The sequence below is a fragment of the Pseudomonas sp. GL-R-26 genome (assembly GCF_019947365.1).
Classification (GTDB): Bacteria; Pseudomonadota; Gammaproteobacteria; order Pseudomonadales; family Pseudomonadaceae; genus Aquipseudomonas.
Map to the genome: position 1 here is coordinate 1 of NZ_JAGYGI010000023.1, position 57340 is coordinate 57340.

Genomic DNA, 57340 nt, shown 5'->3' on the forward strand with positions numbered 1-57340 from the left:
GGTTTAGTGTTTGGCAGGCCGCTATCGCGAGCAGGCTCGCTCCCACAAAGTCAGCGTTTAACCCTGTGGGGGCGAGCCTGCTCGCGATGGGGTCAGTTCAGGCGCTAGATACGGAAACTGCCTACCAACTGCTTCAACCGCGCCGCCTGCTGCTCAAGGTCCGAACACGCGCGCAACGTCGATTGCAGGTTTTCCACACCTTCCTGGTTCAGTGTGTTGATCTCGGTGATGTCGACGTTGATCGACTCCACTACGGCGGTCTGTTCTTCGGTCGCAGTAGCCACTGACTGGTTCATGCCGTCGATTTCACCGATACGCAGCGTCACACTGTTCAGGCGCTCGCCCGCGAGGTTGGCGATTTCCACGCTGTCCTGGCTGTGGCGCTGACTGTCGCTCATGGTGCTGACCGATTCCCGGGCGCCGACTTGCAGCTCCTCGATCATGGTTTGTACCTGTTGCGCCGATTCCTGAGTGCGGTGTGCCAGGTTGCGCACCTCGTCCGCCACCACTGCAAAACCGCGACCGGCTTCACCGGCGCGGGCGGCTTCAATAGCGGCGTTGAGTGCCAGCAAATTGGTTTGTTGGGAAATGCTGGTGATCACTTCGAGAATCTGCCCGATGTTCACCGTTTTGCTGTTCAGCGATTCGATGTTGGAGCTCGATGCGCTAAGCATGCTCGACAGTTGATTCATCGCCGCGATGCTGCGGTCCACCACTTGCTGGCCGTCTTCGGCCAGGTTGCGGGCATCGCTGGCCTGGTTCGACGCCTGAGCGGCATTACGGGCAATTTCCTGGGCAGCGGCGCCGAGCTGGTTGATTGCGGCGGCCACACTGCTGGTGCGCGAGGCTTGCTGGTCGGAGTTGAACATCGACGAGTTGGAAGCGGCCACTACGCGCAATGCCACTTCGTTGACTTGCCCGGTGGCCGAGGACACCTCGCGGATCGAGCCGTGAATGCGCTCGACGAAACGGTTGAACGCGGTGCCGAGGGTGCCGAATTCGTCATTGTTCTGGATGGTCAGACGCTTGGTCAGGTCGCCTTCGCCGTCGGCGATGTCGGCCATGGCACGGGTCATGACGTGCAACGGCTGGATCAGGATGCGAATCAGCATGCCGAGCAGGGCGATGATGATGGCCACGGCAATGATGGTCGCAACGACAGCCGAGGTGCGGAATTCGCTGAGCATCGAATAGGCTTTTTCCTTGTCGACCGACAGACCGATGTACCAGTTGACCGACGACAAGCCTTTGATCGGGGTGAAGGTCACGATGCGGGTTTTGCCGTCGACCTGGATTTCGCTCATTGCACTGCTGATGGCCGGCGTGTCTTGCGGGTAGACATCCTTGAGCGTCTTCATCGCCAGCGCTTTGTCGGGATGCACCAGGATCTTACCGTCGGAGCTGACCAGGAAGGCATAACCGATGCCGTTGAAATCCAGTGTGCCAAGGCTGTCGGCGATCACCTGCAAACTCAGGTCGCCACCGACCACGCCGATGTTCTGGCCGTCCTTGAAAACGCTGTCGACAATGGAAATCACCAGTTGGCCGGAGGCCAGATCGATATAAGGCTCAGTTAATGCCGAACCGCTGCTGCCTTGCGCGCTCTTGTACCAAGGGCGTGCACGCGGGTCATAGCCATCGGGCATCTTGCTGTCCGGGCGAATGATGAAAGAGCCATCCTTGCTGCCGAGGTAGGCGCCCATGAAGGTCGAGGTCACGGCTTTTTGTACAAGCAGGCTGGAAACGTTGTCGGCATCGGGGTTGAGCGCGACAGTTTGTGACAGGTTTTCAATCAACAGGCTGCGCCCGTTCAACCAGGTCTGGATATTGTTAGCGGTAACTCCGCCCATTTCCTGCAGATAATTTTCCAGGTCTTTGCGGATGGCGTTGCGCTGCAAGTAGTCGTTGTAGAGCGTGAAGGAGGCGAAGGCGGCAATCACAATGAGGGCGGCGGCAAGCAGGATTTTATGGCTGAAACGCAGATTTTTGTTCATGGCTTGAGGTTCCGCTAAGGTCTTAATGTCCAGCGCGTGCTTTTATAAAGGGGCGCGCAACGGGCAAGGTTGAAAGCAAGTGAATTTTCCGACTCTCCTTAGGGAAATTTCCGACCAGATCGTGTCTGACTGCTTTGTCGTTATCTCTATCGGCCGTGTAGGACCAAAGATTAATCATGGGTGACCAAATGCCTGACTCATTGCAACTCGTTATCGGTGCCGATCTCGAAGGGCAGCCGATTGCCCAGGCCATGCGCCTGGCGAACCGCCACGGATTGATCGCGGGCGCGACCGGCACCGGCAAGACCGTGACTTTGCAACGAATGGCCGAAGCCTTCAGCGATGCCGGCGTGGCGGTGTTCGCCGCCGACATCAAGGGTGACCTGTGCGGCCTTGGCGCCGCGGGCAACCCCCAGGGCAAGATCGCCGAACGGATTGCCGGGATGCCCTGGCTCAACCACAAGCCTCAGGCTTATCCGGTGACGTTGTGGGACGTACACGGTCAGTCCGGTCATCCTTTACGCACAACCTTGAGTGAAATGGGGCCGCTGCTGCTGGGCAGTCTGCTGGAGCTGACCGACAGTCAGCAGTCGGCGCTGTACGCCGCGTTCAAGGTGGCGGACCGCGAGGGCCTGTTGTTGCTCGATCTCAAGGACCTGAAGGCGCTGCTCAATCACCTGCGGGACAACCCCCAGTTGCTGGGCGACGATGCGGCATTGATGACTACCGGCTCCAGCCAGGCGCTACTGCGACGACTGGCGACCCTGGAGCAACAGGGCGCCGAAGCCCTGTTCGGCGAGCCGGCGCTGCAACTCGAAGACATTCTCCAACCCACTGCGGACGGCCGTGGGCGCATTCATTTGCTGGATGCCAGCCGTCTGGTTCATGAAGCGCCGAAAGTCTACGCGACGTTCCTGCTGTGGCTGCTGGCCGAGCTGTTCGAGCAGTTGCCGGAGCGTGGCGATGCCGACAAACCGTTGCTGGCGTTGTTCTTCGACGAGGCTCACCTGTTGTTCAACGGCACGCCCCAGGCATTGCGTGATCGTCTGGAACAGGTGGTGAGGCTGATTCGTTCGAAAGGCGTGGGCGTGTATTTCGTCACCCAGTCGCCGGGTGACCTGCCGGATGATGTGCTGGCGCAGTTGGGCTTGCGCATCCAGCACGGTCTGCGTGCGTTCACGGCCAAGGAGCAGAAGTCCCTGCGCGCGGTGGCCGAAGGTTTCCGGCCGAATCCTGCGTTCGATGCGTTGTCGGTGTTGACCGAGCTCGGAATCGGTGAGGCGCTGGTCGGCACCCTGCAGGAAAAAGGCACGCCGGAAATAGTCCAGCGGGTGCTGGTCGCACCGCCGCAATCGCGAATCGGGCCTTTGACCGACGCTGAGCGCACGGCGCTGATTGCCGGTTCGCCGTTGAAAGGGCGTTATGACAAGCCGATTGACCGTGAATCGGCCTATGAGGTGCTGATGGGACGCAAGGGGCTGGCACCTGAGCCCGAAGCGGAGCAGGGCAAGCAGGAACCGAGTTTCACCGAGCAGGCCGGAGAGTTTCTTGGAACCGCGGCGGGTCAGGCCTTGAAATCAGCGATGCGACAGGCGGCGAATCAGCTTGGGCGACAGTTGGTGCGCGGCTTGATGGGCTCGTTGCTAGGCAGCAAAAAAAGCCGGTAGCGAGTGGACACAATTTAACTGTGGGAGCGAGCCTGCTCGCGAATCGGTGTGTCAGGCAACATCATTGTTGAATGTTATGCCGCCTTCGCGAGCAGGCTCGCTCCCACAGGGGGCGCCTATGAGGATTTGGTTTTGGCGTGCGCCGCCAACCGCTCCAGCGCTGCCCGCAAATTCGGGTCGCTGATGCCATCGGCCGTGGCCTGAATGGTCGCTGCCGCATCGTTGGACAAATCCATGGTATGCCCGGCCGCACCTTGCTGAACGGTCGGCGGTTGAACTTTGAACAGGATCCGGGTCAGATTGGCGAACTCATCGAACATCTGCAGTTGCCGTAGCAGGCGCTTCTGCTGGTAACGCAGGCGGGTTGCCCAATGACCGTCGGTGACAATCAGCAACAAACTGCCTTCGCGCCAGGAAGCCACGTGGCAATGCTCGCGAGCGGCGGGTTGCAATTGGCTTTCGAGCAAACGTTGCAGGTGACCCAGGCGTTGAGCGTGGCCAAGAATGGCCTTCAGCGGCTTGGCTTCGCGTAGTAGAACGGCAGGTACTTTGGCCGTAAGTGGGCGAAATGCCATGATCAGACACCTGAAGTAACAGAGGCGCCATGGTAGCAGAAAGCGCCGAATGCACCCGCCCATTGCTTTTGTGGGTGCTTTACCCATTAAATCAACAACTAACTTCTGTCTTGAACGACTTGAAGTTGAGCAAAACGCCCTTATTTTAAGTGAGCCCCGTCAAAGCGCTGTGCCAGCATCGTGGAATATCGCCACTTTCCTCTCCATCGTTTCCGGGTAGAATGCTCGTTCGCATGCGGCCATGAGGGCTGCACGGGCGACTCACGGGGCCGCCCTCCATCCCTTTAGTGTGGAAGATCCTGCCGATATGTTTGCGCCTTTGTTAAAGAAACTTTTTGGAAGCAAGAACGAGCGTGAAGTCAAACGCATGCTCAAGACGGTGCAACTCGTCAATGCCTTCGAAGAGCAAATGGTGGCCCTTTCGGACGATCAATTGCGTGCCAAGACAAGCGAGTTCAAGGCCCGCATCGCCAAAGGGGAATCCCTCGACAAACTGCTGCCAGAAGCCTTTGCGGTCGCCCGCGAAGCCGGCAAGCGTGTCATGGGTATGCGCCACTTCGATGTCCAGCTGATCGGCGGCATGACCTTGCATGAAGGCATGATCGCGGAAATGCGTACCGGTGAAGGCAAGACCCTGGTGGCAACACTGGGCGTTTACCTCAACGCGCTGTCCGGCAACGGTGTGCACGTTGTGACGGTGAACGACTACCTGGCCCGCCGCGACGCCAACTGGATGCGCCCGCTGTATGAATTCCTCGGCATGACTGTCGGCGTTGTCACGCCTTTCCAGCCGCCGGAAGAGAAGCGCGCTGCCTACGCCGCCGACATCACCTACGGCACCAACAACGAATTCGGTTTCGATTACCTGCGCGACAACATGGCGTTCAGCATGGAAGAAAAATTCCAGCGCGAACTCAATTTTGCCGTGATCGACGAAGTCGACTCGATCCTCATCGACGAAGCCCGTACGCCGCTGATCATCTCCGGTCAGGCCGAAGACAGCTCCAAGCTGTACATCGAGGTCAACAAGCTGATCCCGACGCTTGAGTTGCACATCGAAGAAGTGGAAGGCGAAGTCACCAAGGCCGGCCACTACACCGTTGACGAGAAGACCCGCCAGGTCGAACTCAACGAAGCCGGTCACCAGTTCGTCGAAGAAACGCTGACCCGCATCGGCCTGCTGGCTGAAGGCGAGAGCCTGTACTCGGCGCATAACCTGAGCCTGCTGACTCACGTTTACGCCGGCCTGCGTGCGCACAAACTGTTCCACCGCAATATCGAGTACATCGTGCAGGACGGTCAGGTCGTACTGGTCGACGAGCACACCGGTCGTACCATGCCGGGCCGCCGTTTGTCCGAAGGCCTGCACCAGGCCATCGAAGCCAAGGAAAACCTGAACATCCAGGCCGAAAGCCAGACGCTGGCGTCGACCACCTTCCAGAACTACTTCCGTCTGTACAACAAACTGTCCGGCATGACCGGTACGGCTGACACCGAAGCGTTCGAGTTCCACCAGATCTATGGCCTGCAGGTCATGGTGATTCCACCGAACAAGCCGCTGGCTCGTAAAGACTACAACGACCTGGTGTTCCTGACCGCCGACGAGAAATACGCGGCAATCGTGGCCGACATCAAGGAAAGCATGGCTGCAGGCCGTCCGGTTCTGGTCGGTACCGCCACCATCGAAACCTCCGAGCACATGTCCAGCCTGCTCGTGAAGGAAGGCATCGAACACAAGGTCCTGAACGCCAAGTTCCACGAAAAGGAAGCCGAGATCATTGCCCAGGCCGGTCGCCCGGGCGCACTGACCATCGCCACCAACATGGCCGGTCGTGGTACCGACATCCTGTTGGGCGGTAACTGGGAAGTGGAAGTGGCTTCCCTGGAAAACCCGACCCCTGAGCAGATTGCCCAGATCAAGGCCGACTGGCAGAAACGTCACCAGCAAGTGCTCGAATCGGGCGGTTTGCAGGTGATTGCCTCCGAGCGTCACGAATCGCGCCGTATCGACAACCAGCTGCGTGGTCGTGCCGGTCGTCAGGGCGACGCCGGTTCCAGCCGTTTCTACCTGTCGCTGGAAGACAGCCTGATGCGCATCTTCGCCTCTGATCGGGTGAAGAACTTCATGAAGGCCCTGGGCATGCAGCCTGGCGAAGCGATCGAGCACCGCATGGTGACCAACGCCATCGAAAAGGCCCAGCGCAAGGTTGAAGGCCGCAACTTCGACATTCGTAAACAACTGCTCGAGTTCGACGACGTCAACAACGAACAGCGTAAAGTGATCTATCACATGCGTAACACGTTGCTGGCCGCCGACAACATCGGTGAGACCATCGCCGACTTCCGTCAGGACGTGCTCAACGCCACCGTCAGCGCGCACATTCCTCCGCAATCGCTGCCTGAGCAGTGGGACGTGGCCGGTCTGGAAGCTGCACTGCAGAGCGATTTCGGCGTAGCGCTACCGATCCAGCAGTGGCTCGACGAAGACGATCACCTGTACGAAGAAACCCTGCGCGAAAAACTGATGCAGGAACTCATCGCCGCTTACAACGAGAAAGAAGACCAGGCGGGCGCCGAAGCGCTGCGCACCTTCGAGAAGCAAATCGTTCTGCGCGTGCTGGACGACCTGTGGAAAGACCACTTGTCGACCATGGACCACCTGCGTCACGGTATCCACTTGCGTGGTTATGCCCAGAAGAACCCGAAGCAGGAATACAAGCGCGAGTCGTTCACCCTGTTCTCCGAGTTGCTGGATTCGATCAAGCGCGACTCGATCCGTGTGCTGTCCCACGTTCAGGTTCGCCGCGAAGACCCGATCGAAGAAGAGCAGCGTCTGCGTCAGGAAGCCGAGGCACTGGCCGCTCGCATGCAGTTCCTGCATGAAGAAGCCCCAGGTCTGGAGCAGCCGGAAGTGTTGGGCGAAGAGGTCGATGTTGCCCTCGCTGCCGCGCCGGTTCGCAACGAGCAGAAGCTGGGTCGCAACGAGCTGTGCTATTGCGGTTCGGGCAAGAAGTTCAAGCATTGCCACGGGCAGATCCAGTAAAACCCGTTTCAAACGCTGAAATACCCGCGCCGCGACCGGCTTCTGCCGTCGCGGCGTTTTACCATTCGAACCACCGTTCTGCTGAAACGGTGCTGACATCATCTATAAAGGAGCGCATTCATGGCTGTTGGTCTTGGTCCTTTGCCAACGTTGCACCCGGTTGCCGGTTTTGAACTCGGTATCGCCTCGGCCGGTATCAAGCGCCCGGGGCGCAAGGATGTTGTGGTCATGCGCTGTGTTGAAGGCTCCACGGTTGCCGGCGTGTTCACTCTGAACGCCTTTTGCGCTGCACCGGTGATCCTGGCCAAGCAACGCGTGCAAGGCCCTGTGCGTTACCTGCTGACCAACACCGGCAATGCCAATGCCGGCACCGGCGAACCGGGGCTGGCCGCCGCCGAGCGCACCTGCGCCAAGCTGGCGGAACTGACCGGTGTCGATGCCAGCCAAGTGCTGCCGTATTCCACCGGTGTGATCGGCGAGCCGCTACCGGTCGAGAAAATCGAAGGCGCGCTGCAAGCGGCCCTCGACGACCTGTCGATCCACAACTGGGAAGCTGCCGCCACCGGCATCATGACCACCGACACCCTGCCAAAAGGTGCCAGCCGTCAGTTCCAGCACGATGGTGTGACCATCACCGTTACCGGTATCAGCAAAGGCGCCGGCATGATCCGCCCGAACATGGCGACCATGCTCGGCTACATCGCCACCGATGCCAAAGTCTCCCGCGACGTGCTGCAAAACCTGATGCTGGACGGCGCCAACAAGTCGTTCAACCGCATCACCATCGACGGCGACACCTCGACCAACGACTGCTGCATGCTGATCGCCACCGGTCAGGCGGCACTGCCGGAAATCACCCGTGCCGAAGGCGAACTGTTCGCCAAGCTCAAGCAAGCGGTGTTCGAAGTGTGCATGGACGTGGCCCAGGCCATCGTTCGTGACGGTGAAGGCGCGACCAAATTCGTCACCGTTGAAGTCAACGGCGGCGGCAATCACCAGGAATGCCTGGACGTCGGTTACACCGTGGCCCACTCGCCGCTGATCAAGACCGCGCTGTTCGCTTCCGACCCGAACTGGGGCCGTATTCTGGCGGCCGTAGGCCGTGCCGGTGTGCCGAACCTGGACGTGAGCAAGATCGACGTGTTCCTCGGCGACGTGTGCATTGCCAGCCGTGGCGCGCGCGCGGCGACCTACACCGAAGCCCAGGGCTCGGCGGTGATGCAGCAGGAAGAAATCACCATCCGTATCGAGTTGGGTCGTGGCGATTGCAGCGAAACCATCTGGACTACCGACCTGTCCCACGAATACGTGAAGATCAACGCCGAGTACCGTACGTAAGATCGAGTCGATCCCATCGCGAGCAGGCTCGCTCCCACAGGTTCAGTGGCGTACACGAATGTTGTGTCCAGCGCGGTCACTGTGGGAGCGAGCTTGCTCGCGATGGCGGTTTGCCGGTCAGCCACTAGACTGGCTTGTCCCTAAATCTAAAGGTCCCGAACATGAGCCTGCACCTGATCATCGGCGACAAACTGCATTCCTCCTGGTCCTTGCGCGGGGCCTTGGCCCTCGATCTGGCTGGCGTTTCCTACACCGAAGAACTGATCAAGCTGAACCAGCCGGACACCCGTGAGCGTCTGCTCAAGCATTCGCCGACCGGCAAGGTCCCGCTGCTGAAAACCGAACACGGCACCATCGCCGACTCCCTGGCGATTGCCGAATACCTGGCCGAACAGTTTCCCGAAGCTAACCTGTGGCCCAAAGACACTGCCGCTCGTGCCCAGGCGCGTTCGGCGTGCGCGCAGATGCACAGTGGCTTTTTCGCCATGCGCGGCAACATGCCGTTCGACCTGAGCCATGACGCAGCGCTGTCGCCGGTCCCGGCCGATGTCCAGGCGGACATCGAGCGCATGTCAGCGTTGTGGGCCGAGTGTCGTGCCACTGCAACCGGAGAGCGGTCCGTACTTGTTTGGCCGCCTCACGTTGGCCGACGCGTTCTTTGCACCCATCGCCGTGCGCTTGCGCACCTATCGGGTGAAACTGTCCGCGGCTGACGAAGCCTATGTTGAAACCATCTACCAATGGCCAGCCTTCAAGGCCTGGCAGAAGGCCGGACTGGAGGAGTTGCAAAGGTGAAACGAGTCCATGTCGCCGCCGCCGTCATCCGCGATGGCAGTGGCCAAATCCTGATCGCCCGTCGTGCGGATTCACAGCACCAGGGCGGTCTGTGGGAGTTTCCCGGTGGCAAGGTCGAGGCCGATGAGTCGGTCGAAACCGCACTGGCCCGTGAACTTCATGAGGAGCTGGGTATCGTGGTCGGCGCGGCGCGCCCGCTAATCAAGGTCCGGCACGATTATCCGGACAAGCAGGTGTTGCTGGATGTCTGGGAGGTCTCGGATTTTACCGGCGAGCCCCACGGTGCCGAAGGCCAGCCGCTGGCCTGGGTGTCGCCCCGCGACCTGTCGGGTTACGAGTTTCCGGCGGCCAATCAGCCGATCGTCGCGGCCGCGAAATTACCCGCTCAGTACCTGATTACCCCGGAAGACCTGGAAACACCGGCGTTGCTGCGCGGCATCCAGAAGGCCGTTGCTGGCGGCATCAAGCTGATCCAGCTGCGCGCACCGAACGGTTACGATCCGAAGTATCGCGACCTGGCAGTGGATGCTGTGGGCTTGTGTGCCGGCAAGGCGCAATTGATGATCAAGGGGCCGTTCGAATGGCTGGGCGACTTCCCGTCCGCCGGTTGGCACATTACCTCGGCGCAACTGCGCAAGTACGCAGCGGCGGGCCGACCGCTACCGGCATCGCGCTGGCTGGCGGCTTCGTGCCATAACGCTGAGGAACTGGCGCTGGCCGAACAGATGGGGGTGGATTTCGTGACCCTGTCGCCGGTGCAGCCGACCCTGACTCACCCAGGCGCCGAGCCGTTGGGTTGGGAGCAGGCGTCGAGCTTGATCGAAGGGTTCAGCAAGCCGGTGTTCCTGCTCGGTGGGGTTGGTCCGGCGGAGGTCGAGAAAGCCTGGGCGGCGGGTGCGCAGGGTGTGGCGGGGATTCGGGCGTTTTGGCCTGATTCCCAGTGATGCAAATGGCCTCATCGCGAGCAGGCTCGCTCCCACAGCGGATTTGTGACGCTCACAAAGCCTGTGGGAGCGAGCCTGCTCGCGATGAGGGCCTGACGGGCGCCGACTAAACCTCAGGTTTCGCCGCAGGCTGCCAAAGAATCTCCGGCACCCCCTGACGCTTGGCAATCAGCCGCGCCACCACAAACAGCAAGTCCGACAACCGATTGATGTACGCCAGGCCAACCCCGGCCAACGGCTCAATCGCATTGAGTTGCTGACAGCGCCGCTCTGCGCTGCGTGCCAGACTGCGGCAGACATGAGCCTGAGCAATCAGCATTGAGCCACCGGGCAAGATGAAGTTTTCCAGCGGCCCCAACTCTTCATTCCACACATCGATCGCCGCTTCCAGTCGTTCGATTTCCGCTGCATTCAACGCCTGATACACCGGCATCGCCAGTTCGCCACCCAGATCAAATAACCGATGCTGGCAGGGAGCCAATACCTCGATCACTTCGTTCAAGCCTGGGAACTGGACAGTTTCCGCCGTCAACCCGGCCAGAAGCACCCCAACCTGGCTGTTCAGCGTATCGACCTCACCGATTGCTTCAATGCGCGGGTGATCTTTCGGTACGCGACGACCATCGCCCAGCCCGGTCTCGCCTTTGTCGCCAGTGCGGGTGTAAATCTTCGACAAACGAAAGCCCATGGTTACCTCGATAGCAGATTGAGTTGTTGCGAGACGGGCGGCGTGCTCGCCAGGGGCAGGCGCAAGGTGAAGCAGGTGCCTTGGCCCAGGGTCGATTGCACTTCCATCTGCCCTTTGTGGTTATTGGTGATGATGAAGTACGACACCGACAGCCCAAGTCCGGTGCCCTGGCCGATTTCCTTGGTCGTGAAAAACGGCTCGAAGGTCCGTTTGCGCACGCTTTCGCTCATGCCGACGCCGTTGTCCTCGACCTGAATTTCTGCCCATGGCGGATTCAGTCTGGTGCGCAGAATGATCCGCCCCGGCTCGCTGTCGTCTTCGCGCTGGTGGATGGCTTGCGCGGCGTTTTTCAACAGGTTGAGCAGCACTTGCTCCAGTTCGTTGGCGGTGCCTGGGACCGGTCCCAGGGCTGGATCGAACTGGCGAATGATCGCCTGTCCCTTGAAGTCGAAACCTATTGCCAGGTCGAAATCGTTACCGGCGATCTCCACTGCCTGGTCGATCAGGGCAGGCAAATCGCACGGGGCCATCTGGCGGGTGCTGCGACGACTGAAACTGAGCATGTGGGTGACGATTTTCGCCGCCCGGGCACCGGCCTGCTGGATGCCGTCGAGCAACTGTGGCACTTCGCGCACTTGCAGATATTGATTGACCGTCGCCAGTTCGATGCCGGCCTGTTCGGCCACTTCAAGGTTCTTCGGTAAATCGGGGGACAGGCGTCGGCGAATGTTTTGCACGTTGTGCAGGATCGCACCCAGCGGGTTGTTGATCTCGTGGGCCATGCCGGCGGCAAGACCACCCACCGAAAGCATTTTCTCCGACTGCACCATCATCTCTTCCAGGGACAGGCGCTGGGTGATGTCGTCGATCCGGATCACCACGCCACGCCCGGCACCACCCATTAACGGATAGAAAGTCAGGGCGTAGTGGCGGGGGTCGTCGTCCTTGAGCCAGGTGACACGTTCGATCTTGGCCACCGTATGCTGCTCGACCGTTTCCTTGAGTTGCGGCAGGAACGGCTTGAGCGGTTCGAAAGCGAGGAAGATAGGCTGGTTCAGGGCTTCATCGAGGCGCGTGCCGGACAGGGCAGTGGCTTCCTGGTTCCATTGCGTCACGTAGAGTTGTTCGTCGAGGGCGATCAGCGCCGACGGCATGGAGTCGATGATGCTGTTGAGGTAGTTCTGGAAACCGGTGAGCTTTTTCTCGATCTTGCTGCGCACCTGGACTTCGAGCTCCAGTTTGCGGTTGGTATGGCGGGTTTCTTCCGCCAGACCCTGAGCCTGGTCGTAGGCTGCCTGGGAGTCGTCCCTGGCCCGCTTGAGTTGCTGCTCCCTGGCCTCGATCCGCGAAAGCATGGTGTTGAACGCCTCGGCGAGGCTGCCGATTTCATCGTGGTTTCCGCGCGAAGCACGCAGTGCGTAGTTTTCTTCACGGGTTACCTGCCGGGACAATTCTTCGAGTTGGTGGATCGGCCGGGTAATCAGGCGCTTGATCTGGCGGGCAATGATCAGCCACAGCAGCACGCTGAAAATCAGGATGCCCAGACTGGCCGTCAGGGTCCCGGTGTAGAACGCCACTGGCAGTTCGCTCGTGGCCACCAACAGCAGGTGCCCTGGTGCCGCATCGGTGCGGGGCAGGGGGATGACTTGGTTGGTACGAAACTCGGTGGCCTGCCAGTCTTCGATATGCCGGAAACGCTTCGGCAGTTCCAGGTTGTCGCCATGCTGCAATTGCGCCAATCGCTCACCCTTTGCGTCATACAGGGCTGCCGCGCGCAAAGGCGAATAGCTGTTGAGTTCATTCAGCAGGCGTTCGGCGCTTTGCGGTGACTCCAGGGCTTCGGAGGCCAGGCTCGGGTTGGATACCAGCCGGCCGATGGTCTGCAGGGCCTGGGGCGCCATGCTTTCCTGGGAGATGTAGTAGGCGGCGCTGATAAAGGTCAGGTTGGCAACCAGCAGGACGGTGACCATCAGTACCAGCAGGGCGGCCAGCAGTTTCTGGCCGACGGGCAGGTTTTCAAGACGCTGGCGCAATGGCATCGGATTCATCGCAGACAAGGAACAAGTGGCCAGCGTAGCCGCTGCTCAGTCGCTGGGCAATCCAAGGCTTTGCAGGCGTGCGATCAACCTTGCCTCAAGCTGATTGAGGTGAGGCAGATTCAGTTGATGGCGCCCGGCTACTTTGCAGACGTAACCGAGCAGGTAGCTGATTTCCGTGCGGCGCTGGCCTGTGACGTCCTGATGCATCGAGGAGTAGTTGGCTGCGGTGGCGTGGATCACCCGTTCGACTTCCTGCTGCAGGTTTTCGGCCGCTGCCGGCTGGCCACAACGCTCGAGCAACTCCACCAGTTCACCGCACAGGGTGGCGACTTCGCAGTGATGTTGCTGCAAACCGCCGTTGCGGCAATCGTGCAGCACCGTCAGCGGATTGATCGCACAGTTGAGGGCGAGTTTGCGCCACAGCCTGGTCAGGATTTCGGTGCTCCACTCGTGGGGGATGCCGGCAGCGCTCAAGTCATCGAGCCAGATCGGCGCCACCGGATGGCTCGCATCCCCCAGCCAGGTGAAGCCGTGCCCGGCAAACACCGCGCGCCAATCGCCGTCGCGGAAGGCACCCTCGGTGCTCGAGGCATAGATGCAGCGTGCCTGAGGAACCTGTGCGGCCACCGCGTCCTGACTGCCCAGGCCATTTTGCAGCAGGATCAGTTCGGCGCCTGGGGCCAGGCGTGGCGCCAATTGAGCCACTGCACTTTCGGTGTCGTAGGCTTTACATGCCACCAGAAGGCGGTGGATCGGTTGGGGACTGTCGGCTGTCTCGGCGGGCACGGCATAGCGTTGCGCCTCGCCGTGTTCCACCAATGTCAAACCACCGGCCGTCTCATAGGCCTGCAGTCTCGCGGTGTCCCGCAGGATCAGCCTGACCGGCACTCCAGCCCGTGCCAGACGTGTCGCCCATAAAGTGCCGAGGCTGCCGGCGCCCAGTACATGCCAGGTGGTGGACATCAGCTTTTTACTCTGTTTAAGGCGTGCATCGGCAGCTCGCAGTGAATGATGGGAAAGACCCGTTATAATCAGCGCGGATTTTAACCGCAAGCCAGGCGTGCTCCATCAGTGCGCCTTTAAATTTGGAGAGATTACATGCCGTCGTTCGACGTGGTATCCGAACTGGACAAACACGAAGTCACCAACGCGGTCGAGAACGCCGTCAAGGAACTCGATCGTCGTTATGACCTGAAAGGCAAAGGCAGCTTCGAGTTCAAGGAAAAAGACCTGACCGTCAACCTGACCGCCGAAGCGGATTTCCAGCTCGAAGCGATGATTGAGATCCTCAAGCTGGCGCTGGTCAAGCGCAAAATCGACGTGCAGTGCCTTGAAGTCAAGGACGCGTTCGCGTCAGGCAAGCTGATGAAGCAGGACGCCGTCCTCAAGGAGGGCATCGACAAGGAGCTGGCGAAGAAAATCGTCGCCCATGTCAAAGACGCCAAGCTCAAGGTCCAGGCGGCCATTCAGGGCGAGCAGGTGCGCATCACCGGCAAAAAGCGTGATGACCTGCAAGAAGCCATTGCAGTGCTGCGGGCCAAGGAATTCGGTATGCCGCTGCAGTTCAACAACTTCCGCGACTGAGTCTGAAAGCGGGAACCTCTTGGCGTTTGCGACGTCGCAGATCCAAGCACGGCAGAAACGATTGAGCCCGTCGCGGTTCGATCTTTCTGCCGCTTTTTTTACGCATGCCGGGTAGCCGGAAAACAGGAGAGAGTAGATGGACTTAAATGCCGAGGTAGACAATCTGGTCAAGGTATCCCAAACCTGGATCCCGATGATCATGGAATACGGCAGCCGTGTATTGCTGGCGATCATCACCCTGGCCATCGGCTGGTGGCTGATCAACAAGGTCACGAAAAAACTCGGCGGCCTGATTGCATTGCGTAATGCCGACCTGGCGCTGCAAGGCTTTATCAGCAGCCTGGCGAACATCATCCTCAAGATCCTGCTGATCGTCAGCGTGGCCTCGATGATCGGTGTGGAAACCACTTCGTTTGTGGCCGCGATCGGTGCGGCGGGTCTGGCCATTGGCCTGGCCTTGCAGGGCAGCCTTGCGAACTTCGCCGGTGGCGTGCTGATTTTGCTGTTCCGTCCGTTTCGCATCGGTGACTGGATCGAGGCTCAGGGTATCGCCGGTACTGTCGACAGCATCCAGATTTTTCATACCGTACTGCGTACTGGTGACAACAAGACCATCATCGTGCCTAACGGCAATTTGTCGAACGGCATCATCACCAACACCAATCGTCAGCCGACCCGTAAAGTCGTGTTTGATGTAGGCGTTGATTACGAAGCGGACCTGCAGAAAGCCCGTGAAGTTTTACTGGAATTGGCCAAGGACCCGCGAGTATTGGCAGATCCGGCACCACAGGCGGTTGTTTCTACCCTGGGTGACAGTTCGATCACACTTTCGCTTCGTGTCTGGGTAAAGACTGCCGATTACTGGGACGTGATGTTCATGTTCAACGAACTGTCCCGTGATCGTCTGAGAGAGGCGGGCATCGATATTCCATTTCCGCAGAGGGTTATTCGTGTGGTTCGGGAGTCGGCGGTGCAGTAATGGGGTGTGCGGTTAGTGCCTGACTTCTTGGTCAGGCATGTACTGCAGAGTCTGTTTGGTTAAATGTTGTACAGCAGACAACGAAAAAGGCCCATCCGAAGATGGGCCTTTTTTTGATTACCGCAAACTAACTTTCTGTGATTACAGAATGTTGAGCGGGTAGTCGGTGATCAGGCGGAACTCAGAGATATCGCCTTCGCCTTCGTCAGCATTGGCGGTGTGCCATGCTTGGCGGATGCGGAAGGACAGATCCTTGGCTGGGCCGGATTGAACGACGTACTTGGCTTCCACGTTGGTTTCGTGGTGTTTGCCGTCTGCACCGTACAGACCGGTGTAGGTGCTGTTCGATGGAGTGTTGGTACCGTCGATGTTCCAACCATTCACGTAGCGGACCATGAAGCTCAGGCCAGGTACGCCGTACTCGGCCATTTTCAGGTCGTAACGGGCTTGTACCGACTTCTCGCCCGGGGCGTTGAAGTCAGAGTACTGAATGGAGTTGGCGAGGAAAATCGAGTCGCCACCACGGTTGTTGTCACCCACACCGATGTAGTCGAACGGGGTATCGCCGTTGACCTTCTGGAAGGCCAGGGTCAGGGTGTGCGCTTTCAGGAACGAGTAAGCAGCGGCCAGCGAGTAGGCGGTGTTGCCGATGTCGCCTGCTTTAGCGTTACCGGTATCCTTGGTGTTGTAGATGTTACCGTCGAAGTTGATCGAGTTGTCGCCGCCCAGTGCGAGGGTGTAGTTCGCGTTGGCGTAGTACTGGTTCCAGACGTCTTCGAGCTTGGCACCGTAAAGCGATACGCTCAGGTCCGGGGTAATGCCGTACTTGCCACCGAAGTAGTCGATGGAGTTGGCTGTCACGCCAGCGTAAGTAGCGAACAGTTCGCCGTCACGAGCGTTGCGGTCCTGGCTGGTTGCCGAGTAGAAGTGACCGGCTTCGAGGTCGAGGTCTTTGACTTCGCTGCTCTGCAGTTGGATGCCGCTGGCAGTTTGGTGAAGGATGCGGGAGCCGCCAACAGCGAACACCGGAGAAGTGCTTGGCTGCATGTCGCCGATTTTCAGCTCGGTCTTGGAGATGCGGAACTTGGCGGCAGCGCCGGCTTTGCCCTGGCTGTTGTTAACTTCGCCATCAGAGTCCACGGACATGTTGCCGGAACCTGCATATTTGTCGGAACCGTCCAGCTTAATGGCCAGTTGGCCCCAAGCTTCAACGCCAACACCGATCAGACCTTGGGTGTAGCCCGAGCTGTACATGCCCTGAATGCCCTGGGTCCAGTCTTTGTCATCGACTGCGCCGTCTTTCTTGTTACGGTTGTAGTAGTAGTTGCGAACCAGCAAGTCGAGTTTGCTGTCTTCAACGAAACCTTTGGCTTCGGCCTGGTCGCTTACGAAAGGTGCGGCTACTGCCAACTGAGTACTGGCTGCTGCTGCAACTGCCAGTGCGATCATGCTCCACTTCATCACGCGCATCGTGATTTGCTCCTTTGGTTTTAGAAGAGTACTGCCGTCCCACCTGTTTTATTATCTGGGCGGCTCTTTCTTTTTGTGTCGGCGCAAACTTATATCACGCCGACAATGTTGGCGATACTTGCGTATCTAACCTTTCGCCTTCTTTACGACCCTGTCGCAAATAGCGTGGTAGATGTCGCAAATTTCCAGCTCCGACGCAACCGGGCGGACAACTTTAATGCTGTTTTCTGCGCCTTGCCGTCGGTAAAAAGAGTCCTGGTGAAACGTTTGAATCTCCATCGGGCTACCTTGCCACTATTTTTTTGCCTGAGTGTCTCCGCTTCCAGCGGGTGCCACATCGGGCGATGTTGGGTATGAATGCAACAAGCGTGCACAAATTCGTGTTTTGTTACGCTTTTTTTCCAGTTGACTGCCAAGTGCTGTAAAAACCTCATAAAACCGGGGGTTCAAGCGCTTTTAGTTTTGGCTTGACGCCTTGCCTGGCATCATGTTGCGCCCCTTTCATCGACAGCCTGGCAATCAGAAATGTTACCGGTTCACCCCACCACTGAGTAAATGGCGGATGTCGAAGCGTTCAGCGTAGACCCACTGTGCGGTTTTGGTGCAAAAAAATTTTAGCCTTGTATTGAATTCATCTCTGTCGGCCGCTTGCCTGAAGCGAGCTCTTTCTTGCTGGTCAGTCATTTCGGCGTTTTTTGCCTGCTATTCGGTTCTGTAATGGTGCGCGGCAGCGAAAATCGTCCCATCCGGGGGCGGCTGTCATCTTTTCGCTGGCGCTCGTGGCCTCGATGCAAGGTTCGCCGTGAAGCGTGCGCCGTTCGCAGGTATGCTGCCGTCCGGTCGCTTGGTGCGCTGTTCCGTCAGGATGGGCGCTAAGCTGAAAAATGATGACCCGGCGGGAGTACGCGCAGTGTTCGCTTTAGATCCACGACTTCAACAAGACACGTTACCGATCGGGGACTTTCCGCTCTGCCGGTTGCTGCTGTCCAACGATTCGAACTATCCCTGGTTCATCCTGGTACCTCGTCGCGAGGCTATCAGCGAGATATTTCAGTTGGATGTCGCAGAACAGCAACAGCTTTGGCAGGAAACAACTGCGCTGTCGCAAGTGCTCAAGGACGCGTTCGATGCGGACAAGTTGAATGTGGCGGCGCTGGGCAATGTCGTCAGTCAGTTGCACATGCATGTGATTGTGCGCAAGCGTGAAGATGCTGCCTGGCCTGCACCGGTATGGGGTAAGCATCCTGCAAAACCCTACAGTTCGGAGCAGATCGCCGCGATTCGCGAACGTTTGCGCTTGATTTTGGCCGATGACTTTACGTTTCTGGAGGGCTGAATCATGAGCCTGGAAGAACGCGTTACCGAGCTTGAAAGCCGTCTGGCGTTTCAGGATGACACCATCCAGGCATTGAACGATGTGCTGGTGGCGCAGCAGCGGGTGGTCGAGCGTCTGCAGCTGCAAATGGCCGCGCTGCTCAAGCGGCAGGAGGAAATGGTCGGGCAGTTCGAGTCATTCGAAGAAGAAGCACCGCCGCCGCACTATTAAGCACGTTGCAGGCATGAAAAAACCGCGGACAGCTGGGCTGTGCGCGGTTTTTTTTGGCCTTGAATCAGCGGCGCGGCAGTGCGGCGATCACATCTTCGGCTTGCAGGCCCTTGTCACGATTCATGACGGAGAACTCCACGCGCTGGCCTTCGACCAGGACGCGGTGGCCTTCACCGCGAATGGCCCGGAAGTGGACGAAGATATCGTCGCCGGAATCGCGGGAGATGAAGCCGAAGCCTTTGGACGTATTGAACCACTTGACGGTACCGGTATCGCGGTTGCTCATGTCGTAGCTTGGCGAGGCGGCAGCTGGTGACGACTTGTAGAAGCTGATGCCCAGGTGCAGGGCAACGGCGATCAGGGCTGCGACCAGGCTGAACAGTACGGCGGGTTGACCGGCGATGACGGGCATCGGTGCGATCAGCGTCAGGGTTTGCAGGACCACGCTCAGCACCAGCAGGGCGCTGACCAGGTTTTGCAGTTGGTGGCGCGGGCCTTTGTTCCAGTAAGGGATGACAGGCGCAAGTGTGAGATTGAGCAGGCCGAAAAAGGCCAGGTACAGTGCGTCAGGTTGTTGCAGGTAAGGTAGGGCTTCGGATTGCAGGCTAGGGATGAAGGACAGCAGCAAGGCCGCTGCGCCTATCAACAGATGGACGATTTTCAACATTTTGATTAACTCACGTTAAGACAGCTCACAAGGAAGAGCTGATGGCGCACGGTTCGCTTCAAGATAATAAAGAGGCGTTGGACACGTACCCGGTATCAGCCTATGCGCCGTGCCCGGAAAAAATAGGCACTGGCGACACGCTGTCTATTTAACAGCAAAGCCGCAGGCTACTCAAATCAGGGCGTCCGGCGGCTCTTTTGGGGGCAAATTGCCGCAGGTTGCCCCAAGTTACGGGACTGCGGTACCTATCTATGGCCGATTTGCTGACCCGGCGTATGCAGGTGCATGAAAAAACGGCATGGATGCTTCGCGCTCTTCTTTCCTACACAATTCCATACGGTGCTTCTGAAGGGGGCATCGCTTTGCTGCGTGGGAAAATGTCCGGAGTAGGACGTTCTCCAGGGTCTGCCAAAAGTTGTTGGCTTATCCTACGTCGAGGGTCATAAAGTCGGCTGGAAAATACCTTTGCATCTGCGTTTTTATAAGTCGACAGACAGTTGCGCTTAAAGAAACCAGGATGGCAAAGGAGTGTCAGCGTTATGGTTTATGAAAGGCAAGAAGAGGGGCGATGCGGTTCGCACAAGGATGTAAGGGTTGATCCGTTTGTTCGCGAGTTCGATATGGGGCTGGCCCAGCCCTTGTCCCGCTCCGTACGATTGAATGGCTTCGCCACCTGTTTGCGGCTTGAGCAGGTTTATTGGGATATTTTGGGGGAGATGGCCCGGGTCAATGGTTGCTCGGTCAATAACCTGCTGTCTCATGTGGATCGCGAAGTTCACTTGCGTCACGGCGGGGTAAGGAACTTCAGTGGATTGGTGCGGGTTGTCTGTGTCGTGCACAGTCTCAAGAAAGGGGGTTGCATCGCCACGGCCTAGTCTGGACGGCGAAAGCAGCAGAGTGTCGGTCTGTGCAGTCTTACGGCTGCACAGGCCGCATTTAATGGATATAATCCCGCTCTTTGCCGCAAAACCCTGCGTGTGCGGTAGCAATCTGATCGCCGAGACAACCTCCATGCCGATGTACGATTATCAATGTGCTTCCTGTGGTCATCAGTTGGAAGCCATTCAAAAGATCAGCGATGCACCGCTGGTCGACTGCCCTGCCTGTCAGGCGCCAGAGCTTAAAAAGTTGCTGTCCATGCCGGGCTTCCGCCTCAGCGGCACGGGTTGGTACGAAACCGATTTCAAGACCGGTTCCAAGAAGAACCTGGCCGGCGGCGACAAAGCTGACTAAGGCCCGGCCCCTGAGTTGTGACCTGAGTTGAACGACACGCGTGGGTTCTTGCATCATCCTGTAGCGGATGTGCCCAAGGCCTCCAACCGAATTTCGAATTACGAGAAGTGAAACCACGACCATGATGCGCAGCCATTATTGCGGCCAACTGAACGAAAGCCTGGACGGCCAGGAAATTACCCTTTGCGGATGGGTCCACCGTCGCCGTGACCACGGTGGGGTGATTTTCCTCGATATCCGTGATCGTGATGGTCTGGCCCAGGTCGTGTTCGATCCGGACCGCGCTGAAACCTTCGCCGCTGCCGATCGCGTGCGCAGCGAGTACGTCGTGAAGATCACCGGCAAGGTTCGCCTGCGTCCGGCCGGTGCGACCAACGCCAACATGGCGTCGGGCATGATCGAAGTCCTGGGCTACGAACTGGAAGTGCTGAACGAGTCGGAAACCCCGCCGTTCCCGTTGAACGAGTTCTCCGACGTCGGCGAAGAAACCCGCCTGCGCTATCGCTTCCTCGACCTGCGTCGCCCGGAAATGGCCGAGAAGCTACGTCTGCGTTCGCGCATGACCACCAGCATCCGCCGCTTCCTGGACGAGAACGGCTTCCTCGACGTCGAGACGCCGATCCTGACCCGTGCCACCCCGGAAGGCGCACGCGACTACCTCGTGCCGAGCCGAACTCATGCCGGTTCGTTCTTCGCCTTGCCGCAATCGCCGCAGCTGTTCAAGCAACTGCTGATGGTGGCCGGCTTCGATCGTTACTACCAGATTGCCAAGTGCTTCCGTGACGAAGACCTGCGTGCCGACCGCCAGCCGGAATTCACCCAGATTGACATCGAGACCAGCTTCCTCGATGAAAAAGAGATCATGGGCCTGACCGAGCAAATGATCCGCAACCTGTTCAAGGAAGTGCTGGGCCTGGAGTTCGGCGAGTTCCCGCACATGACCTTCGAAGAAGCCATGCGCCGCTACGGTTCCGACAAGCCAGACCTGCGTAACCCGCTGGAACTGGTGGACGTTGCCGATCAGCTCAAGGAAGTCGACTTCAAGGTGTTCAGCGGCCCGGCCAATGACCCTAAATGCCGCATCGCCGCACTGCGCGTGCCTGGCGGCGCGAGCATGCCGCGCAAGCAGATCGACGACTACACCAAGTTTGTCGGCATCTACGGCGCCAAGGGCCTGGCGTACATCAAGGTCAACGAGCGCGCGAATGGCGTTGACGGCCTGCAATCTCCGATCGTGAAGAACATCCCTGAAGCCAACCTCAACGTGATCCTGGATCGTGTTGGTGCAGTTGACGGCGACATCGTGTTCTTCGGTGCCGACAAGGCCAAGATCGTCAGCGAAGCGTTGGGCGCATTGCGCATCAAGCTCGGTCACGACCTGAGCCTGCTGACCTGCGAATGGGCTCCGATGTGGGTCGTTGACTTCCCTATGTTCGAAGAGAACGACGACGGCAGCTTCAGCGCCTTGCACCACCCGTTCACCGCGCCGAAGTGCTCCCCGGCGGAGTTGGAAGTCAACCCGGCGGGCGCTCTTTCCCGTGCCTACGACATGGTGTTGAACGGCACCGAGCTGGGTGGCGGTTCGATTCGTATCCACCGCAAAGAGATGCAACAAGCGGTCTTCCGCCTGTTGGGCATCAACGAAGCGGAACAGGAAGAGAAATTCGGCTTCCTGCTCGACGCCCTGAAATACGGCGCGCCGCCGCACGGTGGCCTGGCCTTCGGCCTGGACCGTCTGGTGATGCTGATGACCGGCGCCCAGTCGATCCGTGAAGTGATCGCCTTCCCGAAAACCCAGAGCGCGGCAGATGTCATGACTCAGGCTCCGGGCCAGGTAGATGCCAAGGCATTGCGCGAACTGCACATTCGTCTGCGCGAAACGCCTAAGGCCGAGTAAGGCTGACCTGAAGGGCGCATCTGCGGATGCGCCCTTTCTTTATAGATAGAGCTGTTCAAGATTTTTGTTTGCCGGCTGGCGCAATACAGCGCAGCGGGCAATGTTTCAAAGAGAATTCGGAGCGAGTTATGGCAGGTCATTCCAAGTGGGCGAACATCAAGCACCGCAAAGAACGTCAGGATGCCAAAAAAGGCAAGATTTTCACCAAGTGGATTCGTGAGCTGACTGTCGCGGCCCGCCAGGGCGGCGGTGATCCAGGTTCCAACCCGCGTCTGCGCCTGGCGTTGGACAAGGCCCTTGGCGCGAACATGAGTCGCGACATCATCGATCGGGCAGTCGCCCGTGGTGCCGGTGCCGCCGATACCGACGACATGGTCGAGCTGACCTACGAAGGCTACGGCCCGGGTGGCGTCGCAGTGATGGTCGAGTGCATGACCGACAACCGTAATCGCACCGCCGCCGCTGTTCGCCACGCGTTCAGCAAATGTGGCGGCAACCTCGGGACTGACGGTTCGGTGGCCTATCTTTTCGAACGCAAGGGGCAGATCTCCTTCGCTGCTGGCGTTGACGAAGACGCACTGATGGAAGCCGCCATGGAAGCCGACGCCGATGACGTGGTGACCAACGAAGACGGTTCGATCGACGTTTTCACCTCGTTTGCCGGGTTCTATTCCGTGCGTAACGCACTGGAAGCGGCGGGTTTCAAAGGTGACGACGCGGAAATCGTCATGCTGCCGACCACCAGCGCCGAGCTCGATCTGGAAGGCGCCGAGAAAGTCCTCAAGCTGATCGACATGCTCGAAGACCTGGATGACGTGCAAAACGTCTACTCCAATGCGGACATCCCGGAGTCGGTGGCGGCACAGCTCGGTTAAGGGCGACCAGGATTCATTGTGGGGGCGAGCCTGCTCGCGAATGCGGAATTTCAGGCAGCATCGTTGCTGAATATGAAGCCGCTTTCGCGAGCAGGCTCGCTCCCACATTTGTTATTCGTTGTATTGAATTTCGTGCTTTTACTTAACCCGCAGGCGTTATGACTTTAATTCTTGGTATCGACCCCGGTTCGCGCATCACCGGTTACGGTGTGGTTCGTGATACCGGCCGTGGCTGTGAGTACGTCGCTTCCGGTTGTATTCGCACCGGTGCCGGCGAGCTGCATGAACGTCTGCAGATTGTCTACCGCGGGGTGCGGGAGATCATTCAGACTTACCATCCGGTGACCATGGGGATCGAAAAGGTGTTCATGGCCCGTAACGCCGATTCCGCCCTGAAACTGGGGCAGGCCCGTGGCGCCGCCATTGTGGCGGGCGCGGAAGAAAACCTGGAAATTGCCGAATACTCCGCGACCCAGGTCAAGCAAGCGGTGGTTGGCACCGGTGCGGCTAATAAAGAGCAAGTGCAGATGATGGTCATGCACATGCTGAAATTGACCAGCAAACCCCAGATCGATGCGTCGGACGCCCTGGCGATTGCGATCTGCCATGCTCATACCCGCTCCAGTCTGCTGCCCCACGGTCTGGGTGCTGCACGCAGTCGTGGCGGGCGTCTGCGTCTCTGATAGCATCAGCAATCATTTTCATGGAGTGAGGGCGTTCCGCCTGGGTTGTCGGCGGTAATCCCTCGCTCTATCAGTCGCTGGCCAAGAGCTGGCCAACGCTCAAGGATTTGTAACGTGATTGGACGTTTGCGCGGCACCCTGGCTGAGAAGCAGCCTCCCCATCTGATTCTGGATGTAAATGGCCTGGGCTATGAACTTGAAGTGCCCATGACGACCCTGTACCGCTTGCCGTCGGTCGGTGAGCCGCTAACCTTGCATACCCATTTGGTCGTGCGCGAAGACGCACAGTTACTCTATGGTTTTGTCGGCAAGCGTGAGCGCGATTTTTTTCGCGAATTGATCCGCCTCAACGGCGTCGGACCGAAACTGGCCCTGGCCTTGATGTCGAGCCTGGAAGTCGATGAACTGGTTCGTTGCGTACAGTCCCAGGACACTTCGGCGTTGACCAAGGTCCCGGGCGTCGGCAAGAAAACCGCCGAGCGCTTGCTGGTGGAGCTCAAGGATCGCTTCAAGGCCTGGGAAACCGTACCGGCCATGTTCGCCCTGGTGCCGAACCAGCCGGATGGACCGGCTCCGGTGAACACTGCCGAGACTGACGCCGTCAGCGCCTTGATTTCCCTGGGCTACAAGCCACAGGAAGCGAGCAAGGCGGTGTCTGCGATCAAGGAGAAAGATTTGAGCAGTGAAGACATGATCCGCCGCGCCTTGAAGGGAATGATCTAAGTGATTGAAGCTGATCGTCTGATCGCTGCCACGCACAGCCCGCGTGAGCGCGAAGAAGTCCAGGACCGCGCCATTCGCCCGGTCAGCCTGGCCGAATACATTGGCCAGCCGACCGTTCGCGAGCAGATGGAGTTGTTCATTCAGGCCGCTCGCGGTCGTAACGAATCCCTGGATCACACGTTGATCTTCGGGCCGCCCGGCCTGGGCAAGACCACCCTTGCCAACATCATCGCCCAGGAAATGGGCGTGTCGATCAAGAGCACCTCGGGGCCGGTGCTGGAGCGCCCCGGTGACCTGGCGGCGCTGTTGACCAACCTTGAGCCCCACGATGTGCTGTTCATCGACGAAATCCATCGCCTGTCGCCCATCGTCGAAGAGGTGCTGTACCCGGCCATGGAGGATTTCCAGCTCGACATCATGATCGGTGAGGGGCCGGCCGCGCGTTCGATCAAGCTGGATCTGCCGCCGTTCACCCTGGTCGGCGCAACGACGCGGGCGGGGATGCTGACCAACCCGTTGCGTGACCGTTTCGGTATCGTCCAGCGTCTTGAGTTCTACAATACCGCCGACCTGTCGACGATTGTCAGTCGTTCGGCGAGCATCCTCGGTTTGCCGCTGGACCCGGAAGGTGCTTTCGAAATCGCCCGACGTGCCCGTGGCACCCCACGAATCGCCAACCGTTTGCTGCGCCGGGTGCGCGACTTCGCCGAAGTTCGCGCCAAGGGCCACATCACGAAGCCGATTGCCGACCTGGCGCTGAACCTGCTGGACGTCGACGAGCGGGGCTTCGACCACCAGGACCGGCGTCTGTTGTTGACCATGATCGAAAAGTTCGACGGTGGGCCAGTCGGGGTCGACAGCTTGGCCGCCGCCATCAGCGAAGAGCGTCACACCATTGAAGACGTGCTGGAGCCTTACCTGATCCAGCAGGGCTACATCATGCGCACGCCACGGGGGCGGGTGGTGACGCGGCATGCCTACCTGCATTTCGGTTTAAACATTCCGTCACGATTGGGCGAAATGCCCGTGGTAGACGAGTTTCTCGATGCCGCTGACGATTAATTAACATTGCGTGCTGATTTTTTCGGGCAATGTAGGGTCCCAGGACCGTACTTTCACGTGAAAGCCGCAGAACAATGAAAAACAGTTGCCATGCCGGATTGGCAACCTGAGGAGTAAGCACTAGAGTATGCGCGCGCAAAACGGGCTTGAGCCTTTCGCACATCGCTGTCGCGTTTATTACGAGGACACCGATGCGGGGGGCATCGTGTATTACGTTAATTACCTCAAGTTTATGGAACGGGCTCGAACCGAGCGGCTACGAGATCTGGGCTTTGCCCAATCCACGCTTGCCGGCGAGGACCTGTTGTTCGTCGTGCATTCCAGCGAAGCGCGCTACCACGCGCCGGCGCGACTGGATGACGAACTGCTGGTAAGCGCTGAAGTAATCGAATTGAACCGTGCCAGCCTGCGCTTCAAGCAGCAGGTCAGGCGGGCAACGGATAATGTGCTGCTCTGCGAAGGGCAGTTTCTGGTGGCCTGTGTGCGCACTGAAAGTTTGAAACCCCGGGCCATTCCCGAAGCTCTACGAGCGGCCTTTGCCGACGTGAGCGGCGCGGGTACACACTCAAAGCAGGAGATAAAGCGTGGAAGCTAACGTCGTCGACCATTCCTCCATGTGGAGCCTGGTCAGCAATGCCAGTATCGTGGTGCAACTGGTAATGCTGATCCTGGTAGCCGCATCGGTGACCTCGTGGATCATGATCTTTCAGCGCAGCAACCTGCTGCGCGCCGGTCGACGTGCCCTGGAGAGCTTCGAAGAGCGCTTCTGGTCGGGTATCGACCTGTCCAAACTGTACCGTCAGGCCGGCAGCAATCCGGACCCTGATTCGGGCGTCGAGCAAATCTTCCGTGCCGGCTTCAAGGAATTCTCCCGTCTGCGCCAGCAGCCAGGCGTTGACCCGGAAGCGGTCATGGAAGGCGTGGCCCGTGCCATGCGCGTCGCCATTTCCCGCGAAGAAGAAAAGCTCGAGCAGAGCCTGCCCTTCCTGGCCACCGTTGGTTCCGTCAGCCCGTACATCGGTCTGTTCGGTACGGTCTGGGGCATCATGAACTCCTTCCGTGGCTTGGCGACCGCCCAGCAAGCGACCCTGGCCACTGTGGCCCCGGGTATCGCCGAAGCACTGATCGCCACGGCCATCGGTCTGTTTGCCGCGATCCCTGCCGTAATCGCTTACAACCGTTTTGCTGCTCGCAGCGAAACCCTGCTGGGCCGCTACTACACCTTCGCCGACGAGTTCCAGGCGATCCTGCACCGCAAAGTGCACACCAGCGAAGAATAAGCAGGTAATTTCCAATGGCTTTAATCGCTCGAGCTCGCAAAAAGCGCAAGCCGGTCGCCGAGATGAACGTGGTGCCTTACATCGACGTGATGTTGGTGCTGCTGGTGATCTTCATGGTGACCGCGCCGATGCTCAATCAGGGCGTGAAAGTTGATCTGCCCAAGGTTTCCAGCGAAGCCTTGCCGCAGGACAACAACACACAGGTCCTGACCATTTCCATCAAATCCGACAAGACCTACTACTGGAACCTTGGCAGCGAAGTCGACACCGAAAAGCAGCAGGATCGGGCCATGACCCTGCCGCAGATGACTGACGCGGTGACCAAGATCATTCGCGTCGGCAACGAAGGCGGCAAGCGTACCCAGGTCTTCATTCGCGGCGACAAGAGTGTCGATTACGGTTCCGTCATGGGGGCCATGGGCGGGTTGCAGAAAGCCGGGGTCGGTAATGTTGGCTTGATTACCGAGGCGCCCTGATGCAGCAACAGCGAGAGCCGTCCGCCTCGGAAAGCTACTTCTGGCCTAGTGTCTGGGCGATTGGCTTGCACGTGCTGGTGTTCGGCATGCTGTTCGTCAGTTTTGCCTTTACCCCGGAACTGCCGCCGGCCAAGCCGATTGTCCAGGCGACCTTGTACCAGCTGAAATCGAAAAGTCGGGCGACCACCCAGACCAATCAGAAGATTGCCGGTGAAGCGCAGAAATCTGCTGCGCGTCAGACCGAAGTCGAGCAGATGGAACAGAAAAAGGTCGAGCAGGAAGCGGTGAAGGCTGCGGAACAAAAGAAAGAAGAGGCGGCTCAAAAGGCCGAAGAAGCCAAGAAGGCCGACGAGGCGAAGAAAGCGGACGAGGCGAAAAAGGCTGATGAAGCCAAGAAAGCCGACGATGCGAAGAAAACCGCGGAAGCCAAGAAGGCAGAAGAGAAACAATTGGCTGATATAGCCAAGAAGAAAGCTGAAGAAGAAGCCAAGAAAGCTGCGGAAGAAGAGGCCAAGAAAGCGGCCGCTGAAGAAGCCAAGAAAAAGATCGTCGAAGACGCGAAGAAGAAAGCCGCGGAAGACGCCAAGAAGAAAGCTGAAGCTGAAGAGGCGAAGAAGAAAGTCGCCGAGGAAGCGAAGAAGAAAGCTACCGCCGATGCTGCGAAGAAGAAATCGCAGGACGCGGCGCGTAAATCCGCCGAAGACAAAAAGGCCCAGGCCCTGGCAGATTTGCTTTCCGACACGCCGCAGCGTCAGCAGGCCTTGGCCGATGAGCAGGGCGACGAAGTCGCCGGCAGTTTCGATGACCTGATTCGTGCGCGTGCAGCGGAAGGCTGGGCTCGTCCACCTTCGGCGCGCAAGGGCATGACGGTCGTGTTGCAAATCGGCATGTTGCCGGACGGTACGGTGACTTCGGTCAGCGTGTCCAAGTCCAGTGGCGACGGTCCGTTTGACGCCTCGGCTGTTGCAGCGGTGAAGAATATTGGACGTTTGACAGAAATGCAGGGAATGAAGCCGAGTGATTTCGCTCCGTATCGTTCATTCAAGATGACATTCACACCTGAGGATCTAGCCTTGTGAGAAACCTTCTTCGAGGAATGCTGGTCGTTATCTGCTGCATGGCAGGGATGGCGATGGCAGATGAGAAAAACATTCTGGTTACCAGTGGCAGCGATCGGGCGACCCCGATCGCCGTAGTACCGTTCGGCTTCCAGGGCGGTAGCGTGCTGCCGGACGATATGGCGGAAATCATCGGTAACGACCTGCGCAACTCGGGTTACTACTCGCCGCTTCCAAAGCAGAACATGATCAGCCAGCCGAGCCAGGCCAGCGAAATCATCTTCCGTGACTTCAAGGCGCTGGGTGCCCAGTACGTCATGGTCGGCAGCATTGTGCCGGCGGGCGGTCGCCTGCAGGTGCAATACGCACTGTTCAACGTGGCCACCGAGCAGCAAGTGCTGACCGGCAGCGTGTCGGGCGGCGTTGATCAGTTGCGCGACATGGCGCACTACATCTCCGACCAGTCGTTCGAAAAGCTCACGGGTATCAAGGGTGCCTTCTCGACTCGCCTGCTGTACGTAACGGCCGAGCGTTTCTCCGAGAACAATACTCGCTATACCCTGCAACGTTCGGACTACGACGGTGCTCGCGCCGTGACCCTGCTGCAGTCGCGCGAGCCGATCCTGTCGCCGCGTTTCGCACCGGATGGCAAGCGCATCGCTTATGTCTCCTTCGAGCAGAAGCGTCCACGCATCTTCATGCAGAACATCGACACCGGTCGCCGTGAGCAGATCACTAACTTCGAAGGCCTGAACGGCGCGCCAGCCTGGTCGCCGGATGGCAATCGCCTGGCGTTCGTACTGTCGAAAGACGGCAACCCGGACATCTATGTGATGAACCTGGGCTCGCGTCAGATCAGCCGCGTTACCAACGGTCCCGGCATCAATACCGAACCGTTCTGGGGCAAGGATGGCTCGACCATCTACTTCACGTCCGACCGTGGCGGCAAGCCGCAGATCTACAAGACCAGTGCCGGTGGTGGCGGTGCCGAACGCGTGACTTTCGTCGGTAACTACAACGCCAACCCTAAACTGTCGGCTGATGAAAAGACGCTTGTCATGATTCACCGTCAGGATGGCTTCACCAATTTCAAGGTGGCGGCCCAGGATTTGCAGCGCGGTAGCGTAAAAATCCTCACTGATAGCACTCTGGACGAGTCGCCTACTGTCGCGCCCAACGGCACCATGGTAATCTACGCCACCCGCCAGCAGGGCCGGGGAGTCTTGATGCTCGTGTCCATCAATGGACGCGTAAGGCTCCCGCTTCCTACCGCACAAGGCGAAGTCAGAGAACCTTCCTGGTCCCCTTACCTGAACTGACGCGGCGCTATACGTTGTACTTAACACACTGGGGTTCATTAGGAGTTTCACGATGGAAATGCTGAAGTTTGGTAAATTTGCTGCGCTGGCACTGGCCATGGCTGTAGCTGTAGGTTGCTCGTCCAAAGGCGGCGACAATGCCGGTGAAGGCGCGGTAGATCCAAACGCTGGTTACGGCGCAAACACTGGTGCAGTTGACGGCTCCCTGAGCGAAGAAGCTGCACTGCGCGCTATCACCACTTTCTACTTCGAATACGACAGTTCGGACCTGAAGCCAGAAGCCATGCGCGCTCTGGACGTTCACGCCAAAGACCTGAAAGCAAACGGCGCTCGCGTTGTTCTGGAAGGCAACACCGACGAACGTGGTACTCGTGAGTACAACATGGCACTGGGCGAGCGTCGTGCGAAAGCCGTTCAGCGCTACCTGGTACTGCAAGGTGTTTCCCCAGCTCAGCTGGAACTGGTTTCCTACGGCGAAGAGCGTCCAGTTGCTACCGGCAACGACGAGCAGTCCTGGGCTCAAAACCGTCGCGTCGAACTGCGTAAGTAATTCGTCATGCGAACGTGCCGTCGTGCTGTAACTGTCTTGGCTCTCAGCCTCGCGCCGCTTGCGGTGTGGGCTGCGGTTCCTGTGGTCGATAATGACTCCGGCTATAACAATAGCGGGAGTAGTTATCCGCCTGCAGGTTACGGTACGAACGGCGCCTATGCCGGGGGAGGGGTTTCGGCCCCTGTCTCGGCACAGGGCGAGCTGTTCAACCAACTGCAATCAATGCAGCAACAGATCGAGCGCCAGCAAGGTGCGATCGAAGTTCTGCAAAATGATGTAGCGCGCATGAAGCAGGAAAACCTGGAGCGATACCAGGATCTTGATCGGCGCATAGGAACCGGCGTTGCACCAGCCGCGACTCCTGAAAATTCTTCCACCGGTGGTGATATGAATGCCGCTGGTGCAGCAGCAGGTGCGGCAGCTGGCGCAGCCGCTGCTCAAGCACCTGCCGCGGGTAGCGAACCGGCGGATCCGGCGAAGGAAAAGCTCTATTACGATGCTGCCTTCGACCTGATCAAGGCCAAGGACTTCGACAAGGCCAGTCAGGCTTTTTCCGCTTTCCTGCGCAAGTACCCGAACAGCCAGTATGCGGGCAACGCCCAGTACTGGTTGGGCGAAGTGAACCTGGCCAAAGGCGATCTGCAAGGCGCAGGTCAGGCATTTGCCAAGGTTTCGCAGCTGTATCCCAAGCACGCGAAAGTGCCGGACTCGCTGTACAAGCTCGCTGACGTAGAGCGTCGCCTGGGTCATACCGACCGGGTCAAAGGCATTCTGCAGCAGGTGGTGTCCCAATATCCGGGCACTTCCGCCGCTCAGCTGGCCCAGCGCGATCTGCAAAAAATGTAAGCCTGCTTGATCCGTTTCAAAGAAACCCGCGCTTGTCGCGGGTTTTTTCGTTAGAATTCACGCCCTTTTTATGAAACACGCTTTTAGGGGCCTGCGCTTTGCCGGGGTTCCTTCAAGTGCCTGACGGAGGCGGACAGCCTGTTTAGCTGTTACGCCCGTGGCGACTATGCAAGACACATTGAGAATCACCGAAGTTTTCTACTCGTTGCAGGGAGAAACGCGGACTGCTGGCCTGCCCACTGTTTTTGTGCGCCTGACCGGTTGCCCTCTGCGTTGCCAATACTGCGACAGCGCCTATGCGTTCACAGGCGGAACCATCCGCACGCTCGATGACATCCTCGAGCAAGTTGCCGGTTTTCGCCCGCGATACGTCTGCGTCACGGGCGGCGAGCCCCTGGCTCAGCCCAACGCCATTCCCTTGCTCAAGCGCTTGTGTGACGCCGGTTACGAAGTGTCACTGGAAACCAGTGGCTCCATCGATATTTCGGCAGTAGATTCCCGGGTCAGCCGCGTTGTCGACCTGAAAACCCCGGGTTCGAAGGAAGCGCACCGCAATCGCTACGAAAACATCGAGCTGCTCACGCCTAATGATCAGGTGAAGTTTGTCATCTGTTCGCGAGAGGACTATGACTGGTCCGTTTCCAAGCTGATCCAGTACGGTCTGGATCAGCGTGCCGGTGAAGTCCTGTTTTCACCAAGTCACCATGATCTCAATGCTCGGGATCTGGCGGACTGGGTGGTGGCGGACAACCTGCCAGTGCGTTTGCAATTGCAGCTGCATAAATATCTATGGAATGACGAGCCGGGGCGCTGAAATGACTGAACAACTCAATACTGCTGAAAAACGTGCGGTCATCCTGCTGTCCGGTGGCCTGGACTCGGCGACTGTCGTGGCCATGGCCCGTGCCGAAGGCTACAGCTGCTACACCATGAGCTTCGACTACGGTCAGCGCTCTCACGCCGAACTGTACGCCGCCGAGCGTGTGGCGCGGGATCTGGGTGTGGTCGAGCACAAGGTAATCGGTCTGAACCTGAACGGCATGGGCGGCTCGGCCCTGACCGACACCAGCATCGATATTCCGGAAGAGTTGGGTGAAGGCATTCCCGTGACGTACGTGCCTGCGCGTAACACGGTGTTCCTGTCCCTGGCCCTGGGCTGGGCAGAGGTACTCGGCGCACGGGACATCTTCATCGGCGTCAACGCGGTGGATTACTCCGGTTACCCGGACTGCCGTCCTGAGTTCATCGAGTCGTTCGAGCGCATGGCCAACCTGGCAACCAAGGCCGGTGTCGAAGGCAATGGCTTCCGCATTCAGGCGCCTCTGCAGAACCTGAGCAAGGCGCAGATCGTTGAGGCTGGCGTGAAGCTGGGCGTCAATTACGGGATGACCGTTTCCTGCTATCAAGCTGACGATAACGGCCGTGCGTGTGGCAAATGCGACAGCTGCCGACTGCGTGCGGAAGGCTTTGCGGCGGCCGGAATCAGTGATCCAACCCCTTATTTTTGATTTATTTCAAAATAGGTGTTGAATAGTCCTTAAAAATCAGTATTATACGCGCCACCACACAGCGGGTCGTTAGCTCAGTTGGTAGAGCAGTTGGCTTTTAACCAATTGGTCGTAGGTTCGAATCCCACACGACCCACCATTTTTGTAGCAGTTTTAAAAGTCTGGAAGGCCCACGCAAGTGAGGATTTCCGGATTTTTTTTTGCCTGCAATAAAGCAGAGCGACCGAAGCTGCGCCCACTGCGCGGTGGCGATGGATGAGTCGTTCAGCAGGCGCTTGGTTAGGTAAGTGTTTCGTCTGGCGGTGACCTGGCTGCGTTGATGCTCGATTTGCGGGCCACATGAGTCATTGACGAGGGCATCCTCAAAGACACCCTGTCTGACCCTGGCGGAGGCGTTGGAGCGCCTCCCAGGGCCTATATGCCTTTCGCCACTCCTTTGAACAACCCCTTCAGCTGTTGATTGCCGGCATCCACGAGATGGTTGTCATCGAAGTACAGTGGAACGCCGTCCTTGGACCCCATGCAGTGTCCGTCAGGACAAAGGTATGGAGTTGGGTCTACCACCGTTACGTTGCAACGCTTTGCAACTGCTTCAATTACGGCGATAGCGTTCCTGTTGCGCTGCTCATACTCATACAGCGGGATCGAAATGTCTGATGCCTGCTGGAATATCCGCCGATGCAGATTCAAGCCTTTGTAGACGCTGAAGGGCATTTCCGGAATCGGCTTCACCATATAAACCGGATGATTTTTCGCGATCGAGCAGACGACGTCGGAGTATTGCGCCGTGTAGGTCTCGACAAATGATGAATCATCCAGGTTCTTCTGTTCAGGGAAGGAAATACGGTAGCTGTTGTTTCTGCTTGGGTCTGAGTACAGCGCCGCCCTGCTGAACAGCACTACAGGGATGCCCTGGTACGACCTTTTCAATACTTCCAGTTTTTCATGGTTGAACGCTTGGCATTGGCTTTCCAGCTCTTTGTCTCGCATTGCGAAGTTTTGCAGTGGGGGGCAGCCGCCGCGAGCCCAAGACAATGCGGCCTGCTGGTTCTCCATCTGGACAGCCGCAGCCGTAGATTGTGCATGACTGTCGCCAAACAGGATGACCGACACTTCACCCGTCCCGAGTTTGCAATCGGAGGCGGCATAGTTGTTGGGGTAGCACTCCTGCGGGTACAGCTTGCTGGTGTATTCGGGCTGCCCCAAGTCGACAAATGCAAACCGCACGGCCGGGTGGTTCTTCACTACCGAGGACGTTATGGCTGACAAGGCAACAACCCCTACTGCGTATGACGCGAATTTGAGGATGGTTCCTGGTGCAGACGTAATCTTCTTCACCTTCGACTCAATCAGGTAGAACGAAAGTGCACCCAACGCGAACGAAAGAGCGATTGCTCCCACAATGTGCGGCACGCTCGTAAGCAAGCCGCAGCTATAGAGAAACACCACCAGCGGCCAATGCCACAGGTAAACGGAGTAAGAGATTTTTCCGGTGAATTGCAGAGCCTTGTGGTTGCTGAAAACTGACTGAGTATTCCCGTAGATCACTAGCGCTGTGCCCAAGACCGGTAGCGCCGCAAGATACCCCGGCCAGAGATCCTGCTCAGAAAAGCAGAACACACTGGTCAGAATTGCCAGTAGCCCGAGTCCCTCGCAAACCGTGCTGTTGCGCTTGCCGAGTTGAAGGGGAAACAGAAATACCAGTCCCCCCGCGATCAGCTCCCAGGCACGGGTTGGCAGCATGTAGAACGCAAATACGGGATTGGCCTTCGTCACAAGGATGGACGCGCCGAAGGACATCAAGGCCAACACCATCAGTGCATGGGTGGTCTTGCGGGCACCAAAACATTTGTATAGCGCCATGAGCAGCACGGGATAGAGCATGTAAAACTGCCACTCAACTGACAGCGACCAGGTATGCAGCAACCAGTTCTCGTGCAGCGGAGCATCGAAATAGCTCCCGCCTTTGGCAAACATGAAATTTGAGCTGAAGAGCAAGCTGCTTTTGATCGTTCTGATGGTGTCCCGGTAGTCGTCCAAGGGTAGAAACACGAAGCCGAACACCAATAGCGCAACGCACAGAGCCAATAGCGCCGGAACAATTCGGCGTGCTCTTGATGCGTAGAACCCAAGGAGGGAGAAATTTTGTTTTTGGAGGCCGGTAAAGATGATTCCGGTCATCAGGAAGCCGGATATGACGAAAAAGACGTCAACCCCCGCAAACCCCCCACCGAACCCTTCGATCTTGAAGTGGAAAAGCACTACGGATATGACGGCGAGTGCTCGTAATGCGTTGATATTTTTATGAAATTGCATTTTCTACCTGCTATCGCGTCCCTGTTGGCAGCTGGCATTGTAGTGGCCGTGTTTACTGATTCATACATTCTCACTACAAATCTATTTGCCTATGAGCATTGCTGTAGAGCACGCGGGGCAGTGCAGGTCAGAATCATCTTTTGCATCTGCGGGATATTCTGTAGCCTTGCGCATCTTCAACGCTGTCCGTGCCTGATGAATACTCACTTTCCCGGCGGTACCCAGAAGGGTCCGGAGCCGGGTGTATACTCGACTTTCGCGCAAACGCGCCTGCAGGTCTTGCGAACATGACGCAGATTTCCGAACGCCTTTTGGTTCAGGCTCACCTCGACGCCAAGCAGCCCAAGCCGCTGACTGCCGAGGAAGAAGCTTATTACCGTGCCGCCATTGCCGCCGAGCTCAAGGCTCAGGACGCGGTGATGGTTGCCCACTTCTATTGCGATCCGGTGATTCAGGCCCTGGCCGAAGAAACCGGTGGTTGCGTTTCCGATTCGCTGGAGATGGCCCGCTTCGGCAACGCACATCCGGCCAAGACCGTGTTGGTCGCCGGTGTGAAGTTCATGGGTGAAACCGCGAAAATCCTCAACCCTGAAAAACGTGTGCTGATGCCCACCCTCGAAGCGACGTGTTCGCTGGACCTGGGTTGCCCGGTGGACGAGTTTTCGGCGTTCTGTGATCAGCACCCGGAACGCACCGTCGTGGTGTATGCCAATACCTCGGCGGCGGTCAAAGCCCGGGCGGACTGGGTGGTGACGTCCAGCTGCGCACTGGAGATCGTCGAAAGCCTGATGGATAACGGCGAGACCATCATCTGGGGGCCGGACAAACACCTGGGCACTTACATTCAGCGCCAGACCGGTGCTGACATGCTGCTGTGGGACGGTGCCTGCATCGTTCACGAAGAGTTCAAGTCCAAACAGCTTGAAGACATGAAGGCGCTGTACCCTGATGCGGCGATTCTGGTGCACCCGGAGTCGCCGACATCGGTGATTGAATTGGCCGATGCCGTGGGTTCCACCAGTCAGTTGATCGCGGCGGCACAGAGCCTGCCGAACAAGACGTTGATCGTTGCGACCGACCGCGGCATTTTCTACAAGATGCAGCAGCTGTGCCCGGACAAGGTCTTCATCGAAGCGCCAACGGCCGGTAACGGCGCAGCCTGCCGTAGTTGCGCACATTGCCCGTGGATGGCCATGAACACGCTTGAGCGCACGCTAAAGTGCTTGAAAGAAGGGGCGAACGAGATCTTTGTCGATCCTGCGCTGATTCCGCAGGCGATTCGCCCATTGAAGCGCATGCTCGACTTCACTCAGGCTGCGCGGATGAAGCTGGCGGGTAACGCCTGATTCGCCGGCCGCCAAAAAAACGCCCCGATAGGATCGGGGCGTTTTTGCATCTGGCGGTTTACCTGGTTTTCTTCGGAATTTGTACGAGCTGAGTGTTGGAGTACATGTCATGCCAGCTGCGCTTCTGTTTATCGAACAGTGGCCAGATAAAACCCAGCCCTGCGCACAGCCATGAAGCAATCGACACCACAAACCGCAACAGCGCCTGCCACAGGCTGATGGGTGAACCATCGGCGTTCTGCACGCGAATGCACCACACCTGCATGCCCAGGGTCTGGCCAGACCAGGTCCAGAACTTGGCGAAAAAGCCGAACAGCACAAACAGCAGCACCGTCGAGAGCAATGGGTCGCCGTCCAGCGCGCCGGCCTCGGTCAGTGTGCGCATTTTTTCTTCGCCGAGGATGGCCATCTGGATCATCTTGTAAATGCCGCTGGTGACGATCAGCAGGGCGGTACACAACAGGAAGTCATAGAACATCGCTGCCAGGCGACGACCCAGGGGAGCGGCGGGGAAGTCGCCCTGGGGGTTGAGAAGGTGTTTCGACATGGCAGCCTCGGGGCAGAAAAAAGAAGCCATTTTACGGAATTACGCGCACAAAAAAGCCCCTGATGTCAGCATCAGGGGCTTTTTCGTTACAGAAGATCAGGCTTCTGCTTGTACTTCGTCAGCCTGCATGCCTTTCTGGCCCTGCACGGCGATGAAAGTCACTTTCTGGCCTTCTTTCAGGCTTTTGAAGCCGTTGCCCTGGATAGCGCGGAAATGCACGAACAGATCCGGACCGCTTTCAGGAGTGATAAAACCAAAACCTTTCTCGTCGTTAAACCACTTGACGGTACCGCTCTGACGTTGGGACATTTCTTATTTCCTTTGACGCAAAAAATTAATGACAGTCTCCTTCTCATGAAAGAGTACTGGGGCTGGTTGCAGGAGAGTAAGAAGACGTCGAACGGGATGTAGCTAACTTGTAGGCTACTGCCCAGGTCACGATTCCAAGCGACCCATGCAAACACAGTGAACAAACTCTACGCCAACTACGGGAGAAAAAACAAGCCCTGTGAAGGCCCCGTATTTCCTCAGGTTGATGGCAAAGTCAGTCCACTAGCGGGGGCTTATTCTCTGGTCTTGTTCAGTTGTTTTCGATCGTTATAAGCAAAGTTCATAATCGAAGCTTATAGCCAAACGATGCACTGTTATATGGCGGTTGCGTTACACATTAGTGCACCGTTAACGCAACCGCGTTACTTATAGGAACATTCAATCAGCCGCGATAGTAGCGTTGTGGAACAAATGGCATTTTGCTTACAAGCAAAGGCACCTTTTTCCCACGAACGATCGCCCAAACCGGTGTGTCCAGTGCGATATAAGCGCTGTCGACATAACCCATGGCCAGCGGCCCACCCAAGGTTGGCCCGAAACCGCCGCTGCAGACGCTACCGATGATGTCGCCGGCCTCGTTGACGATCTCGGCGCCTTCACGCACGGGTGTACGTTCCTGTGGTAACAAACCGACGCGTTTGCGGTTCACGCCTGCCTGTTGCTGGGCGAATACGCTTTCAGCGCCAGGGAAGCCGCCGGCCCGCGCACCATCGGCACGACGCGGCTTGGAGATCGCCCACAGCAGGCTCGCCTCAATCGGCGTGGTTTCGGTGTTCATGTCATGACCGTACAGGCACAAACCCGCTTCCAGGCGCAGGGAGTCGCGGGCGCCAAGGCCGATGGCGGCCACTTCGGCTTCAGCGAGCAGCGCGCGAGCCAGGGCTTCGGCGTTCGCGGCGGGTACGGAGATTTCGAAACCGTCTTCACCGGTGTAACCCGAGCGGCTGGCAAAGCAGTCCACACCCAGCAGCTTCACGCGGGCGAACTGCATGAAGGTCATCTTTGCAACTGTAGGGGCCAGGCGTGCCAGCACGGTCACGGCAGCCGGGCCTTGCAGGGCGAGCAGAGCGCGCTCTTCAAACAGCGGCTCGATCGTGCACTGGTCGCCAATGTGCTTGCGCAGGTGGGCCAGGTCCTGGTCCTTGCAGGCGGCGTTGACCACCAGGAACAGTTCGTCGTTGCCCAGGTTGGCGACCATCAGGTCGTCGAGGATGCCGCCCGTCGCATTGGTGAACATGGCGTAACGCTGCATGCCCACCGGCAGGTCGATGATGTCCACCGGCACCAGCGTTTCCAGGGCCTTGGCGGCATTGGCGCCGGTCAGGCGGATCTGGCCCATGTGCGAGACATCGAACAGCCCGGCCTGATCACGGGTGTGCTGGTGTTCTTTCATCACGCCCAGCGGGTACTGGACGGGCATGTCGTAGCCGGCGAACGGCACCATGCGCGCGCCGAGTTCGATGTGCAGTGCGTGCAACGGGGTTTTCAACAGTTGTTCGGTGGACATATTCAGCTCCTGAAGAAGGGTGCAGATGAGCGCGCATCAGCACTCGATAATGTTGACCGCCAAACCGCCACGGGCGGTTTCCTTGTATTTGCTTTTCATGTCGGCGCCGGTCTGGCGCATGGTGCGAATGACCTTGTCGAGGGAGACGAAGTGTTGTCCGTCGCCGCGCAGAGCCATGCGCACGGCATTGATGGCCTTGACCGAGCCCATGGCGTTGCGCTCGATGCAAGGCACTTGCACCAGCCCGCCAATCGGGTCGCAGGTTAGTCCGAGGTTGTGTTCCATGCCGATTTCCGCGGCGTTCTCCACTTGTTGCACAGTGCCGCCAAGCACTTCGCACAGGGCACCGGCGGCCATCGAACAGGCGACGCCGACTTCGCCCTGGCAGCCGACTTCGGCGCCGGAGATGGAGGCGTTTTCCTTGTACAGAATGCCGATGGCTGCGGCAGTGAGCAGAAAACGCACCACGCCGTCGTCATTGGAGCCCGGGATAAAGCGCATGTAGTAATGCAGCACCGCTGGAATGATCCCGGCCGCGCCGTTGGTGGGGGCGGTGACCACGCGCCCGCCATTGGCGTTTTCTTCATTGACCGCCAGGGCGTACAGGTTGACCCAGTCGAGCACTGACAACGGGTCGCGCAAAGACGATTCCGGGTTCTTGCACAATTGCCGATGCAGCGCGGCGGCCCGGCGTTTGACCTTCAGTCCGCCGGGCAGGATGCCTTCATTGCGGCATCCGGCGGCGACGCAGTCCTGCATCACTTGCCATATTTTCAGCAGGCCGGCGCGGGTTTCCGCTTCCGGGCGCCAGGCGCTTTCGTTGGTCAGCATCACCTGGCTGATCGACAGCCCGTATTTGACGCAATGACCGAGAAGATCCTTGGCACTTTTGAACGGAAAGGTCAGGGGCGTGGCGTCTTCGACGATGCGATCGGCGCCGGCGGCGTCCTCATCGACCACAAAACCGCCGCCGACCGAGTAGTACTCGCGGCTGCGGACCTGCAGGCCCGCTGCGTCGAAGGCGCGGAAAATCATGCCGTTGGGGTGATAGGGCAAGGGTTTGCGAATCATCGCCAGGTGTTCTTTCTCGTTGAACGCAATGCTGTGTTCGCCGAGCAGGTTCAAGCGGCCGTTACCACGAATTTCTTGCAGGCGCGCAGCGACGGTTTCTGTATCCACGGTGTCCGGGTGTTCACCTTCCAGGCCCAGCAGCACAGCCTTGTCACTGCCGTGGCCTTTGCCGGTGGCGCCGAGCGAGCCGTACAGCTCGACCTTGACGCAGGTGGTGGCCGTCAGCAGCCCTTCACGGCGCAGGCCTTCGACGAAACGCGCAGCGGCGCGCATCGGACCGACGGTGTGGGAACTGGAGGGGCCGATGCCAATCTTGAACAGGTCGAACACGCTTAACGACATGGTGGTTCTCCGGTTTCTTGTTATAGGCGTATCACGGGAGATGCTTTGCGTAGGAGCTGCCGCAGGCTGCGATCTTTTGATCCTGTTTTTTCAAGATCAAGATCAAAAGATCGCAGCCTGCGGCAGCTCCTACAGGGTATTGCGGTGTTTCTGAAAGTGGGGGCGAGTAAATCCGCCCCCTCATTGGTTTAAGCGTAGCTTTCGATCGACGGGCAGGCGCAGACCAGGTTGCGGTCGCCGAACACGTTGTCGACGCGACCGACCGGCGGCCAGTACTTGCCTTCGATCAGCGACGCAACCGGGTACACCGCTTGCTCACGGCTGTATGGGTGCGACCACTCGCCCACCAGTTCTTTGGCGGTGTGCGGAGCGTTTTTCAGCGGGTTGTCGTCCTTGTCCAGGGTGCCGTTTTCCACTGCACGGATTTCTTCGCGGATGCGGATCATGGCGTCGCAGAAGCGGTCCAGTTCTTCCTTGGATTCGCTTTCGGTCGGCTCGATCATCAGCGTGCCGGCCACCGGGAACGACATGGTCGGTGCGTGGAAGCCGAAGTCGATCAGGCGCTTGGCGACGTCATCGACGCTGATGCCGCTGCTGTCTTTCAGTGGACGCAGGTCGAGGATGCATTCGTGTGCCACCAGGCCGTTGCTGCCGGTGTACAGCACTGGGTAGTGCTCTTCGAGGCGACGGGAGATGTAGTTGGCATTGAGGATCGCCAGCTGCGAAGCACGCTTGAGGCCCGCGCCACCCATCATACGAATGTACATCCAGGTGATCGGCAGAATGCTCGCGCTGCCGAACGGTGCCGCGCAAACGGCGCCTTCCTTGCGCTCCATCTGTGCGTGGCCCGGCAGGAATGGCGCCAGGTGCGATTTCACACCGATCGGGCCGACGCCCGGGCCGCCACCGCCGTGGGGGATGCAGAAGGTTTTGTGCAGGTTCAGGTGCGAAACGTCGCCGCCGAACTTGCCCGGGGCGCAGAGGCCGACCATGGCGTTCATGTTGGCGCCGTCGATGTACACCTGGCCACCGTTGTCATGAACGATGCCGCAGATTTCGCGGATGCCTTCTTCGAACACGCCGTGGGTCGACGGGTAGGTGATCATCAGCGCGGCGAGGTGTTCGCGGTGCTCGATGGCCTTGGCGCGCAGGTCTTCGATGTCGACGTTGCCGCGGGCATCGCAGGCGGTGACGACCACGCGCATGCCGGCCATGTTGGCGGTGGCCGGGTTGGTGCCGTGGGCCGACGACGGGATCAGGCAGATGTCGCGACGGTCTTCGCCACGGCTCTGGTGGTAGGCACGGATCGCCAGCAGACCTGCGTATTCACCCTGGGAGCCGGCGTTCGGTTGCAAGGACACCGAGTCGTAGCCGGTCGCAGCGCAAAGCATTGCTTCCAGTTCGTCGGTCAGTTGCTGGTAGCCGGCGCTTTGCTCGGCTGGGGCGAACGGGTGCAGGGCGCCGAACTCGGCCCAGGTCACCGGGATCATTTCGCTGGCGGCGTTGAGTTTCATGGTGCACGAACCCAGCGGGATCATGGTGCGATCCAGGGCCAGGTCCTTGTCCGCCAGTTTGCGCAGGTAGCGCATCAGCTCGGTTTCCGAGTGATAGCGGTTGAACACCGGGTGGCTGAGGATCGGCGACTGACGCACCAGCGCGGCCGGGATGGTGCTGACGACCGAGGCGGCGAGGGCGGCGAAGTCCGGCAGGGTCTTGCCGTCGGACAGCAGGCTCCACAGGGCCTCAACGTCGGCCTGAGTGGTGGTTTCGTCCAGGGACAGGCCCAGGCGCTCGCCATCGACCACGCGCAGGTTGATCTGCTGGGCGTGCGCCTTGTCGTGCAGGGCGGCGGTTTGTGCGCCGGTCTTCACGGTCAGGGTGTCGAAGAAGCTCGCTTGCTCGACGTTCAGGCCCAATGCGCTCAAGCCTTTGGCCAGGATCGCGGTCAGGTGGTGCACACGATTGGCGATCTGCGTCAGGCCTTTCGGACCGTGGTACACGGCGTACATGCTGGCGATGTTGGCCAGCAGTACTTGTGCGGTGCAGATGTTGCTGGTGGCTTTCTCGCGACGGATGTGTTGCTCGCGGGTCTGCATGGCCAGACGCAGGGCCGGGTTGCCGAAACGGTCTACCGAAACACCGACCAGACGGCCCGGCATGTCACGTTTGAACGCGTCCTTGGTGGAGAAGTACGCCGCGTGCGGGCCACCGAAGCCCAGTGGCACGCCGAAGCGCTGTGCACTGCCGATGGCCACGTCGGCACCGAATTCGCCTGGCGCGGCCAGCACGGTCAGGGCCAGCAGGTCGGCGGCCACGGCAACGAGGGCGTTGGCGGCGTGGAAGCGCTCGGTCAGCTCGCGGTAATCGAACACGTCACCGTTGCTCGCCGGGTATTGCAGCAGTGCGCCGAAGAAAGGCGTCACGTCAGTCAGTTCGAGTTCGTCGCCAACCACTACGTCGATACCCAGAGGCTCGGCACGGGTGCGCAGTACGTCGAGGGTCTGCGGGTGGCAATGCACGGAGGCGAAGAAGGCGTGGCTGCCTTTGTTCTTGCTCAGGCGTTTGCAGAAGGTCATGGCTTCGGCAGCGGCGGTGGCTTCGTCCAGCAGGGAGGCGTTGGCGATCGGCAGGCCGGTGAGGTCGCTGATCAGGGTCTGGAAGTTCAGCAGCGCTTCGAGACGACCCTGGGAGATTTCTGGCTGGTACGGGGTGTAGGCGGTGTACCAGGCCGGGTTTTCCAGCAGGTTGCGCAGGATCGGCGACGGTGTGTGGGTGCCGTAGTAGCCCTGGCCGATGTAGGTCTTGAACAGCTGGTTTTTAGTCGCGATGGACTTGATCAAGGCCAGAGCATCGGCTTCGCTCAAGCCGTCTTCCAGGCCGAGGACGCTGGTGCCCTTGATGCTGTCGGGAATCACGCTGGCGCTCAGGGCTTCCAGGGAGTCGAAACCGAGGCTGTTGAGCATCGCTTGCTCGTCACCGGCGCGCGGGCCGATGTGACGGGCGATGAATTCGTTGGCGGTGCTTGTGTTTACAACGGCAGGGTTCACTTGGGTCATGTCGGTGCTCCTCAGGCTTCGGCGTTGGCTTTGATCAGGCGGTCGTAGGCGTCCTGATCCAGCAGTTGAGCGACTGCCGAGGCGTCGCTTGGCTGGAAGCGGAAGAACCAGCCTTCGCCCAGCGGATCTTCGTTGACCAGCTCAGGGCTGCTGTCCAGCGCCGGGTTCACTTCCAGCACTTCGCCGTCCAGTGGCATGTACACGCCGCTGGCAGCCTTTACCGACTCCACGGTGGCGGCTTCGGCGCCTTTGTCGTAGGACTGCAGCTCAGGCAGTTGAACGAAAACCACGTCGCCCAGGGCGTTCTGTGCGAAAGCGGTGATGCCGACCGTGACGCTGCCGTCAGCTTCGGTGCGCAGCCATTCGTGATCTTCAGTAAAACGCAACTCGCTCATGGAAACTCCTAAGGGGCCAGACTCGTCTGGTGGACGCGATTGAATGCTTGGGCAATGCCCGTGTTATGGGGAATACATAGCAAGAACGCGGCCAACGTTGTTTTTGTTGTTATTGATCAATGATTTAGGTGGTTTCGACAAACGCTGAAAATCAATCGTTGTAGCGAAATCGATACGGCATATGTCAATGATAAAAGCCGAGGTGGATCAAAGCCTTGCACAGCCGTGATCGGAGAGGGGTGTAGCGATATCGTTCCGCTGTAGCGCTTTCAGTACAGATGGAGGTCGTTTTTGGCGCGGTTTTTCGGATGACGGAGGAATCTGTAGGAGCGAGCCTGCTCGCGATAGCGTTCGTTCAGTCGACATCGATGGTGGCTGTCAGTCCGTCATCGCGAGCAGGCTCGCTCCTACAGTTGTTCGGTGTCAGGCTTCAAGCCTTGCTCGGAATCCCGTACTTGCGCAACCGATGGGCAATCGCCGTGTGGGAGGTTTGCAAGCGGGTAGCGAGTTGTCGGGTCGAGGGATAGCTGGCGTAGAGTTTTTCCAGCAGGGTTTTCTCGAACTCGTCCATGGCCTGTTCCAGGCTGTCGACGTCATGGTCGCTCTGACGGGCCACCGAGGTGCCGGCGATGTCGAGGTCGCCGATGTCCACCAGGCTGCTTTCGCAAATCGCCGCGGCGCGGAAGATCACGTTCTGCAATTGCCGCACGTTGCCCGGCCAGCGGTTGCCCAGCAGCGCCGGGTAAGTGCCCGGCGCCAGGCGACAGATCGGGCGCTGGATCTGCGCGCAGGCCTGCTGCATGAAGTAGCGGGCCAGCAGCAGGATGTCCTGGCCACGCTCGCGCAGCGGCGGCACTTCGACGTTGAGGACGTTGAGGCGATAGAACAGGTCTTCGCGAAACTGCCCTTCGCTGACCATTTTTTCCAGGTCGCGGTGGGTGGCGCTGAGGATCCGCACATTGACTTTGACCTCACGGTCACCGCCGACCCGGCGAAAACTGCCGTCGTTGAGGAAACGCAGCAATTTGGCCTGCAAGTACGGCGACATCTCGCCGATTTCATCGAGAAACACCGTGCCCTGGTTGGCCAGTTCCATCAACCCCGGCTTACCACCCCGTTGTGCGCCGGTGAAGGCACCGGGGGCGTAGCCGAACAGTTCACTTTCGGCGAGGTTCTCCGGCAATGCCGCGCAGTTCAACGCCAGAAAGGGTGAGCTGTGCCGGGCGCTGATGGCGTGGCAGGCGCGGGCCACCAGTTCCTTGCCGGTGCCGGTTTCGCCCTGGATCAGCAGCGGTGCATCGAGGGCCGCCACCCGCTGGGCGCGCGCCTTGAGGGTGCGGATCACCGGAGACTCGCCGAGCAGTGCATCGAAACCTTCGGCGTGGTCATGGTGTAGCGCGGAAAGGCGTTCGCCGATGCGGTTCGGTTGGTACAGGGTCAGCAGGGCGCCGGCGTCGGTGATCGGTGTGGCGTCGAGCAACAAGGTCTGGCCGTTGACGGTAATTTCCCGCAGCGGCAGGCGAAAGCCTTGTTCGAGCAGGGCGTCGAGCAAGGCCGGGTCGGCAAACAGGTCGCCCACGCTTTCACCACCCGGTTCGCGGCCGTATAGGGCGATCAGGGCCGGGTTGGCCAGCAGCACCTTGCCGTCGCTGTCCAGTGCCAGCACCGGGTCGGTCATGGCGGCCAGCAAGGCGTCGAGCTGCAAGTGCCGGCGCTGGCCGGGCAGGATGTCGACCACCGTCACCGCCTGCACGCCACGCACGCTGAACAGGGCATCGCGCAGTTCCTCGAGGACTTGCGGGCTCAGGGTCGGGGCGTCGATATAGACATTGGGCGGGACCATTTCCACCGCATCCAGGTTCAGATTGCGCCCGCCGAGCAGGGCCAGGACTTCCTGGGTGATACCGACGCGGTCGATGAAGCTGACGTGGATACGCATGGGGCGGTTTTGGGTTCTGCAGTGCGAAGGGTGGCAAGTATGCCTTGGGGCGGGCTAATGGTGAAATTTTGCGCGGACTTCTACATGGCGATGATCACCTGTGGGAGCGAGCAAGCTCGCTCCCACAGGTGCAGTCTCCAAGTGGAAACTGGGTTATTCCAGGTGCTCGGGTTTGACCGGGTCGCCCGATTTCATGTTCAACTGCACCCGCACGTCTTCGAACATTTGGTCGTAATGCTTGTGGATCGAACCGATGTTGCTATGGGTTTTCGGGATGCCATGCTTCTCGGCAATCTTGGTGACGTTGCTGGCGAAGTTGTAGGCCATGTCCTTGGGCAGGAAGAACGACTCGCTCATGTCCTTGTTCTGAATGCTGCCGTGCATCTTGAACAGCATCCCTTTGCCTTCCTTGGGATCCTGGCTGACTTCATAGTCGAGGTAGATGTTGTAGCTGACGTCATCCTTGTTCAGCGCGTGTCGCTCGATGTGCAGGTGACCCGGCTCGAACGTTGCCATTATTGACTCTCCTTCGAAAGATCTTGAATCAGGACAGGCCTCAGGCCTGCCCCGCAGTTTCGTTTATTGATAGCTGATGCCCGGTGTCGCCGTACTGATGCGCGTGCCGGCCTTGCCCTGGACGATCGCTTCGATGTCCGCGAGCGAACCGATCACCGCCACTTTTCCAGTATGGCGCGCGAACTCGCAGGCTGCCTGCACCTTCGGTCCCATGGAGCCGGCGGCGAAGCCGAGTTTTTCCATTTCGTCGGGGTGGGCCTGGGCGATGGCTTTCTGCGTGGGTTTACCAAAGTCGATGAAGGCGGCGTTGACGTCGGTGGCGATCACCAGCAGATCGGCTTCAAGCTGTTCGGCCAGCAGCGCCGAGCACAGGTCTTTGTCGATGACCGCTTCGACGCCCTCGAGTTTGCCGGGTGAGGTGTACATGGTCGGAATGCCGCCGCCGCCGGCGCAGATCACGATGCTGCTTTTTTCCAGCAGCCATTTGATCGGACGGATTTCGAAGATGCGTTTCGGTTTCGGGCTGGCGACCACGCGACGGTATTTGTCGCCGTCCGGGGCAATCGCCCAGCCTTTCTCGGCGGCGAGTGCTTCGGCCTCATCCTTGGTATAGACAGGGCCGATGGGTTTGGTGGGGTTCTTGAAGGCCGGGTCATTGGCATCGACTTCGACTTGGGTCAGCAAGGTCGCGAAGGGCACTTCGAAGTCCAGCAGGTTGCCCAGTTCCTGTTCGATGATGTAGCCGATCATGCCTTCGGTCTCAGCACCGAGCACGTCCAGCGGATAGGGTGAAACCGAGGTGTAGGCCGCCGCCTGCAATGACAGCAGGCCGACCTGAGGGCCATTGCCGTGGGCGATGACCAGTTGGTTGCCGGGATGGATCTTGGCGATCTGTTCGGTGGCGATCCGGATGTTGGCGCGCTGGTTGTCAGCGGTCATGGGTTCGCCCCGGCGGAGCAGGGCATTACCGCCCAGAGCAACGACGATACGCATGGTGCTAGTCCTTCTGAACAGAGGAAAGGCAAACGACTCGGTCAATTGTAGGAGTGAGCCTGCTCGCGATTGCGCAGCATCTTTCGACATTAATGTTGAATGTCAGACCGCTATCGCGAGCAGGCTCGCTCCTACATTGACCGGTGCCGGTCTTATAGATCAGCCAGCGTCGACACCAGAATCGCCTTGATCGTGTGCATGCGGTTTTCCGCTTGCTCGAAGGCGATGCAGGCCGGCGACTCGAACACGTCATCGGTCACTTCGATGCCGTTCTTCAGGTGCGGGTACTGCTCGGCAATCTGCTTGCCGATCTTGGTGTCGCTGTTATGGAACGCCGGCAGGCAGTGCATGAACTTGGTGCGCGGGTTGCCGGTGGCTTTCATCAGTTCGGCGTTGACCTGATACGGCAGCAGTTGCTGGATGCGCTCGGCCCAGGCTTCGACTGGCTCGCCCATCGACACCCACACATCGGTGTGGATGAAGTCCACGCCCTTGACCGCCGCTTTCGGGTCTTCGGTGAGGGTAATGCGCGCGCCGCTTTCTTCTGCGTACTGTTTGCAGCGAGCCACCAGGTCGTCCGCCGGCCACAGGGCTTTTGGCGCGCAGATGCGCACGTCCATGCCGAGTTTGGCGCCGATCAGCAGCAGTGAGTTGCCCATGTTGTTGCGCGCGTCGCCCAGGTAGGCGTAGCTGATCTCGTGGATCGGCTTGTCGGCGTGTTCACGCATGGTCAGCACGTCGGCGATCATTTGCGTCGGGTGATATTCGTCGGTGAGGCCATTGAACACCGGTACGCCGGCGAACTTGGCCAGTTCCTCGACGATTTCCTGCTTGAAGCCACGGTATTCGATGGCGTCGTACATGCGCCCGAGCACGCGGGCGGTGTCCTTCATGCTTTCCTTGTGGCCGATCTGCGAGGAGTTCGGGTCGATGTAGGTGACGTTGGCGCCCTGGTCATAGGCTGCAACTTCGAACGCGCAGCGGGTGCGGGTCGAGGTTTTTTCGAAGATCAGCGCGATGTTGTTGCCCTTGAGATGCTGCTGTTCGGTGCCGGTGTACTTGGCACGCTTGAGGTCGCGGGACAGGTCGAGCAGGTAGCGCAATTCGCGAGGGGTGTGGTGTTCCAGGCTCAGCAGATTGCGGTTATGGATATTGAACGCCATTTTGGATCTCCTAAGGTGTCGGTTATCCCCTTGGCCTGCGCATGCCCTTGGGTAGAGGGCAGCGAGGGTCAAGGCAATAGGTTAGTAGTCAATCGGGTCGCGGATGATCGGGCAGGTCATGCAATGGCCGCCGCCCCGTCCCCGGCCGAGTTCGCCGGCGCTGATGGTGATCACTTCCACACCGGCCTTGCGCATCAGGGTGTTGGTGTAGGTATTGCGGTCGTAGCCGATGACCACGCCCGGTTCCACGGCCACTACGTTGTTGCCGTCGTCCCATTGCTCGCGTTCGGCGGCGAAGCTGTTGCCGCCGGTTTCCACCACGCGCAACGCTTTGAGGTTCAGGGCCTGGGCGACGGTGTCGAGGAAGTTGGTTTCTTCGCGACGAATGTCGATGCCGCCCGCCTTGCTTTCATCGGGACGCAGGGTGAAGGCGACAATCTGGTTCACCACTTCCGGGAAGATCGTGACGAGGTCGCGATCACAGAAGCTGAACACGGTGTCCAGGTGCATCGCCGCGCGGGATTTCGGCAGGCCGGCGACGATCACTTTCTCGACCGCCTTGTTTTTGAACAGGTTCACCGCCAGTTGGGCAATGGCCTGGCGCGACGAGCGTTCGCCCATGCCGATCAACACCACGCCGTTGCCGATCGGCATCACATCACCGCCCTCAAGGGTGGAGTTGCCGTGGTCTTTGTCCGGGTCGCCGTACCAGATCTGGAAGTCGGCGTTGGTGAACTCGGGGTGGAACTTGTAGATGGCGGTGGTCAGCAGGGTTTCCTGACGGCGCGCCGGCCAGTACATCGGGTTGAGGGTGACGCCACCGTAGATCCAGCAGGTGGTATCGCGGGTGAACTGGGTGTTGGGCAGCGGCGGCAGGATGAAGCTGGAGTTGCCGAGGAAGTCGCGGAACATCTCGATGGCCTTGCCGCCGAAACTGGTGGGCAAATCATCGCCTGATACGCCGCCGATCAGGAACTCGGCGATGTGACGTGGCTCCAGGCTGCGCAGCCACGACGCGGTTTCGTTGATCAGGCCCAGGCCCACCGAGTTGGCGGTGATCTTGCGTTCCAGAATCCAGTCCAGGGCTTCGGGAATGGCGACGATGTCGGTCAGCAGGTTGTGCATTTCCAGTACATCGACGTTGCGTTCGCGCATCTTGGTGACGAAGTCGAAGTGGTCGCGCTTGGCCTGGGCCACCCACAGCACATCGTCGAACAGCAGTTCATCGCAGTTGTTCGGGGTCAGCCGCTGATGGGCCAGGCCGGGGGAGCAAACCATGACTTTGCGCAGTTTGCCGGCTTCGGAATGGACGCCGTACTTAACTTTTTCCTTGGTCATTACAGTGATCCTCCAGATGACAAAACAGGGTAGTTACAGAGTCAGGAAACCGTCGTAGAGACCGTAGGCCGCCACCACGGCGCCGACGACCACCGCAGCGAAAATCAGCTTCTCGACGTTGGTGAAAACCGGTTTGTTGATTTCCAGCTTGGCCTTGGCGAACAGGATTACGCCGGGGGCGTAGAGCAGGGCGGACAGCAGCAGGTACTTGATGCCGCCGGCGTACAGCAGCCAGATCGCGTAGATCACGGCCACGGCACCGATGATGAGATCCTTCTGCCGCTCGCCCGCCGCGCCTTCGTAGCTTTCGCCACGCACCGCCAACAGCAACGCATAGGCCGCCGACCACAGGTAAGGCACCAGGATCATCGAGGTGGCGAGGTAGATCAGCGACAGGTAAGTGCTGGCGGAGAATAGTGTGATGATCAGGAAAACCTGCACCATGGCGTTGGTCAGCCACAGCGCGTTGACCGGTACATGGTTGGCGTTTTCCTTGCGCAAAAACGCCGGCATGGTGTGGTCCTTGGCAGCGGCGAACATGATCTCCGCGCACAGCAGCACCCACGACAGCAACGCCCCCAGCAACGAGATGATCAAACCGACGCTGATCAGCACCGCACCCCAGTGACCGACCACGTGTTCCAGCACGGCGGCCATCGACGGGTTCTGCAGTTTGGCCAGTTCCGGCTGGGTCATGATCCCCAGCGACAGCACGTTGACCAGAACCAAAAACAACAGCACGGTGACAAAGCCGATCACGGTGGCTTTACCCACATCGCTGCGTTTTTCCGCGCGGGCCGAAAAGATGCTCGCGCCTTCGATGCCGATGAACACCCACACGGTGACCAGCATCATCTTGCGCACCTGGTCCATCACGCTGCCCAGGTCCGGGTTCTTCAGGCCCCAGATATCGGCGGTGAAGATGTCCAGTTTGAAGGCGAACAACGCAATCAACATGAACAGCAGCAGCGGCACAATCTTGGCGACGGTGGTCACCAGGTTGATGAACGCTGCTTCCTTTATTCCCCGTAATACGAGGAAATGTACGGCCCAGAGCAGCACCGAGGCGCCGATCACGGCGGCAGGGGTATTCCCCTCCCCAAATAGCGGAAAGAAGTAACCGAGCGTGCTGAACAGCAAGACGAAGTAGCCAACGTTGCCCAGCCAGGCACTGATCCAGTACCCCCAGGCGGACGAGAAGCCCATGTAGTCGCCGAAACCGGCCTTGGCGTAGGCGTAGACCCCGCCATCCAGATCGGGTTTGCGGTTGGCCAGGGTCTGGAACACGAACGCCAGGGTGAGCATGCCGACGGCGGTGATCGCCCAACCGATCAGAATGGCGCCGACATCCGCGCTGGCCGCCATGTTTTGTGGCAAGGAAAAGATCCCGCCACCAATCATCGAACCCACGACTAACGCAACCAGCGCGCCGAGTTTCAGTTTTCCGGGAGCTTCAGACATTGCATGACTCCAATGCAGGAGAAGAGAGGCAACAGACTAATTCCGTTGGCTATCCAATCAGCTGACTTAGATCACTAAATGAGAGCGTTCCCAGTTTCTTGGCGGAGTGCCATCATTTGCAAGGCGGCTGCCTGTAGCGCTTGTTCTAGAGCCTTTTGTACATTATTTAAATAATTTTAGAGTTTGTTTCGAATTATGACGCTAGTTGGTTTTTCAGAATTCGCAAATTTTACCAGCGGGTTTTTTGTACGAAATTGATGTATTGGAAAAACGTATACAACAAATGATTATATCAGCGCCTCTAATAGCCGTTTTGTGCAAGTAAAAATACGCATGTTGGCGTTATCCAATAAACGTTATTACTCTTCAACAGTTTAGTTGACGCCTGTTATGTGACGATCTCGCGGCAGTTGTCGCCCCCACAGAAATGGAGATGCAACGATGGCGCAATCACCGAACAAGCTTCGCCTGAGCGCATTGATCGCGTTGGTGGTGGGTTCGATGATCGGCGGCGGGATTTTTTCCCTGCCGCAAAACATGGCGGCCAGGGCCGATGCCGGGGCGATCCTGATCGGTTGGGCAATCACCGCCGTCGGCATGCTCACCCTGGCATTCGTGTTCCAGACCCTGGCCAATCGCAAGCCGGAGTTGGACTCCGGGGTGTACGCCTATGCCAAGGCCGGGTTCGGCGACTACATGGGCTTCTCGTCCGCCTGGGGCTACTGGATCAGCGCCTGGCTGGGCAACGTCGGCTACTTCGTGCTGCTGTTCAGCACCCTCGGTTATTTCGTTCCGGTCTTTGGCGAAGGCAACACGCCGATCGCCATCGTCTGCGCTTCGGTGCTGCTCTGGACTGTGCATTTTGTGGTGATGCGCGGGATCAAGGAGGCGGCGTTCATCAACCAGGTGACCACGGTGGCCAAGATCGTGCCGCTGATCATGTTCATCGTGATTGCCGCCGTGGCGTTCAAGGCGGACATCTTTACCCTCGATATCTGGGGGCGCAATAACCCGGAGTTCGGCAGCGTGATGGATCAGGTCCGGCACATGATGCTGGTCACCGTGTTCGTGTTCATCGGTATCGAGGGCGCCAGTGTCTATTCGGCCCGGGCGGAGAAACGCTCCGACGTGGGCCGGGCGACGGTGATCGGGTTCATTGGGGTGTTGGCGCTGCTGGTGCTGGTGAACGTGCTGTCGCTGGGGATTATGACCCAGCCGCAACTGGCGAAATTGCAGAACCCCTCGCTGGCGGCGGTGCTTGAACATATCGTCGGCCCCTGGGGGGCGTTGCTGATTAGCGTCGGCCTGGCGATCTCGCTGTTGGGGGCCCTGTTGTCCTGGGCGTTGCTGTGCGCCGAAATCCTGTTCGCCACGGCGAAAGACAAGACCATGCCGGCATTCCTGACCAAGGAAAACGCCAACCATGTGCCGGTCAATGCGATGTGGCTGACCAACTCGATGATCCAGCTGTTCCTGCTGATCACCCTGTTTTCCGCCGGCACCTACACCAGTCTGATTTATCTGGCGTCCTCGATGATTCTGGTGCCGTACCTGTGGTCGGCGGCCTATGCGGTGTTGTTGTGCACACGGGGTGAAACCTACCAACAGGCACCCGTCGAGCGGATCAAGGATCTGCTGATCGGTGGCATCGCGCTGGGCTACGCGGTGTGGTTGCTGTATGCCGGAGGCCTGAAGTATTTGCTGCTGTCGGCGTTGCTGTATGCACCGGGTGTGATCCTGTTTGCCAAGGCACGTAATGAGCAGGGCAAACCACTGTTCACGGTGGTCGAGAAAGGCATTTTCACCTGTGTCATCGGTGGTGCTGGGCTGGCGGCTTATGGGTTGTACAGCGGGGTGCTCAGCCTGTGAGGTTGTTGCTGGCGTACCAGCCGCCCTATGACTGGCCGGCGTTGCTGGGGTTCTTGTCGGCGCGGGCGATCGTTGGCCTGGAAACCGTGGTCGAGGGTGTCTACTCGCGCAGCATCGACTTGCATGGCGTTCACGGTACGTTTTCGATCCAGCCTGCTGCATCCGATGCACTTGAGCTGAGCCTGGACTTTCCGGATGCTGCTGCCGTGCCCGAGATCGTTGCGCGAGTGCGGCGAATGTTCGACCTGGATGCCGACCTGTCCGCAATTCACCGGCACCTGACGGTTGATCCGCTGATGGCGCGGTTGATTACCGAACGCCCGGGCCTGCGCGTACCGGGGGCATGGGATGGGCTGGAACTGGCGATCCGTGCGGTACTGGGGCAGCAGATTACGGTAGTGGCGGCGATCCGGTTGGCGGGCAAACTGGTTGCGCAGTACGGCACGCCGTTAAGTTCAGCACTGCCGGGATTGACCCACGTTTTTCCCAAGGCCCGCGTTTTGGCGGACGCAGATCTGGAAGCGCTGGGCATGCCGAAAAGCCGAGGTCGGACCTTGTCGGGTGTGGCTCAGGCACTGCTCGATGATCCGCGATTGTTTGAGCCCGGCCGGGAAGGGGGCGTAGCGCGGTTGCTGGCCTTGCACGGGATTGGTGACTGGACGGCGCAATATATTGCCTTGCGTCAGTTGCGGGAGATGGATGGGTTCCCCAATGGTGATGTCGGGCTGATCAATGCGTTGGCAGCGCTGGAGGGTGGGCCGGTGACAGCGAAGCAGTTGTTGTTGCGGGCTGAAGGGTGGCGGCCGTATCGAGGGTATGCGGCGCAGGTGCTGTGGACTTCGTTGAGTCGGGCGGACTGAGCTGATCCGGTTTTTGTGGTGCTGTTTCGGGCACCATCGCGAGCTTGCTCGCGATGGCTATCTAAAACTCACTACCACTGCGCGCGATGTGAACCCAGTTCGGTTGCCGGTAGCGCCCATTGCAACGGTGTCCCAGTTATCTTCAAAGGAGCGTGCAATCGGTGCGCCGCCCCCCACGGTGTCTGCTCCACCATCAACCCCTGATCCCGCTCATCTTCCGCACGTAACGCTTCAATCGTCCCCGGCCCATGCTCGATCAACAACCTCGCCGTACGGGCCAACGACAATCGCGCCGAGCCCCCCGTACCGTCGTTCAACCGCTGTGCCAACAACCGGATCGCACTGGCCGCCATCAAGTACCCGGTGGCGTGATCGAGGGCTTGCACCGGCAATGGCGTCGGCTTGTCCGCCTGCTTCCAGCGCATGCCCGCTTCGGCAATGCCACTGCTCATCTGCACCAGGCTGTCGAAGCCCCGCCGGTTTTGCCAGGGGCCGCTCCAGCCATAGGCGTTGAGGCAAACATCGATCAGGCCGGGGTTCAGTTGCCGGCGCTCATTCATGCCCAGGCCAAGTCGCTCCAGCGCATCGGCGCGATAGCCGTGGAACAGAATGTCGGCGTCCTTGAGCAGGCATTCGAATACGGCGCGGTCGGACTTGTCGTTCAGATCAAGACGTGCGCAGCGTTTTCCCAGGGTGACTTCCGGCACCACCCCGGGCTCGCTCCAGGTCGGTGGATCGATGCGCAGGACATCGGCGCCCAGGCCTGCCAGAAAGCGACTGGCGATGGGGCCAGCCAGTATTCGGGTCAAGTCCAGCACCTTGATGCCGGCCAGTGGCCGAGCAACTGAACCTGCCCACGGTTTGCGGCTCTGGCCTGGGTGGTTGGCGAACTGAATCAAGGGTTCGGCATTCACTGCCTGGCCTTGAGGATGGACCTGCCATTGTTCCCAGGTGCGCATTTCGGCAGCACAACCACCGGCATCGACCACCGCCTGCTCCAGCTCGCTTTTCGCCCATCGAGCCACTTGGCCGGCCATCGCTGCGCGGTCGGTACAGGCACCGAGCACGCTTTCGGCAGCGGTGCGGTGATGGGACGCGTTGGTGTGCAGGCGAATCCAGCCATCGCGGGTGGCGTAGTCACCGGCGATCGGGTCCCACAACGGCGGAACGCTCCAGCCAAGCGGGCGAATCGAGGTTGCGAACCAGAATGATGCGAGGCGTCGGTCAACTTCAAGGTCGGGCAGGTGCCCGGTTTGCTGGTGCAGCAGTTCGCTGGCGGCCTGGCCTGCGGCAGCGATGCTGGCGCAGGCCAGATCCGTGACGGCAAACGCCGAGGGCAGGGCGCCGCTGGATGTGAACGGAATCGAGGTGTGAGGCAAACCGAGTGCGGCTTGAATGGACGTGAGCAGATCAGTCATCGAAGGGCCCTCCGGAGCGAGAGCCAGATCTTAGTTCAAAAAATTCCAGGTCAGATGAAATCCCTCTGTGGGAGCGAGCTTGCTCCCACAGGGGATGTGGCGATTTTTTAAACGCGGAACTGATCCATCAACTTCATCTGGTGAGTGGTCAGGGAGTTGAGCTGGCTGCTGATCTGCGCCGATTCCGTGGCCTGGCCAGTCAGGGTTTCGGTGACGGTGCGGATCGCCGAGACGTTGCGGTTTACCTCTTCGGCGACTGCGCTTTGCTGCTCGGCGGCGCTGGCGATTTGCAGGTTCATGTCGCTGATCACGGTGACCGCGTCGCTGATCTTGCCCAAGGCCTGGACCGCCTGCTGGATCTGCCCGGCGTTGCTGTGGGCCTGGGTCTGGCTTGAGTGCATGGTGGCGACCACGCCGCGGGTGCCGGACTGGATGCGTTCGATCACCAGGCGAATTTCTTCCACCGAATCCTGGGTGCGTTTGGCCAGGTTGCGCACTTCATCGGCAACCACCGCGAAGCCACGACCGCTTTCACCGGCTCGGGCGGCTTCGATGGCGGCGTTGAGCGCCAGCAGGTTGGTTTGCTCGGCGATGCTGCGAATCACCTCCAGCACCGAACCGATCTGTTCGCTGTTGACCGCCAGGGCTTCGACTTCGGTCACGGCCTTGCTGACTTCTTCGGCCAGTTGATTGATGTCGCGGGTGCTGCGCTCGATGATCGACATGCCGTCGCGGGCCGACTGGTCGGCACCCTTGGCGGCGTTGGCCGCGTTCGAGGCGCTGTTGGCGACATCGTGGGCGGTGGCGCTCATTTCGTTGGACGCCGTGGCGACCTGGTCGATTTCGCGGAACTGCACCTGCATGCCTTCACTGGTCTGGCGGGCGATTTCCGAAGACTGGTCGGCCGTGCCACGGGCATCGGTGATGCTTTGCTTGATCTGTGCGATGGTCGGCTGCAGCTTGTCGAGGAAACGGTTGAACCAGCTCACCAGTTCGCCCAGTTCGTCCTTCTTGCTGTAGTGCAGGCGCTGGGTCAGGTCGCCGTCACCGCTGGCAATCGCCTTGAGCATGTCGGCCACGCTGTTGATCGGGCGGGTCACGCCGGACGCGGTGAGCCACATCAGCAACAACCCAAGCAGGCCGGCAATCACCGCCACCGACAGCGCCTTGAGCGTGCCGCTTTGCTGGGCATCGTCGAGTACCGCTTGCAGCTTCACCGAGTCGGCCAGCAGCACTTGTTTCGGCAGGTCGATCACCACGGCCCAGGCCTTGGCGTCGGCAATCGGGCTGACCGGGTACACCGCGCGGATCAGGTCGCCTTGCTGGAGAATCTTCGGCGCGCCATTCGCGAGCAACTGCAGGATGTCCTTGCCATCGCCGCCCAGGGTGTCGCCGATGTTCTTGCCGACTTTACCTGCATCGACGCTGTAGGCGGCCAGCACGCCGGTGCCGGAAACGATGAGCATGTGCCCGGCACTGTTGAACAGGTCGCGCTGGGAGTTGACCGCCGCCGCTTGCAGGGCGTCGAGGGCGATGTCGATACCGACCACGCCGATGGACTTGCCATCCACCAGCAGCGGTACGGAAATGGTGGTCATCAACACTTCCTTGCCACCGACAGTATCGGCGTAGGGGTCGAGCAGGCAGGTGCGCTTGCTGTCCCGAGGGCAGGTGTACCAGACGTTGTATGGCGTGCCGCTGAGGTTCAGGGTGGTTTTGGTCATGTCCTCTTCGACCATGATCGTGTTGAGGGCATCCCCCCCAGCGCGGCTCCAGTACGTGGCGAAACGACCGATCTCGTTGGATTGACGGGCGGCGTCATTGGCGAACTCGCTGTCCTTGCCGTCCAGGCCGTTGGGTTCGAACGCCAGCCAGATGCCCAGCACTTTGCCGTTGCGCTCGAAGGCGGTTTTCAGGCTCTGGTTCAACTCTTCACGCAGGGCGCCGGGTTCAAGGGAACGCTTGGCGGCCAGGTTACGCAAGTCCTGGATCTGGTCCGCGAGGGCGGTCACCACCGTCAGGGTTTCACCGAAG

General features: G+C 59.2%; 49 protein-coding genes, 1 tRNA gene and 3 pseudogenes (1 of these 53 cut by a window edge). 30 read left to right on the forward strand and 23 right to left on the reverse strand.

All coding sequences use genetic code 11. The features are described 5' to 3' along the window. Nucleotides 1-104: 104 nt before the first annotated feature. The gene (locus KGA96_RS21615; protein WP_223465457.1) at nucleotides 105-1994 is read right to left on the reverse strand and encodes a methyl-accepting chemotaxis protein; all 1890 of its coding nucleotides are present in this window, start codon (nucleotides 1992-1994) and stop codon (nucleotides 105-107) included. Between the two features lie 188 nt (nucleotides 1995-2182). Here KGA96_RS21615 and KGA96_RS21620 point away from each other — a divergent pair, with 188 nt between their 5' ends. Further along, nucleotides 2183-3661 (forward strand): helicase HerA-like domain-containing protein, encoded by a 1479-nt coding sequence (locus KGA96_RS21620; RefSeq protein ID WP_223465458.1) that lies wholly within the window; start codon nucleotides 2183-2185, stop codon nucleotides 3659-3661. Between the two features lie 116 nt (nucleotides 3662-3777). Here KGA96_RS21620 and KGA96_RS21625 read toward each other — a convergent pair whose 3' ends face one another. Then, nucleotides 3778-4236 (reverse strand): DUF721 domain-containing protein, encoded by a 459-nt coding sequence (locus tag KGA96_RS21625; protein ID WP_223465459.1) that lies wholly within the window; start codon nucleotides 4234-4236, stop codon nucleotides 3778-3780. A 307-nt stretch (nucleotides 4237-4543) separates the two neighbouring features. Here KGA96_RS21625 and secA point away from each other — a divergent pair, with 307 nt between their 5' ends. The 4 genes and pseudogenes from secA (at nucleotide 4544) to KGA96_RS21645 (ending at nucleotide 10356) form a co-directional block, all read left to right on the forward strand. Next, nucleotides 4544-7279 (forward strand): preprotein translocase subunit SecA, encoded by a 2736-nt coding sequence (secA, locus tag KGA96_RS21630; protein ID WP_046042194.1) that lies wholly within the window; start codon nucleotides 4544-4546, stop codon nucleotides 7277-7279. Between the two features lie 120 nt (nucleotides 7280-7399). Continuing rightward, entirely contained in the window at nucleotides 7400-8617 is a 1218-nt protein-coding gene (gene argJ, locus KGA96_RS21635; RefSeq protein WP_046042195.1) for a bifunctional glutamate N-acetyltransferase/amino-acid acetyltransferase ArgJ, read from the forward strand. Between the two features lie 161 nt (nucleotides 8618-8778). Continuing rightward, a pseudogene (locus tag KGA96_RS21640) lies at nucleotides 8779-9412 on the forward strand (glutathione S-transferase family protein). Then, on the forward strand, nucleotides 9409-10356 hold the full coding sequence (locus KGA96_RS21645; protein WP_223465460.1) for a Nudix family hydrolase: 948 nt from the start codon (nucleotides 9409-9411) through the stop codon (nucleotides 10354-10356). Before KGA96_RS21640 ends, KGA96_RS21645 begins: the two are co-directional and overlap by 4 nt. A 106-nt stretch (nucleotides 10357-10462) precedes the next feature. Here the strand turns inward: KGA96_RS21645 and KGA96_RS21650 are convergent, their stop codons facing one another. From KGA96_RS21650 to KGA96_RS21660, 3 genes are read right to left on the reverse strand one after another with little or no spacing between them, the layout of a single operon-like run. Continuing rightward, nucleotides 10463-11044 carry a cob(I)yrinic acid a,c-diamide adenosyltransferase gene (locus KGA96_RS21650; protein WP_223465461.1) on the reverse strand — a complete coding sequence of 194 codons (582 nt, stop codon included), beginning with the start codon at nucleotides 11042-11044 and terminating at the stop codon, nucleotides 10463-10465. Between the two features lie 2 nt (nucleotides 11045-11046). After that, complete coding sequence (locus KGA96_RS21655) at nucleotides 11047-13083, reverse strand: sensor histidine kinase (protein WP_046042201.1); 2037 nt, start codon at nucleotides 13081-13083, stop codon at nucleotides 11047-11049. A gap of 45 nt (nucleotides 13084-13128) precedes the next feature. After that, nucleotides 13129-14046: a putative 2-dehydropantoate 2-reductase gene (locus KGA96_RS21660; RefSeq protein WP_223514915.1), complete on the reverse strand. Its 918-nt coding sequence runs from the start codon at nucleotides 14044-14046 to the stop codon at nucleotides 13129-13131. 135 nt (nucleotides 14047-14181) lie between these two features. Between KGA96_RS21660 and KGA96_RS21665 the strand changes: the two genes are divergently transcribed. Continuing rightward, nucleotides 14182-14667 (forward strand): YajQ family cyclic di-GMP-binding protein, encoded by a 486-nt coding sequence (locus tag KGA96_RS21665; RefSeq protein ID WP_007990750.1) that lies wholly within the window; start codon nucleotides 14182-14184, stop codon nucleotides 14665-14667. Between the two features lie 136 nt (nucleotides 14668-14803). Next, the gene (locus KGA96_RS21670; protein WP_046042203.1) at nucleotides 14804-15646 is read left to right on the forward strand and encodes a mechanosensitive ion channel family protein; all 843 of its coding nucleotides are present in this window, start codon (nucleotides 14804-14806) and stop codon (nucleotides 15644-15646) included. Between the two features lie 141 nt (nucleotides 15647-15787). Here KGA96_RS21670 and KGA96_RS21675 read toward each other — a convergent pair whose 3' ends face one another. Beyond that, nucleotides 15788-17116, reverse strand: a complete 1329-nt coding sequence (locus KGA96_RS21675; RefSeq protein ID WP_223465463.1) for an OprD family porin — start codon at nucleotides 17114-17116, stop codon at nucleotides 15788-15790. A 910-nt stretch (nucleotides 17117-18026) separates the two neighbouring features. Here KGA96_RS21675 and KGA96_RS21680 point away from each other — a divergent pair. Together KGA96_RS21680 and KGA96_RS21685 are read left to right on the forward strand one after the other, a co-directional pair. Continuing rightward, nucleotides 18027-18452 carry an HIT domain-containing protein gene (locus KGA96_RS21680; RefSeq protein WP_046042371.1) on the forward strand — a complete coding sequence of 142 codons (426 nt, stop codon included), beginning with the start codon at nucleotides 18027-18029 and terminating at the stop codon, nucleotides 18450-18452. Between the two features lie 3 nt (nucleotides 18453-18455). Further along, nucleotides 18456-18662 (forward strand): SlyX family protein, encoded by a 207-nt coding sequence (locus KGA96_RS21685; RefSeq protein WP_008052459.1) that lies wholly within the window; start codon nucleotides 18456-18458, stop codon nucleotides 18660-18662. Nucleotides 18663-18726: 64 nt separating this feature from the next. Here KGA96_RS21685 and KGA96_RS29765 read toward each other — a convergent pair whose 3' ends face one another. Then, entirely contained in the window at nucleotides 18727-19329 is a 603-nt protein-coding gene (locus KGA96_RS29765; RefSeq protein ID WP_008052457.1) for a cold-shock protein, read from the reverse strand. 254 nt (nucleotides 19330-19583) lie between these two features. On the opposite strand from KGA96_RS29765, the pseudogene KGA96_RS21695 reads away from it, so the two are divergent. The 18 genes and pseudogenes from KGA96_RS21695 to KGA96_RS21780 form a co-directional block, all read left to right on the forward strand. Then, nucleotides 19584-19652, forward strand: a pseudogene (locus tag KGA96_RS21695) (DNA starvation/stationary phase protection protein); the annotation flags it as partial. 216 nt (nucleotides 19653-19868) lie between these two features. Beyond that, nucleotides 19869-20204 (forward strand): ribbon-helix-helix domain-containing protein, encoded by a 336-nt coding sequence (locus tag KGA96_RS21700; RefSeq protein ID WP_080925346.1) that lies wholly within the window; start codon nucleotides 19869-19871, stop codon nucleotides 20202-20204. 136 nt (nucleotides 20205-20340) lie between these two features. Next, nucleotides 20341-20562, forward strand: coding sequence for an FmdB family zinc ribbon protein (locus tag KGA96_RS21705; RefSeq protein ID WP_032829812.1), 222 nt, complete (start codon nucleotides 20341-20343; stop codon nucleotides 20560-20562). A 121-nt stretch (nucleotides 20563-20683) separates the two neighbouring features. Then, nucleotides 20684-22459 carry an aspartate--tRNA ligase gene (aspS, locus tag KGA96_RS21710; protein ID WP_046042205.1) on the forward strand — a complete coding sequence of 592 codons (1776 nt, stop codon included), beginning with the start codon at nucleotides 20684-20686 and terminating at the stop codon, nucleotides 22457-22459. Nucleotides 22460-22587: 128 nt separating this feature from the next. Beyond that, nucleotides 22588-23334, forward strand: a complete 747-nt coding sequence (locus KGA96_RS21715) for a YebC/PmpR family DNA-binding transcriptional regulator (protein ID WP_046042206.1) — start codon at nucleotides 22588-22590, stop codon at nucleotides 23332-23334. A gap of 158 nt (nucleotides 23335-23492) precedes the next feature. Continuing rightward, on the forward strand, nucleotides 23493-24017 hold the full coding sequence (gene ruvC, locus KGA96_RS21720) for a crossover junction endodeoxyribonuclease RuvC (protein WP_046042207.1): 525 nt from the start codon (nucleotides 23493-23495) through the stop codon (nucleotides 24015-24017). Nucleotides 24018-24131: 114 nt separating this feature from the next. Next, nucleotides 24132-24740 (forward strand): Holliday junction branch migration protein RuvA, encoded by a 609-nt coding sequence (gene ruvA / locus KGA96_RS21725; protein ID WP_008052450.1) that lies wholly within the window; start codon nucleotides 24132-24134, stop codon nucleotides 24738-24740. Continuing rightward, nucleotides 24741-25802 carry a Holliday junction branch migration DNA helicase RuvB gene (gene ruvB / locus KGA96_RS21730; RefSeq protein ID WP_046042209.1) on the forward strand — a complete coding sequence of 354 codons (1062 nt, stop codon included), beginning with the start codon at nucleotides 24741-24743 and terminating at the stop codon, nucleotides 25800-25802. Between the two features lie 127 nt (nucleotides 25803-25929). Next, nucleotides 25930-26397 carry a tol-pal system-associated acyl-CoA thioesterase gene (gene ybgC, locus KGA96_RS21735; RefSeq protein ID WP_008052449.1) on the forward strand — a complete coding sequence of 156 codons (468 nt, stop codon included), beginning with the start codon at nucleotides 25930-25932 and terminating at the stop codon, nucleotides 26395-26397. Next, nucleotides 26387-27082, forward strand: a complete 696-nt coding sequence (tolQ, locus tag KGA96_RS21740; RefSeq protein ID WP_008147369.1) for a protein TolQ — start codon at nucleotides 26387-26389, stop codon at nucleotides 27080-27082. The genes ybgC and tolQ overlap by 11 nt, the downstream gene beginning before the upstream one ends. Before the next feature lie 23 nt (nucleotides 27083-27105). After that, nucleotides 27106-27558, forward strand: a complete 453-nt coding sequence (gene tolR, locus KGA96_RS21745; RefSeq protein ID WP_162135951.1) for a protein TolR — start codon at nucleotides 27106-27108, stop codon at nucleotides 27556-27558. Next, nucleotides 27558-28637 (forward strand): cell envelope integrity protein TolA, encoded by a 1080-nt coding sequence (tolA, locus tag KGA96_RS21750; protein ID WP_046042213.1) that lies wholly within the window; start codon nucleotides 27558-27560, stop codon nucleotides 28635-28637. The genes tolR and tolA overlap by 1 nt, the downstream gene beginning before the upstream one ends. A 17-nt stretch (nucleotides 28638-28654) precedes the next feature. After that, nucleotides 28655-29935, forward strand: coding sequence for a Tol-Pal system beta propeller repeat protein TolB (tolB, locus tag KGA96_RS21755; RefSeq protein WP_167362903.1), 1281 nt, complete (start codon nucleotides 28655-28657; stop codon nucleotides 29933-29935). A 52-nt stretch (nucleotides 29936-29987) separates the two neighbouring features. After that, nucleotides 29988-30485 carry a peptidoglycan-associated lipoprotein Pal gene (gene pal / locus KGA96_RS21760; protein WP_003178634.1) on the forward strand — a complete coding sequence of 166 codons (498 nt, stop codon included), beginning with the start codon at nucleotides 29988-29990 and terminating at the stop codon, nucleotides 30483-30485. Between the two features lie 6 nt (nucleotides 30486-30491). After that, nucleotides 30492-31331 carry a tol-pal system protein YbgF gene (gene ybgF, locus KGA96_RS21765; protein ID WP_046042214.1) on the forward strand — a complete coding sequence of 280 codons (840 nt, stop codon included), beginning with the start codon at nucleotides 30492-30494 and terminating at the stop codon, nucleotides 31329-31331. Between the two features lie 166 nt (nucleotides 31332-31497). Then, nucleotides 31498-32145: a 7-carboxy-7-deazaguanine synthase QueE gene (gene queE, locus KGA96_RS21770; protein WP_007995628.1), complete on the forward strand. Its 648-nt coding sequence runs from the start codon at nucleotides 31498-31500 to the stop codon at nucleotides 32143-32145. A 1-nt stretch (nucleotide 32146) separates the two neighbouring features. Beyond that, on the forward strand, nucleotides 32147-32839 hold the full coding sequence (gene queC / locus KGA96_RS21775; RefSeq protein ID WP_046042216.1) for a 7-cyano-7-deazaguanine synthase QueC: 693 nt from the start codon (nucleotides 32147-32149) through the stop codon (nucleotides 32837-32839). 63 nt (nucleotides 32840-32902) lie between these two features. Further along, nucleotides 32903-32978, forward strand: a tRNA-Lys gene (locus KGA96_RS21780). A 275-nt stretch (nucleotides 32979-33253) separates the two neighbouring features. Here KGA96_RS21780 and KGA96_RS21785 read toward each other — a convergent pair. Continuing rightward, a complete protein-coding gene (locus tag KGA96_RS21785) occupies nucleotides 33254-35155 on the reverse strand; it encodes an acyltransferase family protein (protein WP_223514918.1) in 1902 nt (633 codons plus the stop codon). A 287-nt stretch (nucleotides 35156-35442) separates the two neighbouring features. On the opposite strand from KGA96_RS21785, the gene nadA reads away from it, so the two are divergent. Continuing rightward, nucleotides 35443-36501 carry a quinolinate synthase NadA gene (nadA, locus tag KGA96_RS21790; protein ID WP_046042219.1) on the forward strand — a complete coding sequence of 353 codons (1059 nt, stop codon included), beginning with the start codon at nucleotides 35443-35445 and terminating at the stop codon, nucleotides 36499-36501. Nucleotides 36502-36559: 58 nt separating this feature from the next. Here nadA and KGA96_RS21795 read toward each other — a convergent pair whose 3' ends face one another. From KGA96_RS21795 to arcD (KGA96_RS21850), 12 genes are all read right to left on the reverse strand, one after another. Next, the gene (locus KGA96_RS21795) at nucleotides 36560-37048 is read right to left on the reverse strand and encodes an RDD family protein (protein WP_046042220.1); all 489 of its coding nucleotides are present in this window, start codon (nucleotides 37046-37048) and stop codon (nucleotides 36560-36562) included. A gap of 96 nt (nucleotides 37049-37144) precedes the next feature. Continuing rightward, a complete protein-coding gene (locus tag KGA96_RS21800; RefSeq protein ID WP_007977299.1) occupies nucleotides 37145-37357 on the reverse strand; it encodes a cold-shock protein in 213 nt (70 codons plus the stop codon). Nucleotides 37358-37760: 403 nt separating this feature from the next. After that, complete coding sequence (gcvT, locus tag KGA96_RS21805; protein ID WP_046042222.1) at nucleotides 37761-38885, reverse strand: glycine cleavage system aminomethyltransferase GcvT; 1125 nt, start codon at nucleotides 38883-38885, stop codon at nucleotides 37761-37763. A gap of 36 nt (nucleotides 38886-38921) precedes the next feature. After that, nucleotides 38922-40298, reverse strand: a complete 1377-nt coding sequence (locus KGA96_RS21810) for an L-serine ammonia-lyase (RefSeq protein WP_223514921.1) — start codon at nucleotides 40296-40298, stop codon at nucleotides 38922-38924. Between the two features lie 188 nt (nucleotides 40299-40486). After that, nucleotides 40487-43354, reverse strand: a complete 2868-nt coding sequence (gene gcvP, locus KGA96_RS21815; protein WP_223514924.1) for an aminomethyl-transferring glycine dehydrogenase — start codon at nucleotides 43352-43354, stop codon at nucleotides 40487-40489. Between the two features lie 11 nt (nucleotides 43355-43365). Next, a complete protein-coding gene (gcvH, locus tag KGA96_RS21820) occupies nucleotides 43366-43749 on the reverse strand; it encodes a glycine cleavage system protein GcvH (protein WP_046032052.1) in 384 nt (127 codons plus the stop codon). Nucleotides 43750-44179: 430 nt separating this feature from the next. Then, on the reverse strand, nucleotides 44180-45688 hold the full coding sequence (locus KGA96_RS21825) for a sigma-54-dependent transcriptional regulator (protein ID WP_046042227.1): 1509 nt from the start codon (nucleotides 45686-45688) through the stop codon (nucleotides 44180-44182). A gap of 153 nt (nucleotides 45689-45841) precedes the next feature. Beyond that, nucleotides 45842-46204, reverse strand: coding sequence for a DUF5064 family protein (locus tag KGA96_RS21830; protein WP_046042229.1), 363 nt, complete (start codon nucleotides 46202-46204; stop codon nucleotides 45842-45844). Between the two features lie 63 nt (nucleotides 46205-46267). Continuing rightward, nucleotides 46268-47197 carry a carbamate kinase gene (arcC, locus tag KGA96_RS21835; protein WP_046042230.1) on the reverse strand — a complete coding sequence of 310 codons (930 nt, stop codon included), beginning with the start codon at nucleotides 47195-47197 and terminating at the stop codon, nucleotides 46268-46270. 152 nt (nucleotides 47198-47349) lie between these two features. Further along, complete coding sequence (locus tag KGA96_RS21840; RefSeq protein WP_046042231.1) at nucleotides 47350-48360, reverse strand: ornithine carbamoyltransferase; 1011 nt, start codon at nucleotides 48358-48360, stop codon at nucleotides 47350-47352. A gap of 81 nt (nucleotides 48361-48441) precedes the next feature. Next, on the reverse strand, nucleotides 48442-49698 hold the full coding sequence (gene arcA, locus KGA96_RS21845) for an arginine deiminase (protein ID WP_046042232.1): 1257 nt from the start codon (nucleotides 49696-49698) through the stop codon (nucleotides 48442-48444). Nucleotides 49699-49731: 33 nt separating this feature from the next. After that, nucleotides 49732-51159: an arginine-ornithine antiporter gene (gene arcD, locus KGA96_RS21850; RefSeq protein ID WP_046042233.1), complete on the reverse strand. Its 1428-nt coding sequence runs from the start codon at nucleotides 51157-51159 to the stop codon at nucleotides 49732-49734. 441 nt (nucleotides 51160-51600) lie between these two features. On the opposite strand from arcD (KGA96_RS21850), the gene arcD (KGA96_RS21855) reads away from it, so the two are divergent. Continuing rightward, nucleotides 51601-53028 (forward strand): arginine-ornithine antiporter, encoded by a 1428-nt coding sequence (arcD, locus tag KGA96_RS21855; protein ID WP_223465476.1) that lies wholly within the window; start codon nucleotides 51601-51603, stop codon nucleotides 53026-53028. Then, nucleotides 53025-53888: a DNA-3-methyladenine glycosylase family protein gene (locus tag KGA96_RS21860; protein ID WP_223465478.1), complete on the forward strand. Its 864-nt coding sequence runs from the start codon at nucleotides 53025-53027 to the stop codon at nucleotides 53886-53888. Before arcD (KGA96_RS21855) ends, KGA96_RS21860 begins: the two co-directional genes overlap by 4 nt. Before the next feature lie 71 nt (nucleotides 53889-53959). Here the strand turns inward: KGA96_RS21860 and KGA96_RS21865 are convergent, their stop codons facing one another. From KGA96_RS21865 to KGA96_RS29955, 3 genes and pseudogenes are all read right to left on the reverse strand, one after another. Further along, nucleotides 53960-55306 (reverse strand): CoA transferase, encoded by a 1347-nt coding sequence (locus KGA96_RS21865; protein WP_223514927.1) that lies wholly within the window; start codon nucleotides 55304-55306, stop codon nucleotides 53960-53962. A 107-nt stretch (nucleotides 55307-55413) separates the two neighbouring features. Beyond that, complete coding sequence (locus KGA96_RS29950; protein ID WP_404942368.1) at nucleotides 55414-56169, reverse strand: methyl-accepting chemotaxis protein; 756 nt, start codon at nucleotides 56167-56169, stop codon at nucleotides 55414-55416. A gap of 150 nt (nucleotides 56170-56319) precedes the next feature. After that, a pseudogene (locus tag KGA96_RS29955) lies at nucleotides 56320-57340 on the reverse strand (chemotaxis protein); its annotated part runs 212 nt beyond the window's last position; the annotation flags it as partial.

Excerpts from the sequence above, each read along its gene's own strand:
- ruvC (WP_046042207.1), top strand. The coding sequence starts at position 23,493 with ATGACTTTAATTCTTGGTATCGACCCCGGTTCGCGCATCACCGGTTAC.
- queC (WP_046042216.1), top strand. The coding sequence starts at position 32,147 with ATGACTGAACAACTCAATACTGCTGAAAAACGTGCGGTCATCCTGCTG.
- arcD (WP_046042233.1), bottom strand. The coding sequence starts at position 51,159 with ATGTCTGAAGCTCCCGGAAAACTGAAACTCGGCGCGCTGGTTGCGTTA.
- arcA (WP_046042232.1), bottom strand. The coding sequence starts at position 49,698 with ATGACCAAGGAAAAAGTTAAGTACGGCGTCCATTCCGAAGCCGGCAAA.
- KGA96_RS21800 (WP_007977299.1), bottom strand. The coding sequence starts at position 37,357 with ATGTCCCAACGTCAGAGCGGTACCGTCAAGTGGTTTAACGACGAGAAA.
- KGA96_RS29765 (WP_008052457.1), bottom strand. The coding sequence starts at position 19,329 with ATGTTGAAAATCGTCCATCTGTTGATAGGCGCAGCGGCCTTGCTGCTG.
- KGA96_RS21665 (WP_007990750.1), top strand. The coding sequence starts at position 14,182 with ATGCCGTCGTTCGACGTGGTATCCGAACTGGACAAACACGAAGTCACC.
- KGA96_RS21865 (WP_223514927.1), bottom strand. The coding sequence starts at position 55,306 with ATGACTGATCTGCTCACGTCCATTCAAGCCGCACTCGGTTTGCCTCAC.
- tolA (WP_046042213.1), top strand. The coding sequence starts at position 27,558 with ATGCAGCAACAGCGAGAGCCGTCCGCCTCGGAAAGCTACTTCTGGCCT.
- KGA96_RS21795 (WP_046042220.1), bottom strand. The coding sequence starts at position 37,048 with ATGTCGAAACACCTTCTCAACCCCCAGGGCGACTTCCCCGCCGCTCCC.
- KGA96_RS21715 (WP_046042206.1), top strand. The coding sequence starts at position 22,588 with ATGGCAGGTCATTCCAAGTGGGCGAACATCAAGCACCGCAAAGAACGT.
- KGA96_RS21675 (WP_223465463.1), bottom strand. The coding sequence starts at position 17,116 with ATGCGCGTGATGAAGTGGAGCATGATCGCACTGGCAGTTGCAGCAGCA.
- KGA96_RS21625 (WP_223465459.1), bottom strand. The coding sequence starts at position 4,236 with ATGGCATTTCGCCCACTTACGGCCAAAGTACCTGCCGTTCTACTACGC.
- ybgF (WP_046042214.1), top strand. The coding sequence starts at position 30,492 with ATGCGAACGTGCCGTCGTGCTGTAACTGTCTTGGCTCTCAGCCTCGCG.
- KGA96_RS21705 (WP_032829812.1), top strand. The coding sequence starts at position 20,341 with ATGCCGATGTACGATTATCAATGTGCTTCCTGTGGTCATCAGTTGGAA.
- gcvT (WP_046042222.1), bottom strand. The coding sequence starts at position 38,885 with ATGTCCACCGAACAACTGTTGAAAACCCCGTTGCACGCACTGCACATC.
- nadA (WP_046042219.1), top strand. The coding sequence starts at position 35,443 with ATGACGCAGATTTCCGAACGCCTTTTGGTTCAGGCTCACCTCGACGCC.
- secA (WP_046042194.1), top strand. The coding sequence starts at position 4,544 with ATGTTTGCGCCTTTGTTAAAGAAACTTTTTGGAAGCAAGAACGAGCGT.
- ybgC (WP_008052449.1), top strand. The coding sequence starts at position 25,930 with ATGCGCGCGCAAAACGGGCTTGAGCCTTTCGCACATCGCTGTCGCGTT.
- KGA96_RS21840 (WP_046042231.1), bottom strand. The coding sequence starts at position 48,360 with ATGGCGTTCAATATCCATAACCGCAATCTGCTGAGCCTGGAACACCAC.
- tolB (WP_167362903.1), top strand. The coding sequence starts at position 28,655 with ATGCTGGTCGTTATCTGCTGCATGGCAGGGATGGCGATGGCAGATGAG.
- KGA96_RS21650 (WP_223465461.1), bottom strand. The coding sequence starts at position 11,044 with ATGGGCTTTCGTTTGTCGAAGATTTACACCCGCACTGGCGACAAAGGC.
- KGA96_RS21810 (WP_223514921.1), bottom strand. The coding sequence starts at position 40,298 with ATGTCGTTAAGCGTGTTCGACCTGTTCAAGATTGGCATCGGCCCCTCC.
- KGA96_RS21825 (WP_046042227.1), bottom strand. The coding sequence starts at position 45,688 with ATGCGTATCCACGTCAGCTTCATCGACCGCGTCGGTATCACCCAGGAA.
- KGA96_RS21615 (WP_223465457.1), bottom strand. The coding sequence starts at position 1,994 with ATGAACAAAAATCTGCGTTTCAGCCATAAAATCCTGCTTGCCGCCGCC.
- KGA96_RS21660 (WP_223514915.1), bottom strand. The coding sequence starts at position 14,046 with ATGTCCACCACCTGGCATGTACTGGGCGCCGGCAGCCTCGGCACTTTA.
- arcC (WP_046042230.1), bottom strand. The coding sequence starts at position 47,197 with ATGCGTATCGTCGTTGCTCTGGGCGGTAATGCCCTGCTCCGCCGGGGC.
- aspS (WP_046042205.1), top strand. The coding sequence starts at position 20,684 with ATGATGCGCAGCCATTATTGCGGCCAACTGAACGAAAGCCTGGACGGC.
- pal (WP_003178634.1), top strand. The coding sequence starts at position 29,988 with ATGGAAATGCTGAAGTTTGGTAAATTTGCTGCGCTGGCACTGGCCATG.
- argJ (WP_046042195.1), top strand. The coding sequence starts at position 7,400 with ATGGCTGTTGGTCTTGGTCCTTTGCCAACGTTGCACCCGGTTGCCGGT.
- gcvH (WP_046032052.1), bottom strand. The coding sequence starts at position 43,749 with ATGAGCGAGTTGCGTTTTACTGAAGATCACGAATGGCTGCGCACCGAA.
- KGA96_RS21785 (WP_223514918.1), bottom strand. The coding sequence starts at position 35,155 with ATGCAATTTCATAAAAATATCAACGCATTACGAGCACTCGCCGTCATA.
- KGA96_RS21620 (WP_223465458.1), top strand. The coding sequence starts at position 2,183 with ATGCCTGACTCATTGCAACTCGTTATCGGTGCCGATCTCGAAGGGCAG.
- KGA96_RS29950 (WP_404942368.1), bottom strand. The coding sequence starts at position 56,169 with ATGCAGGTGCAGTTCCGCGAAATCGACCAGGTCGCCACGGCGTCCAAC.
- KGA96_RS21830 (WP_046042229.1), bottom strand. The coding sequence starts at position 46,204 with ATGGCAACGTTCGAGCCGGGTCACCTGCACATCGAGCGACACGCGCTG.
- KGA96_RS21655 (WP_046042201.1), bottom strand. The coding sequence starts at position 13,083 with ATGCCATTGCGCCAGCGTCTTGAAAACCTGCCCGTCGGCCAGAAACTG.
- KGA96_RS21685 (WP_008052459.1), top strand. The coding sequence starts at position 18,456 with ATGAGCCTGGAAGAACGCGTTACCGAGCTTGAAAGCCGTCTGGCGTTT.
- gcvP (WP_223514924.1), bottom strand. The coding sequence starts at position 43,354 with ATGACCCAAGTGAACCCTGCCGTTGTAAACACAAGCACCGCCAACGAA.
- queE (WP_007995628.1), top strand. The coding sequence starts at position 31,498 with ATGCAAGACACATTGAGAATCACCGAAGTTTTCTACTCGTTGCAGGGA.
- KGA96_RS21670 (WP_046042203.1), top strand. The coding sequence starts at position 14,804 with ATGGACTTAAATGCCGAGGTAGACAATCTGGTCAAGGTATCCCAAACC.
- KGA96_RS21700 (WP_080925346.1), top strand. The coding sequence starts at position 19,869 with ATGGTTTATGAAAGGCAAGAAGAGGGGCGATGCGGTTCGCACAAGGAT.
- arcD (WP_223465476.1), top strand. The coding sequence starts at position 51,601 with ATGGCGCAATCACCGAACAAGCTTCGCCTGAGCGCATTGATCGCGTTG.